The sequence below is a fragment of the Actinomyces sp. ICM39 genome, from assembly GCF_000282935.1.
In the GTDB taxonomy this organism is placed as follows: domain Bacteria; phylum Actinomycetota; class Actinomycetes; order Actinomycetales; family Actinomycetaceae; genus Pauljensenia; species Pauljensenia odontolytica_B.
Window position 1 is genome coordinate 1 of the sequence record NZ_ALCB01000070.1, and the last position, 52,724, is coordinate 52,724.

At 65.8% G+C, this 52,724-nt stretch carries 49 protein-coding genes and 1 tRNA gene; 9 read left to right on the forward strand and 41 right to left on the reverse strand.

What is annotated here, in order from left to right:
- Positions 1-493: 493 nt before the first annotated feature.
- Positions 494-2,191: a cell wall protein gene (locus HMPREF1137_RS04435; protein ID WP_231284023.1), complete on the forward strand. Its 1,698-nt coding sequence runs from the start codon at positions 494-496 to the stop codon at positions 2,189-2,191.
- 173 nt (positions 2,192-2,364) lie between these two features.
- Here HMPREF1137_RS04435 and HMPREF1137_RS04440 read toward each other — a convergent pair whose 3' ends face one another.
- From HMPREF1137_RS04440 to HMPREF1137_RS04480, 9 genes are all read right to left on the reverse strand, one after another.
- On the reverse strand, positions 2,365-4,059 hold the full coding sequence (locus HMPREF1137_RS04440; RefSeq protein WP_007589410.1) for a hypothetical protein: 1,695 nt from the start codon (positions 4,057-4,059) through the stop codon (positions 2,365-2,367).
- The gene (locus tag HMPREF1137_RS04445) at positions 4,044-4,847 is read right to left on the reverse strand and encodes an ABC transporter ATP-binding protein (RefSeq protein ID WP_007589440.1); all 804 of its coding nucleotides are present in this window, start codon (positions 4,845-4,847) and stop codon (positions 4,044-4,046) included. The genes HMPREF1137_RS04440 and HMPREF1137_RS04445 overlap by 16 nt, the downstream gene beginning before the upstream one ends.
- Positions 4,848-4,954: 107 nt before the next feature.
- The gene (locus tag HMPREF1137_RS04450; RefSeq protein ID WP_050980934.1) at positions 4,955-5,953 is read right to left on the reverse strand and encodes a hypothetical protein; all 999 of its coding nucleotides are present in this window, start codon (positions 5,951-5,953) and stop codon (positions 4,955-4,957) included.
- A gap of 72 nt (positions 5,954-6,025) precedes the next feature.
- On the reverse strand, positions 6,026-6,499 hold the full coding sequence (locus tag HMPREF1137_RS04455; protein ID WP_034467502.1) for a peroxiredoxin: 474 nt from the start codon (positions 6,497-6,499) through the stop codon (positions 6,026-6,028).
- 53 nt (positions 6,500-6,552) lie between these two features.
- Positions 6,553-6,633, reverse strand: a tRNA-Leu gene (locus HMPREF1137_RS04460).
- Between the two features lie 83 nt (positions 6,634-6,716).
- Positions 6,717-7,808, reverse strand: coding sequence for a tRNA 2-thiouridine(34) synthase MnmA (gene mnmA, locus HMPREF1137_RS04465; RefSeq protein WP_007589433.1), 1,092 nt, complete (start codon positions 7,806-7,808; stop codon positions 6,717-6,719).
- Entirely contained in the window at positions 7,809-9,014 is a 1,206-nt protein-coding gene (locus HMPREF1137_RS04470) for a cysteine desulfurase family protein (protein WP_007589444.1), read from the reverse strand.
- On the reverse strand, positions 9,011-9,988 hold the full coding sequence (locus tag HMPREF1137_RS04475; protein WP_007589418.1) for an electron transfer flavoprotein subunit alpha/FixB family protein: 978 nt from the start codon (positions 9,986-9,988) through the stop codon (positions 9,011-9,013). Before HMPREF1137_RS04475 ends, HMPREF1137_RS04470 begins: the two co-directional genes overlap by 4 nt.
- Position 9,989: 1 nt before the next feature.
- Positions 9,990-10,793 carry an electron transfer flavoprotein subunit beta/FixA family protein gene (locus HMPREF1137_RS04480; RefSeq protein ID WP_007589434.1) on the reverse strand — a complete coding sequence of 268 codons (804 nt, stop codon included), beginning with the start codon at positions 10,791-10,793 and terminating at the stop codon, positions 9,990-9,992.
- Between the two features lie 193 nt (positions 10,794-10,986).
- Here HMPREF1137_RS04480 and glgX point away from each other — a divergent pair, with 193 nt between their 5' ends.
- The 5 genes from glgX to glgB all read left to right on the forward strand — a co-directional run bounded on the left by glgX (position 10,987) and on the right by glgB (position 19,288).
- Entirely contained in the window at positions 10,987-13,275 is a 2,289-nt protein-coding gene (gene glgX, locus HMPREF1137_RS04485; protein WP_007589466.1) for a glycogen debranching protein GlgX, read from the forward strand.
- 46 nt (positions 13,276-13,321) lie between these two features.
- The gene (gene trpS, locus HMPREF1137_RS04490; protein ID WP_007589455.1) at positions 13,322-14,422 is read left to right on the forward strand and encodes a tryptophan--tRNA ligase; all 1,101 of its coding nucleotides are present in this window, start codon (positions 13,322-13,324) and stop codon (positions 14,420-14,422) included.
- 24 nt (positions 14,423-14,446) lie between these two features.
- Positions 14,447-14,704, forward strand: a complete 258-nt coding sequence (locus HMPREF1137_RS04495) for a hypothetical protein (RefSeq protein ID WP_007589449.1) — start codon at positions 14,447-14,449, stop codon at positions 14,702-14,704.
- A 182-nt stretch (positions 14,705-14,886) separates the two neighbouring features.
- Entirely contained in the window at positions 14,887-16,929 is a 2,043-nt protein-coding gene (locus tag HMPREF1137_RS04500) for a maltotransferase domain-containing protein (protein ID WP_034496828.1), read from the forward strand.
- A gap of 163 nt (positions 16,930-17,092) precedes the next feature.
- Positions 17,093-19,288 carry a 1,4-alpha-glucan branching protein GlgB gene (glgB, locus tag HMPREF1137_RS04505; protein ID WP_007589445.1) on the forward strand — a complete coding sequence of 732 codons (2,196 nt, stop codon included), beginning with the start codon at positions 17,093-17,095 and terminating at the stop codon, positions 19,286-19,288.
- 105 nt (positions 19,289-19,393) lie between these two features.
- Here glgB and HMPREF1137_RS04510 read toward each other — a convergent pair whose 3' ends face one another.
- From HMPREF1137_RS04510 to HMPREF1137_RS04645, 29 genes are all read right to left on the reverse strand, one after another.
- The gene (locus HMPREF1137_RS04510) at positions 19,394-19,567 is read right to left on the reverse strand and encodes a hypothetical protein (protein WP_007589422.1); all 174 of its coding nucleotides are present in this window, start codon (positions 19,565-19,567) and stop codon (positions 19,394-19,396) included.
- 42 nt (positions 19,568-19,609) lie between these two features.
- The gene (locus tag HMPREF1137_RS04515; protein ID WP_050980935.1) at positions 19,610-20,515 is read right to left on the reverse strand and encodes a tetratricopeptide repeat protein; all 906 of its coding nucleotides are present in this window, start codon (positions 20,513-20,515) and stop codon (positions 19,610-19,612) included.
- Positions 20,516-20,614: 99 nt separating this feature from the next.
- On the reverse strand, positions 20,615-21,613 hold the full coding sequence (locus HMPREF1137_RS04520; protein ID WP_007589383.1) for a DUF8094 domain-containing protein: 999 nt from the start codon (positions 21,611-21,613) through the stop codon (positions 20,615-20,617).
- Positions 21,613-23,070 carry a hypothetical protein gene (locus HMPREF1137_RS04525; RefSeq protein ID WP_034496831.1) on the reverse strand — a complete coding sequence of 486 codons (1,458 nt, stop codon included), beginning with the start codon at positions 23,068-23,070 and terminating at the stop codon, positions 21,613-21,615. The genes HMPREF1137_RS04520 and HMPREF1137_RS04525 overlap by 1 nt, the downstream gene beginning before the upstream one ends.
- A gap of 152 nt (positions 23,071-23,222) precedes the next feature.
- The gene (locus HMPREF1137_RS10500; RefSeq protein ID WP_081493508.1) at positions 23,223-23,465 is read right to left on the reverse strand and encodes an Rv1322 family protein; all 243 of its coding nucleotides are present in this window, start codon (positions 23,463-23,465) and stop codon (positions 23,223-23,225) included.
- A 50-nt stretch (positions 23,466-23,515) separates the two neighbouring features.
- Positions 23,516-24,706 (reverse strand): N-acetylglucosamine-6-phosphate deacetylase, encoded by a 1,191-nt coding sequence (locus tag HMPREF1137_RS04530; protein WP_034496815.1) that lies wholly within the window; start codon positions 24,704-24,706, stop codon positions 23,516-23,518.
- 26 nt (positions 24,707-24,732) lie between these two features.
- The gene (locus HMPREF1137_RS04535) at positions 24,733-25,839 is read right to left on the reverse strand and encodes a DNA glycosylase AlkZ-like family protein (protein ID WP_034496817.1); all 1,107 of its coding nucleotides are present in this window, start codon (positions 25,837-25,839) and stop codon (positions 24,733-24,735) included.
- Entirely contained in the window at positions 25,839-26,531 is a 693-nt protein-coding gene (gene nucS, locus HMPREF1137_RS04540) for an endonuclease NucS (RefSeq protein ID WP_007589403.1), read from the reverse strand. The genes HMPREF1137_RS04535 and nucS overlap by 1 nt, the downstream gene beginning before the upstream one ends.
- Before the next feature lie 22 nt (positions 26,532-26,553).
- The gene (locus tag HMPREF1137_RS04545; RefSeq protein WP_007589421.1) at positions 26,554-26,958 is read right to left on the reverse strand and encodes a DUF2550 family protein; all 405 of its coding nucleotides are present in this window, start codon (positions 26,956-26,958) and stop codon (positions 26,554-26,556) included.
- A gap of 25 nt (positions 26,959-26,983) precedes the next feature.
- Complete coding sequence (locus HMPREF1137_RS04550) at positions 26,984-27,256, reverse strand: F0F1 ATP synthase subunit epsilon (protein WP_007589438.1); 273 nt, start codon at positions 27,254-27,256, stop codon at positions 26,984-26,986.
- Positions 27,256-28,704: a F0F1 ATP synthase subunit beta gene (gene atpD / locus HMPREF1137_RS04555; RefSeq protein ID WP_003792927.1), complete on the reverse strand. Its 1,449-nt coding sequence runs from the start codon at positions 28,702-28,704 to the stop codon at positions 27,256-27,258. Before atpD ends, HMPREF1137_RS04550 begins: the two co-directional genes overlap by 1 nt.
- 25 nt (positions 28,705-28,729) lie before the next feature.
- On the reverse strand, positions 28,730-29,659 hold the full coding sequence (locus tag HMPREF1137_RS04560) for a F0F1 ATP synthase subunit gamma (protein WP_007589380.1): 930 nt from the start codon (positions 29,657-29,659) through the stop codon (positions 28,730-28,732).
- 3 nt (positions 29,660-29,662) lie between these two features.
- On the reverse strand, positions 29,663-31,300 hold the full coding sequence (gene atpA / locus HMPREF1137_RS04565) for a F0F1 ATP synthase subunit alpha (protein WP_007589411.1): 1,638 nt from the start codon (positions 31,298-31,300) through the stop codon (positions 29,663-29,665).
- Positions 31,301-31,348: 48 nt separating this feature from the next.
- Complete coding sequence (locus HMPREF1137_RS04570; protein WP_007589415.1) at positions 31,349-32,167, reverse strand: F0F1 ATP synthase subunit delta; 819 nt, start codon at positions 32,165-32,167, stop codon at positions 31,349-31,351.
- Positions 32,164-32,724 carry a F0F1 ATP synthase subunit B gene (gene atpF / locus HMPREF1137_RS04575; RefSeq protein ID WP_007589435.1) on the reverse strand — a complete coding sequence of 187 codons (561 nt, stop codon included), beginning with the start codon at positions 32,722-32,724 and terminating at the stop codon, positions 32,164-32,166. Before atpF ends, HMPREF1137_RS04570 begins: the two co-directional genes overlap by 4 nt.
- A gap of 5 nt (positions 32,725-32,729) precedes the next feature.
- Positions 32,730-32,939, reverse strand: a complete 210-nt coding sequence (atpE, locus tag HMPREF1137_RS04580; RefSeq protein ID WP_003792932.1) for an ATP synthase F0 subunit C — start codon at positions 32,937-32,939, stop codon at positions 32,730-32,732.
- Between the two features lie 41 nt (positions 32,940-32,980).
- Positions 32,981-33,871, reverse strand: a complete 891-nt coding sequence (gene atpB, locus HMPREF1137_RS04585) for a F0F1 ATP synthase subunit A (RefSeq protein ID WP_196792955.1) — start codon at positions 33,869-33,871, stop codon at positions 32,981-32,983.
- A gap of 82 nt (positions 33,872-33,953) precedes the next feature.
- Complete coding sequence (locus HMPREF1137_RS04590; protein ID WP_007589424.1) at positions 33,954-34,247, reverse strand: hypothetical protein; 294 nt, start codon at positions 34,245-34,247, stop codon at positions 33,954-33,956.
- Positions 34,244-35,350 (reverse strand): MraY family glycosyltransferase, encoded by a 1,107-nt coding sequence (locus HMPREF1137_RS04595; RefSeq protein ID WP_007589447.1) that lies wholly within the window; start codon positions 35,348-35,350, stop codon positions 34,244-34,246. The genes HMPREF1137_RS04590 and HMPREF1137_RS04595 overlap by 4 nt, the downstream gene beginning before the upstream one ends.
- Positions 35,347-36,021, reverse strand: coding sequence for an L-threonylcarbamoyladenylate synthase (locus HMPREF1137_RS04600; RefSeq protein ID WP_034496820.1), 675 nt, complete (start codon positions 36,019-36,021; stop codon positions 35,347-35,349). The genes HMPREF1137_RS04595 and HMPREF1137_RS04600 overlap by 4 nt, the downstream gene beginning before the upstream one ends.
- On the reverse strand, positions 36,018-36,929 hold the full coding sequence (locus HMPREF1137_RS04605; protein WP_034496822.1) for a N5-glutamine methyltransferase family protein: 912 nt from the start codon (positions 36,927-36,929) through the stop codon (positions 36,018-36,020). The genes HMPREF1137_RS04600 and HMPREF1137_RS04605 overlap by 4 nt, the downstream gene beginning before the upstream one ends.
- The gene (prfA, locus tag HMPREF1137_RS04610; RefSeq protein ID WP_007589416.1) at positions 36,926-38,020 is read right to left on the reverse strand and encodes a peptide chain release factor 1; all 1,095 of its coding nucleotides are present in this window, start codon (positions 38,018-38,020) and stop codon (positions 36,926-36,928) included. The genes HMPREF1137_RS04605 and prfA overlap by 4 nt, the downstream gene beginning before the upstream one ends.
- A gap of 94 nt (positions 38,021-38,114) precedes the next feature.
- Positions 38,115-38,336 (reverse strand): 50S ribosomal protein L31, encoded by a 222-nt coding sequence (gene rpmE, locus HMPREF1137_RS04615; RefSeq protein ID WP_007589405.1) that lies wholly within the window; start codon positions 38,334-38,336, stop codon positions 38,115-38,117.
- A gap of 261 nt (positions 38,337-38,597) precedes the next feature.
- On the reverse strand, positions 38,598-39,797 hold the full coding sequence (locus HMPREF1137_RS04620) for a hypothetical protein (protein WP_034496825.1): 1,200 nt from the start codon (positions 39,795-39,797) through the stop codon (positions 38,598-38,600).
- A 51-nt stretch (positions 39,798-39,848) separates the two neighbouring features.
- Entirely contained in the window at positions 39,849-41,516 is a 1,668-nt protein-coding gene (locus tag HMPREF1137_RS04625) for a DUF5129 domain-containing protein (protein ID WP_007589436.1), read from the reverse strand.
- Positions 41,517-41,605: 89 nt separating this feature from the next.
- Positions 41,606-42,601, reverse strand: coding sequence for a DUF5129 domain-containing protein (locus tag HMPREF1137_RS04630; protein ID WP_231284025.1), 996 nt, complete (start codon positions 42,599-42,601; stop codon positions 41,606-41,608).
- A 287-nt stretch (positions 42,602-42,888) separates the two neighbouring features.
- Entirely contained in the window at positions 42,889-44,748 is a 1,860-nt protein-coding gene (gene rho / locus HMPREF1137_RS04635; protein ID WP_007589460.1) for a transcription termination factor Rho, read from the reverse strand.
- 100 nt (positions 44,749-44,848) lie between these two features.
- Positions 44,849-45,799, reverse strand: a complete 951-nt coding sequence (gene thrB, locus HMPREF1137_RS04640) for a homoserine kinase (RefSeq protein WP_007589446.1) — start codon at positions 45,797-45,799, stop codon at positions 44,849-44,851.
- Between the two features lies 1 nt (position 45,800).
- A complete protein-coding gene (locus HMPREF1137_RS04645) occupies positions 45,801-47,108 on the reverse strand; it encodes a homoserine dehydrogenase (RefSeq protein WP_007589428.1) in 1,308 nt (435 codons plus the stop codon).
- A 275-nt stretch (positions 47,109-47,383) separates the two neighbouring features.
- Here HMPREF1137_RS04645 and pflB point away from each other — a divergent pair, with 275 nt between their 5' ends.
- From pflB to pflA, 3 genes are all read left to right on the forward strand, one after another.
- A complete protein-coding gene (pflB, locus tag HMPREF1137_RS04650) occupies positions 47,384-49,489 on the forward strand; it encodes a formate C-acetyltransferase (protein WP_007589420.1) in 2,106 nt (701 codons plus the stop codon).
- Positions 49,490-49,612: 123 nt separating this feature from the next.
- On the forward strand, positions 49,613-49,864 hold the full coding sequence (gene grcA2 / locus HMPREF1137_RS04655; RefSeq protein ID WP_003792950.1) for an autonomous glycyl radical cofactor GrcA2: 252 nt from the start codon (positions 49,613-49,615) through the stop codon (positions 49,862-49,864).
- 137 nt (positions 49,865-50,001) lie between these two features.
- Positions 50,002-50,880 carry a pyruvate formate-lyase-activating protein gene (gene pflA, locus HMPREF1137_RS04660; RefSeq protein ID WP_003792951.1) on the forward strand — a complete coding sequence of 293 codons (879 nt, stop codon included), beginning with the start codon at positions 50,002-50,004 and terminating at the stop codon, positions 50,878-50,880.
- A gap of 33 nt (positions 50,881-50,913) precedes the next feature.
- Here pflA and HMPREF1137_RS04665 read toward each other — a convergent pair whose 3' ends face one another.
- The 3 genes from HMPREF1137_RS04665 to HMPREF1137_RS04675 form a co-directional block, all read right to left on the reverse strand.
- The gene (locus HMPREF1137_RS04665) at positions 50,914-51,552 is read right to left on the reverse strand and encodes a peptide deformylase (RefSeq protein ID WP_007589377.1); all 639 of its coding nucleotides are present in this window, start codon (positions 51,550-51,552) and stop codon (positions 50,914-50,916) included.
- On the reverse strand, positions 51,549-52,220 hold the full coding sequence (locus tag HMPREF1137_RS04670; protein ID WP_007589408.1) for a sugar O-acetyltransferase: 672 nt from the start codon (positions 52,218-52,220) through the stop codon (positions 51,549-51,551). Before HMPREF1137_RS04670 ends, HMPREF1137_RS04665 begins: the two co-directional genes overlap by 4 nt.
- A partial coding sequence (locus HMPREF1137_RS04675) for a gamma-glutamyl-gamma-aminobutyrate hydrolase family protein (RefSeq protein WP_007589452.1) occupies positions 52,217-52,724 on the reverse strand: 508 nt, incomplete at its 5' end. The genes HMPREF1137_RS04675 and HMPREF1137_RS04670, both read right to left, overlap by 4 nt.

Genomic DNA, 52,724 nt, shown 5'->3' on the forward strand with positions numbered 1-52,724 from the left:
GCCAGGCCTCGCGGCAGCCTCCAATCGGGCGGCTTGTCATGCTGTTTTCCATCGCTTAGCCAGGCATCGACACCACATGCGATACAAAACTCACCCAGTACGCGCACATCACCCATAAGTCGGCCATGTTTCATGAGCGGTCACAGCAAGGTCATTGAGTGCACTGCGAAGCACATGGGAATCACCCGCATGCGATGTGCCCGCGCCTTATAGAGCAGTCAAACCACAGCTGAGCTTGCAAGAGATGATGTAATTGTGTCAACAATGTGTATACTGAAAAATCATGACTCATTCCGTTTAATTCGCACACATACGACTGGGGAACATCATGAGGAAAAGCCGGAGAGTTCTAGCTACGGGCGCTGGTTTGGCTCTTGTCGCTGCAGGTACGGTATCAATGTTTGCGCCACGCAGTGCACAAGCCGATGCCCAGCCCTTCTCCCTCTCACAATACGTCTCATCAACAAGCACGACGGTGTGCAATACGACCCCTGTGATCACGACCTATCACGGCACCGTCGTGCTGGAAATTCCGATCACTGCCCTTCTGGCAGGCCACGAGGCAGAAATCCGCGCTGCGGCTGCACAGGGGCTCTCCCCTCATGACTCCGACAGCAACGACACCGCCGATATCACGCTGACCGTGAGTGTTCCTGAGGCAGTCACGCTGGGAACGTCTCGCGCGAAATCCACCTCGTCAATGCTCGCCTACACCTCGTTCTCCCCGGGCGCTGAGCGCACACAGGTCACTGCGAACATCCACCTCAGGGATCTGAACTGGCAGCAGCTGCTCGATATCTACGATGCAGAGAAAGCCAACCCCGATCAGCACACGATCAAGGTCCAGGTCCCCTATGCCGTTGGCGCAATTGACCCCGCGGAAGCGACTCAACTGGCCAGCGAACAGATTACCGTGACAGGTACGTTCAACTTCTTCGCATCATCGACCACCCCCGCCCAGGTCTTTCACTTCGATACAAAGACCCTGGCACTCGCACAGTCGCCTACCGACTGCTTCGCGTCCGCACCAACCCGGACAACACGCTGGGTTGATGAAGAGGACGGCCACGACTTACAGCCCCCGAAAACCGGGCCAAACTTCTTCCACGCCGCGGGAATTCCCGACTACGAATTCTCCACTCAGGAGTTGTCTGCGGATGGCCTGACCGGCATTTACAAGTACAAGAAGGTATTTGGCTCTCTTCCAGTCAATGGCGATGACCCGACAATCGACACCGATTTTAAGGTCGGCCTGGAGGGGAACACTCCGACTCAGACGGAAAAGATCTACGCCGAGAGCAAAGATTCTCTTCTGACCATTGAGAACGTCGTTCACTTGGATGACCTTCGCGGTGGACGCATTGCGGAGCTCCTCGAGGAATACGACAAGACGCCTAACGCTTTCGACGATATTGCACTGAAGAATGCTCACTTGGGCTTCACAACCCAGATCACTCTTCCTTCGCAGCTGAAGTTTTCTGATCCCTCGGCCATCTCGGTGACTGGGCTTCCCCGGGGCTTCTCAGCGAAGACAGTGGCAGTTAACGGACAGACCGCAACGGTTACCGTGGACTTCGATAACCCCGAGGAGATCACCACCATCGCAGCCCTCAAGGACGCGATGGGTGCGCTCCACGGTGATGCGGTGATCACTATTCAGAAGATTGCCTTCACTGAATCCGCTACTGCCGACGTGGATTACCAGATCGATCACCTCACGCAGGGCACTATCTCGGTTGATGTTGAGAAACAACTCGGTGTCATGGTCAGGCCCGGGCAGCCTTCACCCGCATGCCCTCCGACGATGGATGACTACGACGCTGTCAAACCGGCCGAGCCTCATTCTGTTGTTGGAACAGTATTTGATCCCCCATCGCCCGCATGTCCCCCTACAGACACCCCTTATTCCGCCGGATGGAGGCCCCCCATGACTGGCCCTTCTGCCGGATGGGATGAAGCTCCGCTCATGAAGCACACCCTGACGTTCACGACGAGCGAGGCGCATCCCGACGTGACGCGACTGTCCTTCAAGCCCGGTCCGACGCCTACACCGACGACGGTGACGCCCTCGGCTCCTCCTACGCCTGCAACGCAGCTCGCCAAGACCGGTGCTCTCACCGGCGATGTGCTGGTGCTCGCTGCCGTCACGGGCACTATTGGCGCCGCGGCAATGCGGAGGAAGCGCTCTTAATTCGCGTGTCATAGTCATAGGCGGGGTGCCGGTGAATCGCCGGCGCCCCGCCTTATTTGGGTGAAGAGACAAAACACCACTACCCCTCCGGCACAGTGCGCCACAGCGTCCGACAACGAGGCCGGGGCACCCCAGTGGGCAACCCCGGCCTCGTACATGCAGTGCAGACGAGATCAGTGTCCCGGCCAGCTGCGGATCGACGTGAGCGCGGCGACCGAGTAGCGGTCCCACACGCGCCCGCCAATGCGGACCGCTGCCTCAAGGACGAGGACCGACCACGCGAGGGCCACGACGTAGGCAACCCAGTGGGGAACCAATCCGAAGGATGCCAGCACGAGCAGCACGTAGGACGGGATCTGCAGAAGCGCGGTACCCGCGAAGCCCACGAGCTGCAGCAGCATCGTCATCAGGAAGGAACCGGTCCCCTTCGTCGCGAGCGGGGACGTGCCCGGAGGCTGCACGGGGTACACCCACCGCGCGTTCACGACGAGGGTCGTCGCGGCCGCACCCGCAAAGAGAACGACGCCTATCACCTGGTGGAACACGAAATCGGTGGCACTCGCACCGGTGACGGAATCGTGAATGAGGTAGCCGATGACCTGGGGTACTAACACAATGAGCGAACCGACGAGGCGTCCGCGACGTTCCTCGCGACCGCTCATCCCCGACGAGACCACGATCCACGCGCCCGTCGAGTCGTATTGCATGAGCGCGCCGGTCGTCAGGCCCGTCGTGATGGGCACCAGGTAGAGGAAGATACCCGCCGAGAAAGCGAACGACTGCCCCTCAGCAACCAGCCGCCCCATGAAGATCGCAACAATCGGGAACAGCAGCGCAAGCGCCATGTTCATGTTTAGACGCGTATCGACGATCCAGTAGCGCAGCGTACGCGCGGCCAGGGAAGCGCTGCGCACGCCGAGGCCGAGGCGCGTGAACAGGTCGACGCTGCGCAGGCCGGCGGCTCGCGACTGCTCGGAGCGGCGACTGCGCGCTTCTTCTTCGAGGGATTCGTCGATGAGGTGGCGTCCCTCGTCGATGGCGCGCTGCGCGTCGGCGCTGATCTCACCGGCGTAGCCGCTCATGACGGGGCGCAGGACGGCGAGCCATGCGCGCCAACCGAGGACGGCGGTCACGACCGTGATGAGAGCGCGGATCGCCGCGGCCACCCACGCGCCCTCGAGCAGAGAGGCAACAACGCCAAAAGGTGCGCCGAAGGGAGTCCACAGTGCAACGTTCACACCCGCCTTGAAGGCCTCAAGGGAAAAGTTCCGGGTCAGCAAAGACATCCAGTAACCCAAGGGGGTCAGCACCAGCATGAAGACGACGGCGCCCAGCGCTGTGACAGCATCCTTCTTGCTCGAGCTGTCCAGACGTACGGCGAACCAGGTCCCAACCGCGCGCGCCCAGAGCACCGCGAGAGGCAGCGTCACGAGCCCAGCGATGAACCAGCCGAGCGCCTCAAGCCACTGGGCGCGCCACAGCGCGAACCAGACGGGCAGGAAGAGGATCATCGCGGACAGGAGCCCGCCGGGACCGACCGCCGTCGAGGCGGCCAACCCCGCCCCGAGGCGCTTGCTGGGTCCCACGTAGGGCGACAGGCGCACGGGATCGAGAGAGTTGTCCATCGAGGCGAAGATGATCGGGAGGACCAACCACAGCAGGAAGATGAAGGGCCCAGCAATCGGCATCACCGGCGTGGCCAGGGAGGCCTCGTCGGAGCGAGCGAGGAAGGCGGTGCCCAGGAGCACGGAGGCGTAGATTGCGCCAAAGTACAGGACGCCGAGGACTGCGAGAACGAGGACAACCGTCTGTTTGCGGACGGTGTTCCAGATGATGCGGAGCTTAAGGCGAATCAGTTGCCCAACCACGACAGGCCTTCCTCGGAGTGGACGCCGCCAACCAGGGAGGTGAAGCGCTCCCCCAGGTCGCCGCCCTGGGCTACCTCGTCGGTGGTTCCAGCAACGAGCACGCGCCCCTTGTCGATGATGGCCACGTGCGTACACAGCTGCTGGACGGTTGCCATCACGTGCGAGGACAGGATGACGGTGCCACCGCGCTTGGTGTAGTCGGTGAGAATCTGGCGGATGTTGGCCGCAGAGACAGGGTCGACGGCCTCGAAAGGCTCGTCGAGGACCAGGACTCGCGGGGAGTGAATGAGGGCGGCGGCCAGCGCGATCTTCTTCGTCATGCCCGCCGAGTAGTCGCTGATCAGCTTCTTCCCGGCCTCGGCCAGGTCGAGGGCCGCGAGGAGTTCCTGAGCGCGCTCGCGGGCGACGGACGCGTCCAGACCGTGCAGCATGCCCACGTGGACGAGGAAGTCAGGGCCGGAGAGGCGGTCGAGAAGCCGCATGCCGTCGGGCATGACGCCGAGGAGGGCGCGTGCTTCCTGGGTTCGCGCCCACACGTCGACGCCATGAACGAACGCCGTCCCCCGGTCGGGGGTGAGCAGGCCGGTGGCCATGGTCAGCGTCGTCGTTTTACCAGCGCCGTTAGGACCAACGATCCCGTAGAAGGATCCGGTGGGGATGTCGAGGGACAGGTCGGCGACGGCGACGAGGTTGCCATAAATCTTGACGAGGCCTCGGATCGCCAGTGCGACATCTTCCCCCACGGGGGCGGCGGGTGCCGCAGGCACGGCGGGCTGCGAATCGGACACGAGATACTCCTTCACGCATTGAAATACCCGCTCATTTTACGAGCGATACATGGCAATGCGGAAAAACATATCTCAGATGATGACCCTCCCCCGGGCCGATCACGCCGTCAGCGGGAGCTGACGATGACGGTCAAGCCCTGGTCCGGCTCGTATGTCCAGGTCGCCTTATAGGCGCCCCACTCCTCCGACTGGGTGCCATCGATCGCGCGGGTCGCGTACATCCGCTCGCGCACGGCCGCGGGGGTGCCAAGCTTGCCGAGCACGCACTGGAAGATCGGCGTCGTCAGGCTATCCCCACTATCGGAGAAGGCCTCGAGGGTCAGCGAGCTCTCATCGCTGGCCAAGCGAGCATGCAAACCACGTGCATGGCAGGAGTCGACGGCGTTCGTGAACCCGGAAGAACCCGTCGACCGCGCAATAAACAGTCCACCAACTACGGCCGCAACAATCATGAGCGCGGAGATGAAGCCAAGGAGGAACATGACGAGGCCATGGTGGCGCTGCCCATGACGCGCCGAACGGTCGCGACGCTCCAGCCGCGACTCAATCTGGCCAGCACGGCGAGCCTGCGCCTCACGCCGAGAAGCACCTCCGACATGGGATGCCTGCGCGCTCCCCCGCTCCGGGGACGACGCCTCAGCAACCGCGCGCTGCTGCCCACCATCTCGTTGTGCGGACACGCCCACAACGCGCATGGTCGTGCGATGCCAGTCGCGATGGACAGGGACACCGGGGTGCTGGTCAGCCTCGAAGGCCACCCCTGCCTCGTCACGATGCGCATATTCGCGGGCGGGAGTGGGAGGCTGGGCGATCCCCCCAGTCTGTGCGGGAGCATCGCCGCGCGCAACAGCTTGTTGCTGCGCTACCGTGACAGCGTCCTTCGAGGGACGAGAATCATTCGAGGAGCGAGGCGCACCGGAAGCCTTGCGTCGAACCACCGCGACCTCGGCGGTGACGACCTGTTCGGCGGGAGAGGACTCGGGCGCACGGGACATCGTGGGCAGGCTGGGCTGCTTGCGCAGACGCATGGGCGCAGCATCGGCCGGATAGTCCTTCGTCACCTGCCCCGCACCGATTCGATACGCGTCAGGCGTCCTGGCCCCCATAACTCCTCCATTAGTAACTAGCTGTCAGTTTCTTGACAATCATATGTGCTAGTTACTTGAAAAGCAACGGGGTTAGTCGATACCGAGCGCCTTACGCAGACGAGCCACGTGACCCGTTGCTTTCACGTTGTACTGGGCCAGGGCGACCGTACCGTCGGGGTTGACGACCACGGTCGAGCGAATAATGCCCACATAGGTGCGGCCGTAGTTCTTCTTTTCACCCCACGCACCGTACGCCTCGAGAATCTCGTGATCCGGGTCGGAGGCCAGCGGGAAGGTGAGAGACTGCTTCTCAGTGAAGCGCTCGAGGGCGGCCATCGAGTCGGCCGAGACGCCGATCACCGAGTAGCCGGCACCCTGGAGCGAGGCCAGGGAATCGCGGAAGTCGCAGGCCTCCTTCGTGCAGCCGGGCGTGGAGGCCTTCGGGTAGAAGTAGACGACGACGCCGCGCGACGAGGCGGCGAGGAGATCAGACAGGGACAGGGTTCCCTGAGTGGTCTCGGCGGTGAAGTCGGGGGCCTTGCAGCCAATTTCCAAAGCGCTCATGACCTCAGTCTATCGACCACCGCCGCCCGGAGGCGACCGGGCACGGGCAACTGTGCGCGAGATGGGACTCGAACCCACACGTCAAAGACACTGGAACCTAAATCCAGCGCGTCTGCCAATTCCGCCACTCGCGCGCGCACCCCAGTCTAACCGATGTGCCCCGGAGCGTCTGCATGCCCACGCCCACGTCTCTCGACGGCGCGCACGCCCGAGACCTTCAGCGCCCGGTTGCGTCGATGGTCCCCTCGCCGAGGACTCGGCTCCCCCGATAGACGACCATCGACTGGCCGCGCGCAACACCGCGCGCACTGTCCTCCAGGACAACGCTGATCGTTCCGGCGTCCAGGTCGCGAGTCAGCGACGCGACGGGCACGGGCGTGCCGTGCGCGCGCAGCTGCACAAAGAGGTCGGTGGCGTCGGAGCCGTCGTCGTCGGAGGCGAGCCAGACGGCGTCCGTGGCCGTGATGCGGGAGATGGACAGGAGCTCAGACGCCCCAACGACGACCTGGTTGGTCTCCGGCCTCGTCTCAAGGACGTAACGGGGGCGCCCGTCGGGCGCTGGCGCGCCAATACCAAGGCCCTTACGCTGGCCGACCGTGTAGTTCCAGTAGCCCTCGTGGCGTCCCAGGACCTCGCCGTCGGGGGTGACGATCTCACCCTCGGAGGCGCCCAGGTGAGCGCGCAGGAAGCCCTGCGTGTCACCGTCGGGAATGAAGCAGATGTCGTAGGAGTCGGGCTTGTTGGAGACGCCCAGGCCGAGGCGCTCGGCCTCGGAGCGTACCCACGCCTTGTTGGGGGCATCCCCCAACGGCAGGACGACGCGGTGAAGCTCCTCGGGCCCCATGACGGCCAGCACGTAGGACTGGTCCTTGAGGTTGTCGGCGCCGCGGTGCAGCTCAGGTCCGGCCTCACCATCCACGATAGCCGCGTAGTGGCCGGTGCACACCGCATCGAAGCCGAGCGCGCGTGCGCGGCTGGCGAGCTCACGGAACTTCACGAACTCATTGCAGCGCACGCAGGGGTTAGGGGTTCGCCCGGCCTTGTACTGGGCGACGAAGTCGGTGATAACGGCCTGCTCGAATTCCTGGGCGAGGTCCCACACGTAGAACGGGATACCGATGATCTCGGCGGCGCGCGCCGCGTCCCCGGCGTCCTCGATCGAGCAGCATCCGCGCGAGCCGATACGACACTCCTGAGGTTGGGAGGACAGGGCCATGTGCACGCCGACGACGTCGTGCCCGGCCTCCACGGCCTTCGCGGCGGCGACGGCGGAGTCCACGCCGCCGGACAGCGCTGCCAGAACTCGCATCTAGCGTTCCTCGTTTCGTTCGTTGCGCACGTGGGTGACGCCGTCCAGGGCGGCGCCCGCGCGGATCGCCATCGGCAGGGCGGCCAGGAAGGCGTCGATGTCTTCGCGTGTCGTCTCATGGCCGAGCGAGACGCGCAGGACGCCGAGCGCCTGCTCCTCGCTGCGTCCCATCGCCATGACGATCTCGGAAGGACGTGTGACCCCCGCGTGGCAGGCGGACCCGGCGGACACGGCGATCCCGGCCATGTCGAAGGCCATGAGGACAGCCTCGGGGCGGGCGGTGGGCAGGGACAGGTGGATGATCGCGCTCGACGAGGCCGACTCCCCCACCGTCGAATACGTGCCTTCCGGCAGGTGGGAGAGCAGGTGCGCGCGCAGGTCGGCCGCGCGGGCGGCGAAAGCGGCGCGCTCGGCGACGATCTCGGTGAGGGCGGCACCAAGAGCGCAGGCGCCCGCGACGTCGGGCGTGCCCGAGCGGATCGAGCGTTCGTGGCCGCCGCCGGGTCGGTCGGTCGTCATGGGGATGCCGCGTCGGGCGAGGAGAACGCCGATGCCGGCGGGGGCGCCCACCTTGTGTCCGCCGACGCTCATGAGGTCTAGGCGGAGTTCCGCAAACGACACGTCCAGGGTTGGGATGGCTTGGGCGGCGTCGGAATGTACGAGACCTCCGCTGGCGTGCACGAGCTCCGCGAAGTCTGCGACCGGCTGAATCGTGCCAATCTCGGAGGACACAAGGGTCATGGATCCGAGCGCGAGGCGACCGTCCCACGAGGCGGGCACGTCGTCGCCGCAAACACCGGGCAGGATGGACACGCCGCCCGCATCCACGGGCAGGACCTCCCAGGAGAAACCCTCACGAGACGCGACCTCGCGCTGGTGGGCGACCGCATCGTGTTCGAGGCCCGAGACGACGATCAGGTCGCGCGCGCAGTCGCGGCCTCGCATCCCTCGGGACGCAGCCATGACGCCGAGGGCATCGGATTCTGTGGCGCCGGAGGTGAAAATAACCTCGTGAATGTCTGCTCCGAGGGCCGCTGCAACCTGCTCGCGCGCGTCGTCGAGCATGCGACGGGCCCGCCGCCCTCCGAAGTGGAGGGCGGCGGGATTGCCGGGGTGTGCGGCCAGGTCACGCTGAGCGCGGGTCCACGCCTCGAGGGCGCACTCGCGCAGCGGCGTGGTGGCCGCGTGGTCGAGATAGACGCTCACGCCTGGGAGCGCGCCTCCTCGATGGCAGCCAGGGCTGCGGGCACGACCTCAGTGACGTCGCCGACGACGCCGAAGTCCGCGATCTCGAAGATCGGGGCGTCCGGGTCGTCGCACACGGCGACGATGTGGGCGGAGGACTGCATTCCCACCGTGTGGTGGATCGCGCCGGACACGCCCAGGCCGATGTACAGGTTCGGGGTGACGGTCAGGCCGGTCTGGCCGATCTGCTCGGATCGCGGGGCCCAGCCCTCGTCACAGGCGACGCGGGTCGCGCCCACTGCGCCACCGAGCGCCTGAGCGACGGAGCGAACCAGCTCAAAGTCGCCGTCGACGCCGCGGCCACCGCACACGACGGTGGAGGCGTCGGTCAGGGACACGCCTTCCTCCTCGTCGGGAACGGACGAGACGACCTGAATCGCGCTAGCCTCGGGGCTCAGCTCGACGGCAAGGGCCTGCGGAGTCAGGGCGACGGGAGAGGCCACCGGGGCCTCGTCGATGACGCCGGAGGCGATGCCGACGATCGGGGTCTGTCCCTCGAGGACGATGCGCATCGACCAGGAGCCACCCAGTGCGGTCTTGCCGATCTGGAGAACGCCGCCGTCGAAGCCGACGGAGGAGGCACCGGAGACCACGCCGGCCTCGGTGAGGGCGCCGACGCGGCCAGCGATCTCACGACCGCGGTAGTCCGAGCACAGGAGCACCAGGCCAAAGCTGCCACTCGCCAGCGCGGACACAAGCGCGTCGGAGGCGACGACCGAGGAACGCGCGGCGTCACCCAGGTCGGCGTGAAGCAGCTGGGTCGCGCCCAGCTCCGACAGCGCGGCCACGTCGGGGGTGGCTGCCAGGGACAGGGCGACGACGTCGGCAGAGGTCAGGGACACGGCCAGCGTCACGGCCTGTCGGGCCAGGGGCGTCAGGTGATCGCCCACCTGGTCGGCCAGAACGAGAATCGGAGAACTCATTTGCTGCGTCATGTCACTTCACCACCGAAAGGATGTAGTCGGCCAGAGCGCGCCCGCCCTCGCCGGCGTCCTGAATGATCGTGCCGGAGCCGTCGCGGGTCTTCTCCTCGCCGTGGGTGACGGCGGTCAGCGCGCGGCGCATGACGAGAGCCTCGCCACCGGGAACCTCGACGAGGTCGTCGATGCCCCACTGGTCCAGCGGCTTCTTGCGGGCGGCCTTCATAGCGGCGAAGGCCGGGTAACGCGGCTCGTTGATCTGGTCGGTGACGGAGACGACGGCGGGCAGCGCGGCGCGCACGGTCTCGGTGTAGCCGTCGACGGCGCGTTCGATCGTGAGAACACCGTCCTCGACGTTCAGGGAGCGGGCCAGGCCCAGCAGCGGCATGTGGGCCTTGGCGGCCAGGGCGGCGGGCAGCATGGAGGTCATCGCGTCCAGCGAGGCCATACCGGTGATCACGAGATCAACGGGGCCACACTCCTCGGCAATCTTCGCGATCGCGACGGAGAGCACGGAGGCGGTCGTGATGACGTCGGAGCCCTCGAGGAACTCGTCGGAGACGATGTAGGCGCGGTCGGCGCCCATCTGCAGGGCGCGCATGAGGGAGTCCTCAGCGTCCTCGGGGCCCATCGTCAGCGCGACGACCTCGGCCTCGCGACCCGCATCCTCTTCGGATTCCTTGAGCTGGACGGCTGCCTCGATGGCATTCTCGTCCAGTTCGTTGAGCACATCGTCCTCACCGCGCACCAGGCGGCCGCCCTCAAAACGGCGTTCGGACTGCATGTCGGGGACATGCTTCACACACACGACAATTCTCATGACTTCTAGCGTGCCACATTCTGCGCAGCACGCCCATATATATGAGGGTTGCCTCACCAGCGCGTGCCGCTGTTCATACCCTCAGCTGGCCCCCTAATCCGACCGCTTAATTAACGGTCACGTATGATGGAAGATGGCTGTATCTATCAGGCTATGGTGCAGCCAATAAACTGTAAGAAAGAGGCACTGTTATATGTCCGAGCGTTCCGGCTCGTCCAGCGTCCCCACCGTGCGCGTCACCGAACCCAATCCCGTTCCCACCCGTCTGGGGGTTTTCCCGTCGGGCGACGGGCTCGATGTCGCCGTGGTCGCCAGGGGTGCTGCCGGCGTGGACATGTGCATCTTCGACGAGGCCGGGGCTGAGACCCGCTTCGCACTGCTCGGCCCGAAGACCGGCATCTGGCATGGTCACATCCCCGGATACGGTGCGGGCACCCGCTACGGTTTCCGCGTGCACGGCACGTGGGACCCGGACGGCGGCCAGTTCTACAACTCGCATAAGCTCCTCCTCGACCCCTACGGCCGTGGCGTCGACGGCGTCGTGGACATGAAGCCTGCGGTCTACGCGCACTGCGTCGACGACGAGCTGTACCCCTCCGAGTACCCCCTGCGCCGCTCCCCCATCGACTCTGCGCCGTACATGCCGCGCTCGGTGGTCGTCGAGCCTTCCTTCCCGATCACCCCCCAGCCCCGCGTTCCGTGGGAAACGACCGTCATCTACGAGATCCACGTCAAGGGCTTCACGAAGAACATGCCCGGCGTGCCCGCGGAGCTGCGCGGCACCTACGCGGGTCTGGCCCACCCGGCATCCGTGTCCTACCTGAAGGACCTGGGCGTCACCGCCGTCGAGCTGCTCCCCGTCCACGCTAAGTGCGACGAACCCTTCCTCACTGAACGAGGCCTGACGAACTACTGGGGGTACTCGACTCTCTCCTTCTTCGCGCCCGAGCCCTCCTACGCGACCGAGGCCTCGCGCGAACGCGGTGCCCAGGCGGTTGTCGACGAGTTCCGAGGCATGGTCTCCCTCCTGCACCAGGCTGGTATCGAGGTCATTCTCGACGTCGTCTACAACCATACGTGCGAGGGCGGCGACGCCGGCCCCTCCCTGTCTTGGCGCGGCCTGGACTCCGACATGTACTACCGTCACACCACCTCGCGTCCAGTCCAGATGATCGACGTGACGGGCACGGGCAACACCGTCAACATGGACCATCCGAAGACCATTCAGATGGTGATGGACTCCTTGCGCTACTGGGTGCGAGAGATGGGCGTGGACGGCTTCCGCTTCGACCTGGCGGCCACGCTCGGCCGTTTCTCGACGGGCTTCAGCCCCATGCACCCGCTCCTCATCGCAATGGCCACAGACGACGTCCTGGCCCACGCGAAGCTGATCGCCGAGCCGTGGGACGTGGGCCCGGGCGGCTGGCAGACCGGCAACTTCCCGGTCCCCTTCTCCGAGTGGAACGACCACTATCGCGGCGCCCTGCGTAACTTCTGGTTGGCGGACGTGCGCGCCCAGGCCTCGGGCCACATCGTTTCCGGCCCGAACGACCTGGCGACCCGCCTGTCGGGCTCCCAGGATGTCTTCGAACACGGCCTGGGCCGTCTTCGCGGCCCGCGCGCCTCGATCAACTTCGTGACCGCCCACGACGGCTTCACCCTCGCGGACCTGACGGCCTACGACCGTAAGCACAACACGGCGAACCTGGAGAACAACCGCGACGGCTCGGACGATAACCGCTCGTGGAACCACGGAGTCGAGGGAACGCTGGCTGTCAATGCCACCCACCCCAACGAGATGACGCCCTACGCGATCCTGTCCAACATGACGATCGCCGACCTGCGTGCGCGTTCTCAGCGCAACATCCTGGCGACGATGTTCGTCTCATCGGGCACGCCCATGCTGACGGGCGGCGACGAGTTCGGCCGCACCCAGTACGGCAACAACAACGCCTACTGCCAGGACGATCCGATCTCCTGGGTCGACTGGGACCTGGCCGAGGGCCAGCTCGAGCAGATCGACACCGTGTCCTGGCTGATCGCGCTGCGTAAGGCGCACCCGGTCCTGCGTCCCGACCGTTTCGCGACCGGCACCCCCTACGGCGGGGACACGATCGCCGACCTGTCCTGGTACACCGCGCAGGGCACCCCGATGCCCGACTACGGCTGGACGGATGCGCGTCACCGCACCTTCCAGATGCTGCGCTCGGGCGTCAAGTGGGGCGACCGCGACGCGCTCATCATCATCAACGCAAACCTGGACGGTGCTGAGGTTACCCTGCCCGAGGGTCACGACCTGGACTGGCTGGTCGCCTACTCGACCGTGTGGGCGACGCCCTCGCAGGGCGGCATCGGCGAGACGCGTGACCCGGGGGTTCTCTCCCTCGAGGTCGAGCACGTCGCTCCGCGCTCCACGCTGTCGATTGAACCGCTGTCCGTGACGATTTTGCTCTCCGACGTCGCCTTCCAGCCCGAACGCTGAGCACCACAAGTTTCATTCATTTCCACCCACTCGTTAGGATTGACGCATGACTCGCAGTGAAGATGCCCTGGAAACCGCAACCTCCGATGCCTCGCTGGCCCGCTCGAAGGCCCGCAGCGCCGAGATCGACCTGGCAATCGACCAGGACCCCTCGCGTTTCCGCATCCTCACGGGAGACCGTCCGACCGGCCACCTGCACCTGGGCCACTACTTCGGCACGCTGCGTAACCGCGTACTGCTGCAGAACCGCGGGGTTGAGACCTGGGTTCTGGTCGCCGACTACCAGGTGATCACCGACCGTGATGGCGTGGGCCCGATCCGTGAGCGTGTCCTCGGCCTCGTCGCCGACTACCTGGCTGCGGGCATCGACCCCGAGCGTTCCACGATCTTCAACCACTCGGCAGTTCCGGCCCTCAACCAGCTGATGCTGCCCTTCCTCTCCCTGGTCACCGAGTCGGAGCTGCACCGCAACCCGACCGTGAAGGCCGAGCTGGAGGCTACCGAGGGCCGCGCGATGACGGGCCTCATGCTCACCTACCCGGTCCACCAGGCCGCAGACATCCTCTTCTGCAAGGCGAACATCGTGCCCGTGGGCCAGGACCAGCTCCCCCACCTGGAGCAGGCTCGCCTGATCGCCCAGCGCTTCGACAAGCGCTACGGCCGCGCCACCCCCGAGCGCCCCGTGTTCCCCCGCCCCGAGGCTCTCCTCTCCGAGGTGCCGCTGCTGCTGGGCACGGACGGCCAGAAGATGTCGAAGTCGCGCGGCAACACGATCGAACTGCGTATGACCGCGGACGAGACCGCGAAGATCCTCAAGAAGGCGAAGACCGACGCCGAGCGCCGCATTACTTTCGATCCCGAGGGTCGCCCCGAGGTCTCCAACCTCCTCATGCTGGCCTCCCTGGCCACCGGCGAGGCCCCCGAGGCCATCGCGGACCGCATCGGAGACGCGGGCGCCGGCATGCTCAAGTCTCTCGTCACCGAGTCGCTCAACGAGATGCTCGCTCCCCTGCGTGAGCGCCGCGCCGAGCTCATCGCGAACGAGGACTACCTACTGTCCATCCTGCACGCCGGCAACGAGCGCGCGAACGAACAGGCCGATCAGACCCTGTCCGAGGTCCGCACGGCCATGCAGATGGTCTACTGATCCCACACCATTTTGGAGAAACTTATGGCATACAACCAGTTCCCCGAGCACCCCGACGACTCCGTCGGCGCATGGATGCTCACCCTGTTCCTGGTCGGCATTCCGGTGGTCGGTTTCATCTACCTGCTGATTCTCGCCCTGGGTTCCGGCGGCTCGCCTGCGAAGCGTAACTTCGCGCGCGCCATGTTCATCTGGCAGATCATCGGCATCGTCGCGACGATCCTGATGTTCATCCTCTTTGGTGGTGCGATCATGGCGGGGCTGCAGAACAGCGGCTACTGAGCGCTGCGTCTTTTCGGAGGGTAGTTCCTGGACATACAGGGGCTACCCTCCGTCGTTTCTGTTGGAATTCCGCCCTTTCGGACGACAGTTGAAATCTTGACAGAACATAAGGACATCGATCAGTGCGCCGAGGCATGGGCCTCACTTTCACGCGCGCGCATCCATAGGCTACTGTGGGTCTCGTGAGCGAGAAACTGTTGCCCCGTATCCCGATCATTGAAGTGTTCCCCGTCATCGAGGACGGCACGCTTCCCGCCAAGGCGACCGAAGGCGAGCCTTTCCCCATTCGTGCGACCGTGTTCCGCGAAGGACACGACGCATTCGCCGCCGAGGCCGTCCTGCTGCGCCCGGACGGGGGTGAATACTCCCGCACGCGCATGGTGGACATCGCCCCCGGCCTCGACCGGTACGAGGCCTGGGTGGTAGCCGACACCCCAGGCGCGTGGTCTTTCCGCGTGGACTCCTGGTCGGATCCCTACGCGACGTGGCGCCACGACGCGACGGTGAAGGTCGGCGCCGGCGTCGACGTCGAGCTCATGCTCGAAGAGGGTGCCCTCCTCATGGAGCGTGCGGCCGAAGGCACCGCCTACGGCAACCCCTCCCAGAAGCGTCCCCCGGCCTCGGACATTGACGTCCTGACCGACGCGGCGCGCCGCCTGCGCGACACGAGCCATTCCGCCCAGCAGCGCCTCTCCGCTGGCATCTCCTCACGCGTGCGTCTCATCTTCCGCGACCACCCGCTGCGTGACCTGCTGGATTCCTCCCGCGTCTACCCGCTCGACGTGGCCCGCACGAAGGCCCTGGCGGGCGCGTGGTACGAGATCTTCCCACGCTCCGCGGGTGCCTTCCAGCGCCCCGACGGCACGTGGGTCTCCGGCACGCTCGCGGGCGCCGCCAACGAACTGCCGCGCATCGCCGGCATGGGCTTCGACGTCATCTACCTGACCCCGATCCACCCGATCGGAACAACGCACCGCAAGGGCAAGAACAACTCCCTGGAGGCCGCTCCCGGCGATCCGGGTTCGCCCTACGGCATCGGCTCCCCCGAGGGTGGCCACGACGCCATCCATCCCGAGCTCGGTGACTTCGCCGACTTCGACCGCTTCGTCGAGCGTGCCCGAGGCCTCGGCCTGGAAGTCGCTCTCGACCTGGCCCTCCAGTGCTCCCCCGACCACCCGTGGGTCAAGGAGCATCCCGAGTGGTTCACGACGCGCGCCGACGGCACCATCGCCTACGCGGAGAACCCGCCGAAGAAGTACCAGGACATCTACCCCCTGAACTTCGACAACGACCCGGAGGGCATCTACCAGGCCGTGCGGGACGTCATCGAGCTGTGGATCAACCACGGCGTGACGATCTTCCGCGTCGACAACCCGCACACGAAGCCCATCCCCTTCTGGGAGCGCCTGCTGGCCGACATCAAGGCACAGTACCCGGGCACGCTTTTCCTGGCCGAGGCCTTCACGCGCCCCGCCATGATGCGTACCCTCGGCGCGATTGGCTTCGACCAGTCCTACACGTACTTCGCGTGGAGGACCGCCAAGGAGGAAATCGAGGAGTACCTGCGTGAGGTCTCCGAAGAGACGGCGCACCTCATGCGCCCCGCCTTCTGGCCCACAACGCACGACATCCTCACCCCGCAGATGTGGGACGGTGGCACCGCGATCTTCGCGATCCGCGCGATGCTCGCCGCGCTCGGTGCACCCACGTGGGGCATCTACTCGGGCTACGAATTCGTGGAGAACGAGCCGCGCGGCACCTACCAGGAGCCCAACGACAACGAAAAGTACGAGTTCCGCCCGCGCCGCTGGGAGGACGCCGAGCCGATCGGCATCTCGCGCCTGTTCACGCTGCTCAACGCCGCGCGAGCCAAGCACCCCGCGCTGCGCCAGCTCCACCAGATCCGCATCCACCCGACGTCCTCGGATCGCCTCATCGCGTTCTCGCGTCAGGTGCCCGGCAAGTTCACGTCGGACGGCAAGCCCGACACCGTCATCTGCGTGATCTCCCTGGATCCGCACCACGGCGTGGACGCCTCGGTCGAGCTCGATCTGGAGGCGATGGGCCTGGCCACCCCGGGTGGTCACATTACGGTCGTCGACGAGCTGGACGGACGCTCCTACGTGTGGGGCTCGTCCAACTGGGTGTCGCTGTCCCCCGTGACGCGCCTGGGCCACGTCTTCAAGGTCGAGCCCGCGCACTCTTCGCCCTGGGCGCAGGCCTAAGAAAGCTTGTGCGCCCGGCGCTACCACGTCACCGCGCCGGGCGCACGACACCCCTCCATAACCCCACCAATATGAGACCCGGCTCCCTTTTTTGCCGGTCAGACGTTAGACTTATCAGCACCAGTGAACTGAGCGGTTCACCCTTCTGGAGTAAGGAAAATCCATGAGCTTCGAACTTACGCCGATCCCGGTCAATGACGACATTCTCGACGCCGTTGCCTCAGGCTCCTACTACTCGCCCCACTCTGTGCTGGGCGCCCACCTCGGTGACGACGGCGTCACCATCCGAGTCGTCGCGCACCTGGCCGACGCGGTCGACATCATCACCCCCACCGGCGCCTACGCTGCGACGCACGAGCGCGGCGGCATCTGGGTCGCGGCCCTGCCCGGCAAGGAGATCACCGCCTACCGCGTGTCCATCACCTATGGCGAGGACACGATCGTGCGCGACGATCCCTACCGCTACCTGCCGACCCTGGGTGAGATGGACACCTACCTGATCTCCGAGGGCCGCCATGAGGACCTGTGGAAGGTTCTGGGCGCGCACGTGAAGACCTACACCGACGAGCTGGGTGAGACCACCGGTACCGCATTCGCCGTGTGGGCTCCCAACGCCCGCGCCGTGCGCGTCGTCGGCGAGTTCAACTACTGGGACGGTACGCAGACCTCCATGCGTTCGCTGGGTTCATCCGGCGTGTGGGAGATCTTCGTCCCCGAGGTCGGCGTTGGCGCCCGCTACAAGTTCGAGATCCAGGGCCCCGGCGGCAACTGGTTCGAGAAGGCCGACCCGATGGCCCGCGCCACCGAGATTCCCCCGGCCACAGCCTCGGTCGTCACCGACTACTTCCACGAGTGGACCGACCAGGAGTGGATGCAGGCCCGCCGTGAGCGCAACGTTCACGATGGCCCGATGTCCATCTACGAGGTCCACGCGGGCTCCTGGCGTCAGGGCCTGGGCTACCGCGAGCTGGCCGACGAGCTGGTCCCTTACGTCAAGCAGATGGGCTTCACGCACGTGGAGTTCATGCCGCTGGCCGAGCACCCCTTCGGTGGCTCGTGGGGCTACCAGGTGACCTCCTACTACGCGCCCTCCTCGCGCTACGGCACCCCGGACGACTTCCGCTACCTGGTGGATGCCTTCCACCGCGAGGGCATCGGCGTCATCCTGGACTGGGTCCCCGCCCACTTCCCCAAGGACGACTTCGCGCTGGCCCGCTTCGACGGCACCCCGCTGTACGAGGACCCGGACCCGCTGCGCGGCGAGCACCCCGACTGGGGCACCTACGTCTTCAACTTCGGCCGCCGCGAGGTGCGTAACTTCCTGGTCGCCAACGCCCTGTACTGGCTCGAGGACTTCCACATCGACGGCCTGCGCGTCGACGCCGTGGCCTCGATGCTGTACCTGGATTACTCGCGCAAGGACGGCCAGTGGCGTCCCAACCAGTACGGTGGCCGCGAGAACCTGGAGGCCATCGAGTTCATCCAGGAAGCCAACGCGACCGCGTACCGTCGTCACCCCGGCATCATCATGATCGCCGAGGAGTCCACGGCGTGGCCCGGCGTGACCGCCCCGACGTCCGGCGGCGGCCTCGGCTACGGCATGAAGTGGAACATGGGCTGGATGAACGACACCCTGCGCTACCTGAGCGAGGATCCGGTCAACCGCCGCTGGCACCACGGCGAGCTCACCTTCTCGCTGGTCTACGCCTTCTCCGAGAACTACGTGCTGCCGCTGTCGCACGACGAGGTCGTGCACGGCAAGGGCTCGCTGATTTCGAAGATGCCCGGCGACAAGTGGCAGCGCCTCGCGGGCCTGCGTTCGCTGTACGCCTACCAGTGGAGCCACCCGGGCAAGCAGCTCCTCTTCATGGGCCAGGAGATCGGCCAGGAGCAGGAGTGGAACGAGTCCTACTCCCTCGACTGGTGGCTGCTGGATCAGGAGGGCCACGCCGGCGTCGCTGCTCTGGTGGAGCGCCTCAACAAGATCTACGCGTCCTCCCCCGCCATGTGGGACGACGACTACACGGGCTTCGAGTGGATCGACGCCTCGGACGGCGACCACAACCTGATCTCCTACCTGCGTAAGGGCTCGGACGATGCGGGCAACCGCGAGGTCGTCGTGTGTATCTCGAACTTCGCCGGCAACCCGCACGAGGGCTACCGCGTGGGCCTGCCCTTCGGCGGCGAGTGGGTCGAGATCCTGAACACCGACTCCGAGGAGTTCGGCGGCTCGGGCGTCGTCAACGTCGGCACGATCATCGCCGAGGACACCCCGTGGAACGGCCGCCCGGTCTCCGCGTCGCTGCGCGTGCCGCCGCTGGGCGCCGTGTGGCTGGTGCCCGCCTCGCAGGTGCGCTGACGCCGTAGGCTGATACGGGTGAGGCCGGAGCAGGGATTCCTGCTCCGGCCTTCACATTGCCTAGTCGTTGTAGCTACAGCACATGGCGACGCATACGGGCGGCGTTTAAAAGCCAGCCCTCCCCCGATCGATCTGCCCTTGCAGCTTGATCAGTTCGCGCCTGGCCTCCGGGTCGGTCTCGCGGTTAATCTTCTTCGTCAGTTCGTTGTGCGTGGAATGCCATCCGTACCACACGACGACCGCAACGAAGACGACTGCGACGATGATCCATGCTGCCATGACGGGTGCCTCCTTGCACATTCGCTCATTAGCTCGACGGTATCACATGAGGAGCATTGCAAGGCGCGTGCGGGCCTTGGAGACCTCGGGCGTCGATCCCGCGACCCGGAAGAGGTCCAGGAGACGCAGGCGCAGCGCGTCGCGCTCCTCGTCATCCTTCGTAGTCGCCAACAGATCGAGCAGCACGTCGAAGGCTCCAGCGGCATCACCCGCAGCGAACAGAGCATCCGCACGGGCGGCAGGGTCATCCGTGTTCTGTTCGCCGTAGGCCCGCGCCGCGAAACGCACGCGGGACAGATGAGACTTCGCGGCCTCGTCACGCGGATTCAGCTCGATGACCTTCTCCCAGCCGGCGATGGCCTCGTCGAGGTTACCAGCGTCCTCGGCGGCCAGGGGCGCCTCGTGCTCGGGCGGGGTCGGGGCGACCGTGTCTTCCGCGGCCACGGCAATGCGTGCCGTGATGCCCATCTGCGCGGCGGCCTCGAGCACCTGCGTCACGATGGGAAGCACCTGTTCCTTCGCGGCTGCACCCTGGAACAGCGGAACGGGGCGCCCACCAACAAGAGCGACGACCGTGGGCACACCCTGGATCTGGAATGCCTGGGCGATCGCGGGAGCCTTGTCGATGTCGACCTCGACCAGCTGGAACTTGCCCGCCTGCTCACGCGCGATCTCCTCGAGCATGGCCAGTGTCGGCTTGGACTCGAGCGAGCGCGGAGACCACATGACCATGATGACCGGCACGGCCTGGGAGGTGGACATGACGTCCTGGAAGTTTTCCTCGTCAGTCGTGGTGATGAGCGGAATATGCAGGCCCTCCCCCGCTGCGGACGCGGGAGCCTCCGGGGCGGTGGGCGCGCTCGAACGTGCCGACAGGTCGACGGCTCCGTGCGAGTCTGCGGGCATGGGCGTCGTCTCAGATGCGGGGCGAGGGTCAGGCGTGGTCATGGTGTCCTCTTCGTCAAAACAGTTGGTGCTAGGAACGATGATATGCGTCGTCCCCACGACTCTAAGCCGCGGGGACGACGTGTGCGCTGTGGGTGAAAATCAGCCCGGGCTCGACGAAGGATCGAGGGCCACGGACACAATCGTGTATTCGCCGCCGACAACCTGCGGGGTTCCGCCCGCGGTCTTCGAGGGAATGCGCATGAGGACGGTGGCGATATATTCCGCGGTCGCAGTGCCTTCCACCGTCGTGCCGCCCGAGCTCATCGTCGCGGTCTTTCCACCCAGGTTCATGGTCGCACCCGCGACCGTGCGCTGGTAGGTCAGCGTGTACTTGAAGTTGGCGGCCACGAGAGCCGAGCCATCCTGCAGCACCAGGCCGGAGATCGGGTAGTACGTCGCGGTTGCCGCGGCGGTCACGTTGCCGGCAGCGCTCACCGACGAGTTCAGGTCACTGACACCGGAGAGATAGGTCTTCGTGAAGTCGTCAGCGGGGAACTGCGACGTGTCCTGGGTGCCCGAGTTCAGCATCGTAATGTACTGCGCGAGAGCCGCCTGCGGGCTCACGACGAATCCCTCAGAATCACCGGTCACGTAGGCCGAGCCGGTGCCCACGGGAGGCAGGGTCAGCTGCGTACCACCGAGCAGACGAGCGTAGTTCGTCAGCTGATAATCCGAACGTGCCGAGTCCTGCACGAAGACCTGCAGAACGGGCAGGGCAGTCGTAGAGGACGCGGAGATGTTGAAAATCGCGCGCGGCCACGAATCGGAGTTCGTAATCGCCAGAGACGCCGGGGTGAAGTCCAGGGCCTGCGGGGCCTGACCCGAGGCCGTGGCCAGCGCGTACTGCGCGGTGCGATAGTCCAGCGCGCCCTGAGCGACGCGACCCGACAGGTCGGCTGCATTCAGCGATGCATCGGCCTTCGTCATGGCCTGCCCGGTTGCGTCAAGGACGGAGGAGATGCGCTCGAGGTCCAGATTCGCGGCGCTCTGCACCTCATCGCCCGACTGGGCGACGATCTCGTTCGAGCAGGCGCTGAGCCCCAGCGTCGAAGCCATGAGCAGGGCGGTTGCCGCCGCTGCGACGGTCCTTCTCTTCATCACTTGCCTTCCTGACGGTCCTTGAGCCAACCGGACATGATCGAGGTCCAGCCACCGGTCTTCGACGCGTCATCGTCGGGCGCCGAGGTCGGGGCGGCCGGCTCGGCGGCGCGGGGACGCGTGATCGGAATCAGGCCCGTGTTGAATTCCTGGCCATCCACGACGACGGTCTGCTCGCCGTTGTTGCGCGCTTCGCGCAGGGCGCGGCGCGAAGGCAGCGTGCGGCCACCGCGGATACCGGAGAGGTCAATAACACCGGTGTCGGTCGTGGCGCGCTCCGGCGGATCCTGATCGATCGGGCCGTTGTCGAGGCCGTGGCGTCCACGGCGCTCGAAGGTGTCCGTCAGCGGGTCGGGAACGTAATCGTCCTGAGGCACCTCGTTGCTCGCGGGCTCATTGCTTGCGGCCTCATCGGAGCTGTCGGCGGCCTCGGTCGCATCGTCTGTTTCGGACGGGGCAGCTTCACCGGCGGCTTCTTCTTCGGACGAGGCCCCGTCGGCGCCTTCTTCCTCGGCGGGCGCATTCTCGGCGGACTCATCGGCTGCGGGCGTGTAGACCGCAGCACCCCACTGAGCCTTCTCCTCGACGGGCATCGCTGCGGCGGCGTCGGTGGAAGAGTCGTTCGATACCGTGGCCTCGTCGGCCGCCGGAGGCTCCTCAACGGGAGCGTGCGCCGGGGCAGAGTCACGAGCGGCAGCCACGCGTTCAGCGACGGCCGCAGAGTTGATCGAGGAGGTCTCGAGGGAGTCAGCCTTACGGCGCTCTTCGATGCGGGCCTCGCGGATCTTGCGCAGGCGCAGGAGCTGCCAACGGGTGAGGAACAGGGCGAGGGCGATCAGCGCGAAGACACACGCGGCAAGGAACGCAATGATGGCGAGCGTGTTGGTCTGCTCGACCTTCCAGGTCAGCGTCAGCGTCAGGTCGCCGGGGCCGGCGGCCGACGCGGCAAGAGCGGAACGACCCGACGGAACGTTTTCGAGGTCCAGGCTCACGGTGCCTTCACCGCTGGCCTGCTTGAACCACATGTCGGAGGAGGCGAGCTGCTGCACGAGGTCGGCGGACGACGGCTCGGCAAGGGGCTGCGCACCGGACTGGACGCCCGACTGAGCCCCCGACTGGGCCGGGGTGGGCGACGGGATGCGAGACGGGCCAATCGCATCGTGCGACTCGGCCTTCAGCTTCGTACGGTCCGACTCCACACCGATAACCTCGGTGTAGGCGGCGTCGCCGATCCAACCCTTGACGTCCTGCGTGGTGCCGATGCTCAGCGTCACGGGTGCACCCGACTTCGACGTCGCGGTGACCGTCACGTCGTCCTTCACGATCGACAGCACGTTGCCACGCGTCATGATCAGATCGGTCGCAGACACGACCGACGAGACCTGATGCGTCGGCGGCCGCAGCACGGTCACACCGAGCAGCCCGACGAGCACGCATACGAGAGCCACAACGCCCATCGACGATGCCGCCACGTATCGCTTAAAGAGTTCCACGGTTGCTCCTCACGTCCAACACCCACACTGCGGGTATTCTTCAGCCTCCACTTTACGTGCTAACCCCGTTGACGGCCGAATTCGCACGCGGGGCAGTGATGCATCACATCCATACGTCACAGTGGACGCAGGCGTCGACGCCAGCACTCCGAGTGCCAGTGACGACGACCATCCACACCCTGAGGCAAGCCAAAAGGTGCTTCTTCGGGCCATGCGACGACATGCGCCGTCCCCGCAGGAATCGGACGCAAGCATGCAGGGCATGTGTAGTCCTTTGCCGAACCGGGCAGGCGGCGCACCTGATAATCGCCACCGTCGGGGCCGCGTTCCGTACGCGGCACGGAGGCGAGGCGGTCCATCTGCAATGGACGCGCCTCGCCCCACGGTCGTTTCTTGCTTCGCTTGCCTCTCACGCAACCACAGTGCCACGTCGCCAGACGCGGCGCACGGCGAGGTCAGAGTCGACCTCGACAATGTCAGCCTTCTTGCCGGGCGCAAGGGAGCCAATGGTGTCGTCGCCCAGGATCGTGGCGCCCTGGACGGAGGCCATGTACACGGCGTCCACGAGCGGGATGCCGCCGCGGGTAACGGCGACGCGCACGCAGTCCATGAGGTGTGCGGTGCCACCGGCAATGGCGTTCCCCTGCGCGAGGCGTGCAACGCCATCCTTGACGATGACGTCCTGGGGGCCGAGCGTGTACTGCCCGTCGGCCATGCCGGCGGCCGCCATCGCATCGGTGATGAGGACGACGTGCTCGCGGCCCACCAGCTCGTACACGTCACGCACGAGCGAAGGATCGACGTGGATGGAGTCGCAGATCAGCTCGGCGACAGCTCCGCCGCGAGCGGCATCAGAAAGGAACTCGGCGATCGGACCGGTGTCGCGGTGGTGCAGCGGGCGCATGCCGTTGAACAGGTGGGTGATCGTCGCGCGGGGGCCGCGCTTGGTCTCTACCTGCGCGAAACGCTCACGCGAGTAGGCCAGGGCCTCGCGAGCCTTCACCGAGTTGGAATCGGTGTGTCCCCACGACGGCAGCGCTCCCCCATCGATGAGGGCTTCGGCAACCGAGCCGGGTCCGTAGGCGCCCGGCTTCTCGGGGGCCAGCGTCATGGACAGCGCGTAGCCCTGGCAGTCCTCGATGAGGGTGCGCGTCAGGTCCGCGTCGGGATCGACGATAAACGTCGGATCCTGGGCGCCGCAGCGTTCGTGGGAGACGAAGGGCCCTTCGAAGTGGATGCCGGCGAGCTCATCGGCCTTCGCCAGCTCGGCCAGGGTCTTCGCGCGCGCACGCAGCACCTCGGCGGAGGCGGTCACGCAGGATGCGACCAGGGAGGTCGTGCCGTGACGGCGATGCTCGAGGACCGCAACGAGGGCTTCCTCGGCGGTCTCGGCGTTGGGGAAGGACTCTCCGCCGCCGCCGTGACAGTGCACATCAACGAGGCCGGGCAGGTAGGTCGCATCGCTGGCCTCGGGCGCCTCGCCCTCGTACTCGGAAACGGGACACACACGGGTAATAGTCGCGCCGTCGAACTCGATGATTCCATCCTCAACGACGGTATCTTCGAGGACCAGACGGCCACGCAACACAGAAGTAGTCATGCATTAATTGTGGCACACCTGACACATCACTGCTGCGTCTCAGACAACCATTTCTCCCAGTCATCGAACGCTCGTCGCGCTGATTCCTCATAGGTCCCGCAGCCGTCGGCGGTCACAACCTGGCTACCGGGGGCGCGCACGGCAACCAAGCGTCCACCTGCGACAGCAATCGGACGGAACATGCCGTTCTTCGCCGGGCAGATCAAAGCCTCGCCCGGCTCGTCCGTCAGGCAGGAGCGGTCCTTGTAGCCGACATGTAACTCATCAAATGAGGGCAGCGCGAGCATCGCCTCCGCCTCAGCGCGGAAGTCTTCCACGAGATCTGCGAGATCTGCGCGAGCCAGACCGGCTCCATATTCCGCAAGAGGAAGACCTATACTCTCCCCCGCCACGCGCGCCCCGGCCAACGCTCGGCGCGCTTCGGTGAGAGTCAACCCGGTCCACCTAGCCACGTCCGCCTCGTCGATGGGACCGTGCCCCCAGGCGTAACGCGCTGCCAGGACCGCGAGGGCTTCTTCGTGCCCGGGCTCTCCTTTCGCGACCCCGGGGGCGGCCGGAAGTGAGCGCGCGTCAACGATCAGGTGTTCACCCGCGCGCACGGGCCCCGCGGTAAGCACACCGTCCAGGTTCAGGCGCATGATGAGGTGGCGACGCCGTAGCCCGTCCTGCGCGGAAGAAGTCGTCACCGTATCGATCCCCCTACTACCCCACGCCTCGACAAGCTCGGCGCGGCTCACTCCCTGGGGTGAGGTATCCAGCAGGTCACACGCAACCTGCGCCGCACGTTCGACGAGAGCATCGGTGAGGCCCAGAGAAAGCGCCTGGCGTTCCCACGCCGCACGCCGGTGACGCAGCAGACGGCGCAGCCAATGGTGGTCACGGGCGCTCGTCACGTGAATGGTGCCGCGCATCGGCCAGGAGCGAACCAGCTCACCACGTGCGAATGACTCCTCGACGCGAGCGCGCGACACTCCCGCGCAGCGCACGCCAATCGCCCACGGGATCGCGCTCGCCTGCTGACCTTGCAGTGCCGCCAGATTCTCAACGGTGTCCAGCGGCGAACGCGCCGCGGTCGCAGGGACGAGTCCTTGGGCGATGATTCTCCCCAGGCTCACACGACGGGATGCCTCCATCAGAACAGACGAGACTCGGGGTCATCCACCCCGCGCATCGCGTCGTAGTCGAGTACCACGCAGCGGATACCGCGATCCTCGGCGAGGGTGCGCGCCTGCTTGGTGATCTCCTGGGCTGCGAAAATACCGGTCACATCGCCGAGGAGCGCATCGCGCCCCAGCAGCGACAGGTAGCGCGTCAGCTGCTCAACGCCATCGATGCCGCCCCGGCGCTTCACCTCGATCGCCACGTGATTGCCGTCGGCGTCGCGCACCATGAGGTCCACCGGGCCCACGGGCGTGGGGAACTCGCGGCGCACCAGCTCCCAGCCGTCGCCAAGGATCTGGGGCACCTGCTCCGCGAGTAGCTCCTGCAGGTGCGCCTCGACGCCATCCTTCACGAGGCCGGGATCCACACCCAGATCCTCGGTGACATCCGCGATGATCTCGTGGATGCGGATGATCAGCTTGTCGTCAGTCTTGTCGGCCTGAACCGTCCAGACCTGCTCGACGCCTTCCTCGTCCTCGCCGGGTTCCCCCATGGAAACCGTGCAGGGAGCGGTCATCCAGTTAAGCGGCTTGTAGGAACCGCCCTCGGAATGGATGAGGACAGAGCCGTCACCCTTGAGCATGATGACGCGCTTAGCGGCATCCAGGTGGGCGCTCAGACGACCGGAATAATCAACGGTGCAGGAAGCAATAACAATACGCACCCCGCGAGCTTACCAATCCTGCTCAGACCAGGCGCGGAGGACCGGACTCCACCCAGGAGACCAATCCGTTATATGTCAAGCGTTCTACGGCCACCTCGTAACGATGGTCACCATACGCCAGTCGCACCTCGACGACGGAACCGTCGGCCGAGTGCGCAATCGGGGCCGAGACCTCCATGCCCCGACGAGGGATCGAATACACCGGCTTAAAGGTCAGCCCCACCAGCCGATACCAGGACAGCTCCTCGACGCCATACACGCCAATGCCAGCCGTCCAGCCAGAGTGAACGTCCGGGCGCGACCAACAGCGGAAAGCACCCAGACGCGAAACGATCCTGCGGGCGCGCACATTCATGTACACCCACAGGATCGCCCCGACGCACGCGAGGAGAACCGCACACCAGATCACAATCGTCATCAGGCTCATGAGGTCCTCCTCGCGCTGCGTCGAATTACTGTTCTGCCACTGTAGCGTGGTCGGCCACGACCGTGACGAAATCCGAGTCGACTGAGGCAAATCCCCCAGTGACCTGGAAAGACACGACCTCGTGCGCGCGGGACACCGTCACAGTTCCCTCGCTCAGCTGGGCGAGGAGCGGCTGACGGCCCGGCAGGACACCGAGGCTTCCGTCGACCGTCGGAAACTGGACGGACGCGGCCGCGCCGTGCCACAGGCGTCCCTCGTGGGAGACGACCTCAACCTGCAAGGACTTGCCCGATGCCATCAGGCTTCCTTGGCCAGCTCGTGAGCGTTGCGCTCCAGGTCATCGATGCCACCGCAGTTGTAGAACGCCTGCTCCGGAACATCGTCGTAGTAGCCCTCGGCGATACGCTTGAACGCCTCAATGGTCTCCGACAGCGGCACGGTCGAGCCGGGCACGCCCGTGAACTTCTCGGCCATGTACATGTTCTGCGACAGGAACTGCTCGATGCGGCGAGCACGCGCGACGGTGACCTTGTCGTCCTCGCTCAGCTCGTCGACGCCGAGGATGGCGATGATGTCCTGCAGCTCCTTGTTCTTCTGCAGGATGGCCTTGACGTGCGTGGCGACGTCGTAGTGCTCGCGACCGACCAGGGCCGGGTCGAGGATACGCGAGGTCGAGGCCAGCGGATCCACGGCGGGGTAAATACCCTTGGCCGCAATCTCACGGGAGAGCTCGGTCGTCGCATCCAGGTGGGCGAAGGTCGTCGCCGGGGCCGGGTCGGTGTAGTCGTCGGCGGGAACGTAAATCGCCTGCAGCGAGGTGATCGAGTGGCCACCGGCCGACGTAATGCGCTCCTGAAGCAGACCCATCTCGTCAGCCAGGTTGGGCTGGTAACCCACGGCCGAGGGCATGCGGCCCAGCAGCGTGGAAACCTCGGAGCCCGCCTGGGTGAAGCGGAAGATGTTGTCGATGAACAGGAGGACGTCCTGGTGCTGGACATCGCGGAAGTACTCCGCCATGGTCAGGCCCGTCAGGGCGATGCGCAGACGCGTGCCCGGCGGCTCGTCCATCTGGCCGAAGACGAGGGCGGTCTTGTCGAAGACGCCCGCCTCTTCCATTTCACCGATGAGGTCGTTGCCCTCACGGGTACGCTCACCGACGCCGGCGAACACGGAGACGCCGCCGTGGTCCTGGGCCACGCGCTGGATCATCTCTTGGATGAGGACAGTCTTACCGACGCCCGCACCGCCGAAGAGGCCAATCTTGCCACCCTGCACGTAGGGGGTCAGCAGGTCGATGACCTTGATGCCGGTCTCGAACATCTTGGTGCGTGCCTCGAGCTGGTCGAAGGCCGGGGGCTGACGGTGGATCGGCCAGCGCTCGGTGACCTCGAGGGTCTCGCCTTCTTCAAGGTTCAGCACGTCGCCGGTCACGTTGAACACGTGGCCCTTCGTGACGTCGCCGACGGGCACGGTGATCGGGGCGCCGGTGTCGGTGACGGGGGCGCCACGCACGAGGCCGTCGGTCGGCTTCAGCGCGATGGTACGCACGAGGTTGTCACCGAGGTGCTGGGCAACCTCGAGGGTCATCGTGAAGGTCGACTCGCCCTCACCCTGGCCTGCGAGGTTCACCTCGACGGTCAGCGCGTTGTACAGCGGCGGGATGCGGTCCGGGGGAAACTCGACATCGACGACAGGGCCGACGACGCGTGCGACGCGTCCCTCGGCGATTGCATGTGTATCAGTCATGGTGTTACTCCGTGTCTCGAAGGGCTTAGCTCGCGTTAAGAGCGTCGGCCCCGCCCACGATTTCGGTGATTTCCTGGGTAATTTCCGCCTGGCGGGCCGAGTTCGCCAGACGCGTGTACTTGGTGATGAGCTCGTTCGCGTTGTCCGTCGCGGTGTGCATGGCGCGCTGGCGCGATGCAAGCTCGGACGCTGCCGACTGCAGGAGCACGTTGTGGATACGCGCCTCCACGTACAGGGGAAGAAGCGTGTCCAGAACAGCTTCCGCAGACGGAATAAACTCGTATTCCGGCTGGGCCAAGGACGGATCGTCCGCGAAGCCGCGTTCGGTGGCGCGCTCCTCGTCTGATTCGGGGGCGTCCACAACCGTCAGCGGCAGCATCTGGCGTACCTCGGGCACCTGACTCATCACGGTCTTGAAGCGCGTGTACACGAGGTGCAGCGCGCCAACGCCCGTATCCGGGTCCGGGTCCAGGAAACGTTCGAGCAGCACGTTCGCCATCTCACGCGCGGTCTCGGGGGACGGAGAATCCGACTCCCCTTCCCACTCGCGTTCGATGTCAACGCCGCGGAAGCGGAAGTACGCCGAGGCCCTGCGACCGAAGGTGTAGACGACGGGCTCGTAGCCGTCCTCACGCAGGTCCGCGATGAGTTTCTCCGATTCGCGCAGGATGGTCGCCGAGTAGGCTCCGGCCATACCGCGATCCGATGCCACGACCAGGATGGCCACGCGATTGGTATCCTCGCGTTCCTCGGTCAGCGGGTGGTCGAGGTCCGTGTGGACCGCGACCGCCGCGACCGCCTGGGTCAGGGCCTTTTCGTAAGGCCCCGCCTCGGTGGCAGCGCGCCGCGCCGCGCCAATGCGAGACGCAGCGATCATCTCCATGGCGCGGAAGACCTTCGCGAGCGTCGTCGTCGAGGCGATACGCTGCTTGTAGATCCTCTGCTGTCCACCCATCGCTTAGGCCTTCTCGCTCGTGCGACCGCGCGAAATTTCCTCGCGGGTGCGCTCAGCCACGACCTCGCCGTCCTCGAGTCCGGCGGCGCCACGTCCGGCGCTGATCCACTGGTGGTGGAACTCCTCGACGGCGTTCTTGAGCGCCTCCTCCGTCTCGGAGGTCAGGTCGCCGGTCGCCGCGATCGTATCGAGCACGGTGGAGTTCGCGTGGAGGTGGTCGAGCAGGCCTCGCTCGAAGCGCAGGACGTCCTCGACCTCAATGTCATCGAGGTAGCCCTTGGTGCCCATCCAGATCGAAGCGACCTGGTCTTCCATCGCGTAAGGCGTGGACTGAGGCTGCTTGAGCAGCTCCATGAGGCGCTCACCGCGGGTCAGCTGACGACGAGTCGCCGCATCCAGGTCGGAAGCGAACATGGCGAAGGCGGCCATCGAGCGGTACTGCGCGAGCGTCAGCTTGAGCGTACCAGCGACCTTCTTCATGGCCTTGGGCTGGGCCGCGCCACCAACACGGGACACGGAGATACCCACGTCGACGGCAGGACGCTGATTCGAGTTGAACAGGTCGGACTGCAGGAAGATCTGGCCGTCGGTGATCGAAATGACGTTGGTCGGGATGTAGGCCGACACGTCGTTCGCCTTGGTTTCGATGATCGGCAGGCCGGTCATCGAACCGCCACCCAGGGCGTCCGAGAGCTTCGCGCAACGCTCCAGCAGGCGGGAGTGCAAGTAGAAGACGTCGCCGGGGTAGGCTTCGCGGCCCGGCGGGCGACGCAGCAGTAGCGACACCGCACGGTAGGCCTCGGCCTGCTTGGACAGGTCGTCGAAGACGATGAGGACGTGCTTGCCCTGGTACATCCAGTGCTGGCCAATGGCGGAACCCGTGTAGGGGGCCATGTACTTGTAGCCGGCGGGGTCCGAGGCCGGGGAGGCCACGATGGTCGTGTACTCCATAGCGCCAGCATCCTCGAGCGTGGAGCGCACGGATGCGATGGTCGAGCCCTTCTGGCCGATCGCCACGTAGATGCAACGCACCTGCTTGTTCGGGTCGCCGCTCTTCCAGTTCTCGCGCTGGTTGAGGATCGTGTCAAGGGCGATCGCGGTCTTACCGGTCTTACGGTCGCCGATGATGAGCTGACGCTGGCCGCGGCCAACCGGGATCATCGAGTCGATGGCCTTCAGGCCGGTGGCGAGGGGCTCGTGGACGCTCTTACGCGCCATAACGCCGGGGGCCTGCAGTTCGAGCGCGCGGCGCCCGTCCAGGTCCGTGATCTCGCCGAGACCGTCAATCGGGCGGCCGAGCGGGTCAACCGTGCGGCCCAGGTAGCCGTCACCGACGGGAACCGAGAGAACCTCGCCCGTGCGGTGCACAACCTGGCCCTCTTCGATGCCGCCGAAGTCACCGAGGACGACGGCGCCGATCTCGCGCTGGTCGAGGTTCATGGCCAGGCCCAGCGTCCCGTCCTCGAAACGCAGCAGCTCGTTCGCCATGGTGCCGGGCAGGCCCTCGACGTGCGCGATACCATCGGCCGTTTCGATGACGTGACCCACCTCTTCGGTGGCCACGTCCGCCGGACGGTAGGACTCCATAAAGGAGTCCAGTGCTCCGCGGATTTCCTCCGGGGAGATGCTGAGGTCAGCCATGAGGATTCCTAACTAGGTAAAAGAAAATTAATGTGTGTACGAGAAGTGCTAGCTGGCGATCGCGTCGCGCGCTGCACTGATGCGGCTGGCCAACGAGGCGTCGATCGCGGTCATGCCCGCGCGCAGACGGAAGCCGCCAATGAGCTCAGGATCGACCGAGATCGCCAGGTCAACGGGCGTGCCGTAGCGCTTCGTCAGGATCGTGCGCAGGCGCTCGACCTGCGCGTCGCTCATCGGCGAGGCCGTGGCGACCGTCACGAAGAGGCGGTCCTGCATGGTTGCGGCCCACTGAGCGTAGCGACGCAGGTTGTGCAGCAGACGACCGTGGTTCGATCGGCCAACAGCACGGCGCACGAGGCGCATTGTCCAGACGCTGATGCGCTCGCCAAAGAGCTTGGTTGCGATATCCCCGCGCTCGTGAGAGTTGCCCTTGGACGTATCCGACAGGCGCACGCGCACCTCGCGGTTGTGTGCCAGGAAGTAGCGGACCTGGAACAGCTCCTCGCGGACCTGATCGAGGGCGTTGTGAGCACCCGCAGCATTGAGCACGCCGAGAATGCCAAGCACCTCGAGCGTGTCCGCCACATCCGCCGGATGACGCCAGTGGTCGGCGACGACCGCATTCACGACGGACAGCGTCGCAGCCGTCACGTGCGAAGCGAACGCGCTGGAGGCGAGCCCCCGCTTATCTGCGACCGACCGCGCCGGGTCGGTCGCTGCACGCGCGAGACGAGTGTTCTCCTTGAACAGGTCGGCCAGGCCGAAAAAATCCTCGGCAACCCGCATTGGGTCGGTGCCGGGTGTGGCCAGGGCCGCCGCCAGCTCCTTCGCGAAGGGGACGGACTCGATCGTGCGCATCTGTGTCATCGCTTCTCCTCGACCCGGGCGCTGTCGGCCTCGAGCTCGTCAAGGAAGCGATCGACCACGCGAGAAGTCAGGGCCGTGTCGGTGAGGTGCTCACCGATGATCTTCTCTGCCAGCTCGGAGGCGAGCAGACCCACCTCGGAACGCAGGGAGATCTGCGCAGCCTGCTTCTCGGCGAGGATCTGACGCTCGGAGGCCTCGAGAATACGGTTGGCCTCGCTGGTTGCCTCGTGACGCGCGGCGGCCACGATGGCCTTCGCTTCGTCGTTGGCGCGCTCACGGATGGTGTGCGCTTCAGCGTGAGCCTCGCGAATGATCTCCTCGCGCTTGAGCGCAGCGGCAGCCTGATCGGCCTTCGCTTGCTCGGCGGCGCCGAGGCCCTCCTCGATCTTCGCAGCGCGCTCGTCCATCGTCTTGTAGATGCGAGGCAGCGCGTAGCGTCCGACGAGGAGCAGGACGATAAGCAGAACGAGAGCCGACCAGAAAATCTCGTACAGCGGCGGCAGGATGACGGCGAGGCCGCCGACCTCCTGGTCCGACGCGGCGACAATCTGGTGCATGGCGATCACTTAACGATGAGCGGCAGAACGAAGCCGATGAGGCCGAGGGCCTCGACCATGCCGGCGCCGATGATCATGTTGGTGAAGAGACGGCCGGCAACCTCGGGCTGACGGGCGGTCGCTTCCTGGGTCTTGCCGACCATGAGGCCGATGCCGAGGCCGGGGCCCAGGGTGGCGAGGCCGTAGCCGATGTAGGCGAATGCTGCGGTTCCCATAGTGGTTTCCTTCTGTTAGTAACGCCGGGTGGCGTTGGGGGTCAGTGATGTTCGACGGAAAGCTTGATGTACACGGTCGACAGGATCGTGAAAATGTACGCCTGCAGGAAGGCAACGAAGACCTCGAAGCCCGTCATGACAAACATGGCGGCACCGGTCAGCGCGGACGCGGCAGACAGGACGGAGAGCTCGTGGAGCAGAATCGCCGTTCCAAAGTAGGTCATACCCAGCAGGAGGTGGCCCGAGATCATGTTGCACAGAAGACGCAGGGTCAGCGTGACGGGGCGAACGATAAAGTTCGAGAGGAACTCGATGGGCGTAATCAGCAGGTACATGGGGACGGGCAGTCCCGGCGGGAAAAGCTGCGAGGAAAAGAAACCGCCGACGCCCTGCTTGGAGATACCCGCACCGATGAAGGTCACGTACGTAATGAGCGCGAAGACCATCGGGACGGCGACGACCGACGAGGCCGCGATGTTGATGCCGGGGATGATGCCCGCAATGTTCATCGACAGGACGCCAAAGAACAGGAAGCCAATGAAGCCGGAGAACTTGCGACCGGTCTTGGGGCCAAGCATGTCGAGAGCAACATTGTCGCGAATGTAACCGGCGAGCCCCTCGATGACCATCTGTCCGCGGGTCGGCACCAGCTGAGGCTTGCGCGCGACTGCGACGAGGATGAGCGAGACGAGTACGCCCATGATCACGCGGGCGAGAGTCAGTCGGTTGAACTCGAAGAACGTTCCCTCACCGAAAATCACGGTCGGGAAAAAGTCCTCGAGGGCCGGCTGGTGGGGGTGCTGCGTGAACGCAGGGTAGGCGGTGAGTGCGATGACGATGAGAAGGATCGCGAGGCTCACCCAATACCAACGCGGCTTGGACGCGGTGCGGCGAGCAGGCGCGTGATCGGACACTGAATGTGCCTCCTTCATCTCAACTCCATTGGTTTGTGTCTGCTGCCGGGGCAACTCAACCATTCTATACAGAGAAGGGGCCGCCTAGCGCGCGCAAGGGTTACTGAGTGTCGCTCGGCGCGTCCACGTTCATCGTGCGCTTGCGCATCATGACCATCATCTCGACCGTCGAGGACACGATAATCGCGATGATCGTGGCGATTGCGGCCACCCGGACGTCCATGCCCAGGGCGCGCGGAACATACAGTCCGATGGCCAGCAGAGCGATCTTCGCCGCGTATCCGCCGGTCACCCATCCGATGAAGTGGGAGGGCGAGCGCAGAGCGCGCGAGGTGAAGAACCACTGCGCGCCGCAGATGATGACGACCATGACAACAGCGAGCAGGTAGCTCATGCGGAAACCTCTTCGTGGGCGGGGTCTTCCTTGGGGAATTCACGGGTGGTGACAGCCACACCGATTGCTGCCGCAATGATGGCGACGAGCGCGACGCTCCACCACTCGAACACGAGGAGCCCGACTGCGGGGACGCAGACGATGGCGGTCCACATCCACAGGATCGCAACGACCCCGCGGTGAGAGTGCCCGGCAACGAGGAGACGGTCGTGGAAGTGGGAGCGGTCGGCAACGAAGGGGCTCTTGCCTCGGCTCATGCGGCGAATCGAGGTGACGACCAAGTCGAGGACGGGCATAAAGATGACCGACAGCGGCAGGATGAGCGGCAGCGCGGACACGATCATCTGCTGGCGTCCGAGCAGCGAGGGATCGATCTTGCCGGTGACGATGATGCCGGCGGCAGCCAGGACGAGGCCCATGGTCTCCGCTCCCCCGCCCATCATGATCGAGGAGGGGTGGAAGTTGAACCAGAGGAAGCCTGCGCACACTCCGAGCAGCGCGATCACGATGAGGCTAGCGGTCGTCGCGTAGGAGGCCGCGCCCATGAGCCGGGTGACGATGTAGGAATAGACGAAGAAGGACCCCGCACCGATCGCGATCATGCCGGAGGCCAAGCCGTCGAGCCCGTCGATGAAGTTGACGGCGTTCATGATGCCGACAATAAAAAAGACGGAGACGAAGAGCCACAGTCGGGAGGATCCGAGCGTCAGGCCGAAAATCGGGAACGAGGCCAGCTGCACCCCGCCGAAAGCCATACCACCCGCGATCAGCACCTGACCGCCGAGCTTGGCCATCCAGTCCAACTCGATGATGTCATCGATGATGCCGAGGATGCACATGGCACCGGCACCGGCCATGACGGCCCACGGGACCGTGGTGGTAAAAAGTGGCGCCATGTAGGGGATCCGCGAGGCAAGCAGCATCGTGATGATCAGTGCGATCGTCATCGCGACGCCGCCGAGGCGCGGAATCGGTGTCTTCTGGATGTCACGCCCACGCACGGGCGGCAAGATGTTGAACCGCAAGCACGCCCAGCGCACAGCCGGGGTCAGCAGGATCGTCAGGGCCATCGCAATGGCACCCAGCAGCAGGTAGACCTTCACGAAGCAGCCCCTTCGACGGGGGCGATGGGCACGCCAGCGGCGGCGCTGAGGTCATCCAGGGAGATGGTCCCGAGGCGGAGAGCCCGGGGCGCATCGTGCGCGAAGTCAACGATTGACGAGGCCGTGGAACCTTGTGTGGGGCCACCGTCGAGGTAGGCGGACACGCGTGTTCCGAAGTATCCGACGGCCTGCTCGACCGAGGTCGCGGGAGGCTGACCGGTCAGGTTCGCGGAGGTGACGGCCATTGGTCCGAAGTCATGCAGGAGGCGCAGGAGGGCCGACTGGTTCGGCATGCGCACCCCGATGGTGCCGCCGGTTTCACCCAGGTCCCACCCGAGGTCGGGGCGGGCGCGCAGGATGAGGGTGAGTCCGCCGGGCCAGAAGGCACGCGCAAGGGCGCGGGCGGCCTCGGGCACATCGACGCACAGCGAGTCGATCGCGTCGACGGACGCGACGAGCACGGGCGGCGGCATCTGCCGTCCGCGGCCCTTGGCAGCCAGGACCGCAGCGACGGCCTCGGGGTTGGCAGCGTCCGCGCCAATGCCGTAGACGGTGTCCGTGGGGACGACCAGGAGATGGCCGTCGCGCAGCTCCCGCTGGGCGCGCGCTTGGTCAGCCTCACTCAGGGAAGGAACGGCGCTCAGGATCGTCTCAGTACTCATCGTGTTCATTGTGTCACGGATGCGGTGGGCTTCGTCGATTCGGGCGCGCGGGCGCTCAGGAAACGACGCCTGCCAGCCAGGTCGGGCAGCGTCGTAATATCCGTCATCCCCAGCTCGGCGGCGAGCGCCGCCATGGCCTCTTCCTGCGTGGGCGAGTGTTCCATCAGTAGGACGCCACCGGGGCGCAGGAGGGTGAGGGCGCGTCGCGCGACGCGCGCGGGGATCTCGGTCCCGTCCGGGCTTCCCCCGTACAGGGCGACGTGGGGGTCGGCACTGGCCTCGGGCTGCGTGGGCATCTCATCGGCGGGAACGTAGGGCGGGTTGGTGACGACGACGTCGACCATCCCGTCCAGGTGCGCGAGCGTGGCTGGATCCGTCGCGTCGCCTCGCTCCAAATGAAGGCAGGGAACACCCACGGCGTCACGGTTCTGACAGGCCAGGGCGAAGGGCTCGGCTTCCTTCTCAACTGCCCATACCTCGGTGCGGGTGGTCTCGATGGCCACCGCCAGCCCGATCGCGCCGGAGCCGGCGCACAGGTCGACGACTCGAGCCTCACCGCGGCGGGAGACGACCGACATGGCCTCGTCAATCGCGAGGCCGGCAAGAACCTCGGTCTCCGGGCGCACGACGAACACACCGGGGCGAGCGGCCAGGGTCAAGCCACGGAAGAACATGCGACTCGTGACGTGCTGAAGGGGAATACGCAGGGCCCTCTCCCCCACCGCCGAGCGCAGTTTCTCGGCCTGGTCCTCGTTCAGCTCCGCCGGCAGTTCCCACTGGGACGAGGCGTCACATGCCCACTCGAGCAGCTCACGCACGTCCGCATCGACCGAGTCGATGCCGGCCTTCGTCAGGCGTTCGCGTGCCCACGCACGCGCGTCCGTGATGGACCACGTCCCCATGTCTCCTCCAATCATGACTGAGCGGCGGCAGCCAGGCGCTCAGCCTCATCAGCTTCCTGCAGCGAAGCGATGACGGCATCGAGCGCGCCGGACAGGACCGCGTCCAGGTTGTGAGCCTTGAAGCCCGTGCGGTGATCCGCGATGCGGTTCTCTGGGAAGTTATAGGTGCGGATGCGCTCCGAGCGATCCACGGTGCGCACCTGGGACAAACGCTGGGCCGAGGCCTCGGCTTCCTTCTTCGCCCTCGCCTCGGCGGCCAGTCGCGAGGCCAGCACGCGCAGCGCGGCCTCCTTGTTCTGCAGCTGCGACTTCTCATTCTGCATCGAGACGACGATGCCCGAGGGGATGTGCGTGATGCGCACGGCGGAGTCGGTCGTGTTGACCGACTGGCCGCCGGGGCCGCTGGACCGGTAGACGTCGATGCGCAGATCGTTCGGGTCGATGACGATCTCCTCGTCGTCCTCGATCTCCGGCATGACGAAAACACCTGCGGCGCTCGTGTGGATGCGGCCCTGCGACTCGGTGACGGGCACGCGCTGCACGCGGTGCACCCCGCCCTCGTACTTCAGGTGTGCCCACACGCCCTCGTCGGGTGCGGGCGTGCCCTTCGCGCGGATCGCGAGCGTGATGTCCTTGAAACCGCCGAGCTCCGTGTGGGTCGCGCTCATCTCGGTGACGCTCCAGCCGTGCGCTTCCGCGTAGCGGGCGTACATGCGGGCCAGATCGGAGGCGAACAGCGCGGATTCTTCGCCGCCTTCACCCGCCTTGATCTCAAGGATGACGTCCATCGCATCCTCGGGGTCGCGGGGAGCCAGAATCTTCACGAGCGCCTCGTGGGCAGCCGTTTCCTCTTCCTCGAGGGCGGGAATCTCGTCGGCGAAGGAACGATCTTCGGCGGCCAGCTCTCGGGCGGCCTCGAGGTCTCCCGAGGCGGAGGAAAGCCTATCGGCAGCAGCCTTCACGCGGCCAAGCTCGGCGTAGCGTCGGCCGACTCGGCGCATCAGCTGCGGGTCCGCCAGCGTTTGGGGATCCGCCATCTGCGCCTCAACCTGCTCGTATTCCTGCAGCAGGGGGCCCAGGGCACCGAGTTCATCCGTCGCGGCCACGATTCACCACTTCCTTCGTTCCATACAGTTGACAAAGCGGCGGCGCCGTCGGCCGTGAGGCCAACGACACCGCCGTTGAGCTAGCCGCTCACCCTCACTTGGAGGGGCGCACGCGCTTGCCGTAGCGAGCCTCGAACTTGGCGACGCGGCCGCCGGTGTCGAGGATCTTCTGCTTGCCCGTGTAGAACGGGTGGCAGGCCGAGCACACGTCCACGCGCATCTCACCGGAGGTGATGGTGGAACGGGTGTGGAACGAGTTGCCGCACGTGCAGGTCACGACGGTGTCCACGTATTCGGGGTGAATACCCTGCTTCATGGAGTTTCTCCTGGATCGTTTGGTGCCCCGGGTCCGGACATGCAGCGTCCCCCGCATCTGGCGGGGACTCACCTTCCAGCGCGCCAACAAGCGCCTGGGGCATGCCGGTGAACCGGTAAGCCGACACGACATTATCGCACACGCCCCCACCCCCTTCAACGAGGGAAGGCCCCCGCAGGCGTGACATCGGCTATGGGCGGACACGACGATGGCCCCGCGCCCGCGACTCCACGGGGTAGAGGCGTGCGCGGGGCGCGACCCTCAGCGTGTGCGCCCGCGCGGACCGACGTTCGCGGCCGACGTGAGGTAGGTCGCCCGCGAGGGGCCGTACCTCGAGGTTCCGTCCCACACGAGATAGCGGTGGAGATACGCCGGGGGCACGTAGAGCTCCGTGCCAAACGCCGTGAAGCGCGCGGTGGAATGGGCCGCACTCCCCTTGAGGTTGATACCCGCGCTGTTTGCGGTCAGCCGTATCGCCTGGGCGGGGTTGTAGGTGTACGTCGCGCCGGCGATCCGATATGCGCCGAGGTATTGCGTCTCGTTCCTGCGCAGCTTCTCCCCCGCGCCCGTCCTCCAGCGCTTGTAACGCCTCTGCCCAATCATGGACGTGTCGGCACCGAGAGCCGCCTCGACGAGGCGTACGAGGCGCACCCTGACCTCGTCGGCGATCCGATCGAGGTGCGTGAGTGCCTCGGCGGGATCCATCTGTGCGCGCTCGACGCTCGCCCCCAGGTCGTTGACGGCCAGGCGCTGCTCATCGAGCCACAGTATGAGGGATGCCGCCATGCTGAGAACCATCGGCTCCTTGCTGCGCCTCGGGACAGTTTGCGTGATGGTCTCAACGACGGTCAGGTCCTCGTACACCGGACCCAGCTCGTTCTCCCACACCGCGCGCCAGGCGGGAGCGAGCGCGAAGAGATCGCGCGCGGCCATCATCGCGACGTGCGCGTCCATCAGGGCGTGGAAATCCTCGACGATCATCTCCGTTTCCCGAGCCGTTGCGGCGCTCAGCGAAGCGAGGAACGGAATCGAAGCCTCCGCAGCGATACAAGCGTGCAGATTGTCGCGCTCGGCCCGAGCGGCCTCGAGGCGCGCAGTCAGACCTCGGTCGTAGCGCCCGGCCCCGAGGAGTGGAAGAAAGGCACGCTCCACCTCCAGGTGACGCTTCTCCAGACCATCCCACTCCTCGGCTGCCCGCCGTATGTTCTCGCGGGCGAGACGGCGCAACATCCATCCCCGCACCCACACGACAATCCCCGCGATCGAGGTTGCCCACGCGTACCAGGGGGGCCACACGAGGCTCTGCGGGAGTTCAATGGCGGACGCCATAGCAAACCACGCGGGGGTCGCGAGGAACAGGAGCAGACCCGCCACGATCCGCAGGAAGCCGCGCAGACTGCGCCACAATGTCTTGGGGCGTTCTGGAGCCTGAGTGAGCGCGCCTGGCGCTATCGATGTCATGGCTCCACTCTGACACGGATAGCACTCAGCTGCCCGGTATCCCGATGGGACTCAGAAGGACGAGGAGGAACCGGAGCCCGAGAAGCCACCCGAAGAGGAACCGTAGTTCGCGCTCGACGTACTCGACGAGGAACTGCCGCTAGAGATCACGTATTCGTCGAGGTACAGGGGCCTCACGTAGATGTAGCTGTCGTAGTCTTTGAAACGACTCGACGTGTTGGCCCGGTATGCCGCGAGGTTAACACCGGCGGAGTTCGCGGTCAGTCGAATCGTCGACGCGGGGTTGTACTCGTGCGTAGCACCCTCGCTGAGGTAGGAGCCGTTGTAGAACATCTCGGCTGCATTCACGAGTTCGGCTGGGGGGCTCTGCCACCTGGCATACCGCTGCCTCCCCTCCGTTGAGGTGTCGAGCGCTAGCGCGCTCGTCACCACATCCGCCAGGCGCGTGCGGCTCTCATTCGCGATTCGGTCGAGTTCTTCGAGAGCCTGAACCGGGGTGACCTCGGCGCGCTCGAGACGGGTGCCGAGGCCGAGCAGCAGCGCACGTTGCTCATTCGTCCACTGGAACAGCGACTTGGTCGCCCCGTGCACCTTCGGGCTCTTCACGTGGTCGCGCACCTTGACCCCGACGTTGTCGACAGCCAGCAGATCTTCGAAGACCGGGCCAACTTCGTTGTCCCATACGGTGCGCCAGCCGGGCGCCAACGCGAAAAAGTCGCCCGCAGCCAAGATTGCGTGGTCTGCGTCCGCCAACGCACGCAGGTCCTCAAGAATCAGATCCGTCTCATCCGAAGCTCGCGCGCTCAGCATTCCGAGAGTGCTCGTCGTTTGCGCCTCGGCGATTCGGGCCCGCACCCGCTCGTATTCGGCTCGCGCACACTCGTAGCGCGCGGACAACCCCGTCGTGTAGTGACCAGCATCGAGCAGCGCCACAAATGCGCGCTCGACGTCACCGCGGCGACTTTCCAGAGCGGCCCATTCATCAGCGAGCTTCTGCGCGTTTCGCTGAGCCTTGCGCCGCAGGCTCTGCCCGCGCGCGAGAATCACGATTCCGCCGAGGGTAGCGACCCATCCCTTCCATCCGGGCCACTGCACGTGATTCTCAAGGCTCATGCCCTCCGCATTGGGCATGAGAGCTGCCGCCTCAGTGACCGCAGCAACCACACCCTGGCTCCAACGCCCGTTGCGGAAATCGTCCTTCGCCGCATTCTGAATACTGTCCTGGATCGACAGGACCGGGGCAACGTCCTCACCGAAGTAGGTGCCGACCTGTCGGTGCGTGGGAGACACCGCGAGAATGAAATAGCCGTCGGCCCATTTGTAGCCATTGCGCGCAATCCACTCCGGGTGCTTCGCGCGTGCGTACTTGAGTGTTGCCTCGTCCAAGTTGTCATCGGTCAAGTTGTCGGTGGACAGGATGACAAGGTGGGTGGGCCGCAGGAAGCCGATCCCCTCGAGGACGACGCTCAGGGGGCGACCGTCGATGCTCTGAAAGCTATGGGTCTCGTCGTGAATTTCCACGACGGGCGCGATCAGGTTGGACGCCTGCGCCGTCGGCTTACTGTATTCGTAGTACGACACTGCGAACCACGCAGGCGTCACCAGGAGCAGGAGCACCCCCACCACGACGCGCAGAAAACCGCGCGCGCTGAGGCTCATGATCCGGGAGGCGCGCCCCTCAGGACCGGTGTTCGTTGCATCGCTCGTAGAAGACGTCATACATTCACTCTGACACGACGGTCAGGGAAATGCTTGGCGGCGCAGTCGTTTTCGAGACAAGAAAACGGGATGAGCGGCTCTCGTCTCTCTCAGGCGGACGACGAACCGTCGCCTGGCGCGTCCACATCGCCGCTCACGTATCGGTCGAGATACATGGGCAGCAGATAGACGGACGAGCCACCAGCCGTCAGGACACCGGTCGCAGGAGCCGGCAGTCCTTCCAGGTCAACGCCTGCCGAGTTGGCGGTCAGTCGAATCGTGGCCGCCGGGTTGTACTCGATGTCAGTGTCCGCGTGCTGGCTCCAATAGGCTGCGTCGTACTCCGCGTGAGCCGCGGTGAGCCTGATGCCCGCGCTCCTCCATCGCATGTAGCGTTGCCGTCCGCGCGACGAGGCGTCGGTGGCGAGAGTCGCTTCGATGAGCTCGGCGGTGCGCGCTCGCGCCTCGTTGGTCATCCGATCGAGTTCTTCGAGGGCCTGATCGGGAGCGATCTGCCCGCCCTCAAGGCGTGTCCCGAGGTCGTTCACCGCATCCTTGCGGTCTCCCACCTGCTCCCTGAACGCCTCAATCTCCGCCAGAATACCCGGCTCCGTGTTGACATTTTCGAGGGTGTCTGCGACGTCGTCGAGTATGTCCAGGTCTTCGATGATCGGGCCGACCTCGGTCTTCCACACGTCGCGCCAGCCGGGCGCGAGCGCGAAAAAGTCACGCGCAGCCATGATCGCTGCATCCGCGTCTGCCAGGCGTTCCATCCGCGCAAGGATCTCTTCCTCCGCGCCTCCCGACGCCTCGCTCAGCGACGCGAAGAAACCCGGTGACCTATGCTCGGCGATCCGTGCACCAACCCTGTCGCGTTCGGCTCGGGCACACTCATGGCGTGCCGTCAGTCCAATCTCGTAGTGCCCGGCACCGACGAGCGTGGAAAACACGCGCTCAACCTCTATCCGCTGGCTCTCCAAGGCAGCCCATTTCTCAGCGATCATCGTCATTTTCTGACGTCCCGAGCGCCGAATACCGGCGCCGCGCCACAGCACGCCGCTTCCGCACAGCGCCATGACCCAGCCGGTCCAATTCGGCCAGCCCACCGATTCTCCCATCCCCTGATGGGCATGGTCATAGATGGCGATCGCCAGCTGAAGGGGGGCCGGCAGTACGAGAAGGAGACCAAGAACGAGGCGCGCACATCCGCGCACAGCACTCCAGGACCGGCGCGAGGACTCCCGTGTCGCCTGCGCATTGAACACATTCGGTGTCGCGTTCACCATGCCCCAAGTCTGACATAGGCCGTGATCAGTTGTCCGGTATTCAGGCGCGGACCGAAAAGAGAGCGGGGCGAGCGGCTCTCGCCACTCGCCCCGCTCTCACCCGCCGATCACTCGGAGGGCGTCGTCTTCTGGATGAGCATGAGGAACTCAGCGTTGGACTGGGTTTCCTTGAGCTTGTCGAGGACCAGCTCGAGGCCCTGCTGCTGATCAAGGGTGCCCAGGACGCGACGGAGCCTCCACATGATGCGCAGCTCCTCGGGCTTGAAGAGCAGCTCCTCGCGACGGGTGCCCGACGCGTTGAGGTCGATCGCGGGGAAGATGCGGCGCTCGGCGAGCTGACGCGACAGACGCAGCTCCATGTTGCCGGTGCCCTTGAACTCCTCGAAGATGACCTCGTCCATCTTCGAGCCCGTCTCCACCAGCGCGGAGGCGATGATCGTCAGCGAGCCGCCCTCGGAGATGTTGCGGGCAGCGCCGAAGAACTTCTTGGGCGGGTACAGTGCGGACGCGTCCACGCCACCGGAGAGGATACGGCCCGAGGCGGGCGCGGCCAGGTTGTAGGCGCGCGACAGACGCGTAAGCGAGTCAAGCAGGACGACGACATCCTGGCCCAGCTCGACCAGGCGCTTGGCGCGCTCAATCGCAAGCTCGGCGACGGTCGTGTGATCCGATGCGGGACGGTCGAAGGTGGAGGCGATGACCTCACCCTTGACGATCGAGCGCATGTCGGTGACCTCTTCGGGGCGCTCGTCCACGAGGACGACCATGAGGTGCACCTCGGGGTTGTTCAGTTCAATGGCCTTGGCCATCTGCTGGATGACCATGGTCTTACCGGCCTTGGGCGGGGAGACGATGAGGCCACGCTGGCCCTTGCCGACGGGGGCGACCAGGTCGATGACACGCGGCGTGTAGGCCTTGGGAGAGGTCTCCATGCGCAGCTGCTCGGAGGGGTAGACCGGGGTCAGCTTGCCGAACTCGCGGCGTGCCTGCGCCTGCTCGATGGTCATGCCGTTGACGGAGTCAACGCGCACGAGGGCGTTGTACTTCTGGCGCTGACGCTCGCCCTCGCGGGGCAGGCGCACGGCACCGGCGACCGCGTCACCGGCGCGCAGGCCCCAGCGGCGCACGTTGCCGAGCGTCACGTAGACGTCGTTCGGGCCGGGCAGGTAGCCGGAGGTACGCACGAAGGCGTGGTTCTCCTGGATGTCGAGGATGCCGGCGATCGGCGCGAGGTTGTCCTCGCCGCCGCGCGCGGGGCGGGCCTCGCGGTTCTCACGACCCTCGCCGCGGTTCTCGCGATTCTCGCGGTTCTCACGGCTTTCGCCGCGGTTCTCACGGTTCTCGCGGTCGCGACGACCACGGCGGCCGCGCTCACGGCGGGGGCGACGTGCCTCGGTGTCATCGCCGTCAGGCAGCTCGATGTTCAGGACGGTTTCGACGACGGTCGTGTCGGGCTCCGGGGTGGGCTCGGTGCGCTCAGCTGCCGGCAGGGGCAGGTCGAGGGTGACGTGCGCGGGCTCGACGGCGCCCTGGCTCACCGCGCGGCGGCGGCGAGAACGTCGCGGAGCCTCGGCGGGCGCGTCGGCGGCGGGAGCCTGCTCAGCCGACTTGTCGGCTGCCGGCTTCTCGGCCTTGACAGCCTTCTTCTTGGACGAGGCAGGGGCGTCCTCGCGGGGACCCTTTTCCTGCGGGGTCGAGGCGCCGGCTCCGTTGCTCAGCAGCTCGATCAGCTGGGACTTACGAAGCTGGGAGATGCCCTTGAGGCCGCGGGAGGCGGCCAGAGCCTTCAGCTCAGGCAGCTTCATCGCCGACAGCGACGTGGTCGTCTCGGCGGAGGTTTCGTTGCTCACGAAGTGATCCTTACTGGAATGCGCCCACAGCGGGCGAGGTGATTGCTCAAGCACACGAAAAAGCTTGATCAGGAAGATGCGCAAAAGAGGCGCATCGCGAAGGCCGAAGTCGAACATTCGTCTCGACCTGAAAAAAATATAGCAAGACCGCCAGCCCGCTGTCGATCAGACGGCACGGCTGGCGGTGCTTGCGCAGAAACTCACAGCGCGTAAATGCTCAGAATTCCACCTTCGAGAGGCTTCCGCGGGTGATCTGCACGCCCTGGGGAGCCACGCCCATCGGGACGACTCGCCACCCGGCAGCCGCGGCATCCCGGCGGATGTCGGCGCCGACGGACTCCAGGGAGAGAACCGTCGGGCCCGCACCGGAGACGACGGCGGCAAAGCCAGCGCCGCGCAGCCAGTCGACGAGGGCAAGAGAGGGTTCCATGGCGGCGCGACGCTGCTCCTGGTGCAGGCGGTCGCGCGTGGCCTCCATGAGGAGCGCGTGCAGGTCCGCTCCCCCGCTCGCCTGCGCATTGCCCGAGAGCACGGCGGCGAGCAGGGCGCCGCGGGCGACGTTGAAGCTCGCGTCGCCGTGGGGCACGGTTGCGGGCAGCGCGGCACGAGCGGCGGCGGTCCGCAGCTTGAAGTCCGGGATGAAGGCGACCGGGTGAATGCCCTCGGGCGGGGTCAGGCGTACGCTGCCCACCTCGGAGGTCTCCTCGTTCATCCAGGAGATGGTCGCACCGCCGAAGACGGCGGGAGCCACGTTGTCGGGGTGGCCCTCCATCTGCGAGCCGATCTCGAGGATCTCCTGGCGGCCGAGCACGTCGGCGTCACCGATGAGGGCCCGCGCCAGCGTCACGCCGGCGACGATGGCGCTCGCAGAGGAACCCAGACCTCGAGAATGGGGAATGCGATTCGTGCAGTGCATGCGCACGCCCACCTGGGGCGCGCCGGCGCGGTCGAGCGCGAGGCGCAGGGCGCGCACGACGAGGTTATCCTCGCCCTGCTCGACGTTCCCAGCTCCCTCTCCCTCGACGACGACCGAGGTGGCCCCCGTCGTCGCGTGGACCGACACCTCGTCCCACAGGTCGAGGGCCAGGCCCATGGAGTCGAATCCGGGGCCGAGGTTCGCGCTGGTCGCGGGAACCTTCACCGCGACGAAGTCATCACGCAGGCGCACGTCACTCACCCTCAACACGGATCGTGGAGGTCACCTCGCGCACCGCGTCGGAGACGGACAGCGCACGGGCGACGGCGCGCAGGTCGGCCTCGCGGGCGCGGTGGCTAGTCACGACGATGACGCAGGCGCCGGGCACCTCGTCGTTGCGCTGGTGTACGGACTGGATGGAGACGCCGTGGCGGGCGAAGATTCCGGCAACGTCTGACAGGACGCCGAGGCGGTCCTCGACCTGGAGGCGGATCTGGTAGCGGGTGTGCGTCGAGCCGGGATCGAGGATCGGCAGGTGGGCGTAGACCGACTCGCGCGGGGCGTGCCCGCCGAAGGCGCGGTGGTGCGCCGCGGCGACGAGGTCGGACAGGACCGCCGAGGCCGTGGGAGCGCCGCCCGCACCCTGGCCGTAGAACATGAGGCGACCCGCAGCCTCGCCCTCGACGAGGATCGCGTTGAAGGCGCCGTCGACGGAGGCGAGAGGATGATCGGAGGGGACCTGCGCGGGGTGGACGCGCATGGCAACGCCCTCGCGGCCGTCCTCGCCGATGCGGCGCTCGGCGATCGCCAGGAGCTTGATGGTGTGGCCGACGCGCGCGGCCTCCTCCATGTCTTCCTTGGTGATGCTCGAGATGCCCTCGACGGCGACGTCGTCAATGCCGACGCGCGTGTGGAAGGCCAGGGACGCCAGGATGGAGCACTTGGCGGCGGCGTCGAAGCCCTCGACATCCGCGGTGGGGTCGGCCTCGGCGAACCCGAGGTCCTGCGCCTGCTTGAGAGCCTCCTCGTAGCTCAGCCCCTTGGTGCTCATCGCGTCCAGGATGAAGTTCGTCGTGCCGTTGACGATGCCCATCACGGTCGTGATGCGGTCGCCGGCGAGGGACTCGCGCAGGCCGTACACGACGGGGACGGCGCCTGCGACGGCGGCCTCGTAGTAGAGGTCGGCTCCGTTGGATGCGGCGGCCTCGTACAGCTCGGGGCCGTGCGCGGCCAGGAGCGCCTTGTTGCCGGTGACGACCGAGATGCCCCGGTTGAGGGCGCGCAGCACGAGGGTGCGCGCGGGCTCGATGCCGCCGATCAGCTCGACGACGAGGTCCATGTTGTCGATCGCCTCGGCCGGCTCGGTGGTCAGCAGCTCGCGGTCGATCGGAGCGTCACGCGGGGCATCCACATTGCGGACGAGGACGCGGCGCACCTCCATTTCAGCGCCCGAGCGAGCGGCGAAATCCTCGCGGCTCGACTGAAGGATGCGAATGACCTGGCTACCGACGGTTCCGGCTCCAAGAACGCCAACTCCGAGGACAGGACGGGGTGCAGACATAGGACTTTTTCTCCTTTGTGGGACGGGCACTGATACCAGTGTAGGCGGTCAAAGCCCCTCCCCTCTCCTAAGGACCTTGGTCCCACAATTTGACCGACGGAGACTTTGGGCCCACATCCTGAGACGGACAACATAGACTGTCGGTCGATATGGGTTGTGGAGAGTCCCCAAGCCGTAGGACAATAGGCCTAAGCGTTGGAATCCGACGCACATGGGAGTTTTGCTCCCGACATACCGTCCCCACAACGGGATACGGACATCCGAGAAGAGGAAGAATGACGACAGCAGACCAGAAGGCCTGGGAAGGTTTCGTAAAGGGTAACTGGTGCGATGAGATCGACGTGCGTGATTTCATCCAGCTGAACTACACCCCCTACGAGGGCGACGCCTCGTTCCTGGCAGGGCCGACAGAGAAGACCCTGCGCGTGTGGAACACTCTCGAAGAGAAGTACCTCTCCGAAGAGCGCAAGGTGCGCATCCTCGACATCGACACGGACACCCCCGCCGACATTGACGCCTTCAAGCCGGGCTACATTAGCGAGGACGACGACGTGATCGTCGGCCTGCAGACCGACGCCCCCCTCAAGCGCGCGATGATGCCGAACGGTGGCTGGCGTATGGTCGAGACGGCCATCCACGAGGCCGGCATGGAGTACAACCCCGAGGTGAAGAAGATCTTCACCAAGTACCGCAAGACCCACAACGACGCGGTCTTCGACATCTACACGCCGCGTATTCGTGCCGCTCGTTCCTCCCACATCATCACCGGCCTGCCGGACGCCTATGGCCGTGGCCGCATCATCGGCGACTACCGCCGTGTCGCCCTCTACGGTGTTGACCACCTCATCGCCGAGAAGGAAAAGGACAAGGATCGCTACGCGAACGAGCCCTTCTCCGAGCACTGGGCGCGTTACCGCGAGGAGCACTCCGAGCAGATCAAGGCCCTCAAGAAGCTGAAGAACATGGCGCAGTCCTACGGCTACGACATCTCCGGCCCGGCCACCAACGCTCGCGAGGCCGTGCAGTGGACCTACTTCGGCTACCTGGCCTCCGTGAAGTCCCAGGACGGTGCCGCCATGTCGATCGGCCGTCTGTCCGGCTTCTTCGACATCTACTTCGAGCGCGATCTGAAGAACGGCACGCTGGATGAGTCCGGCGCGCAGGAGATCATCGACGCCCTCGTCATCAAGCTGCGCATCACCCGCTTCCTGCGCACCATCGCCTACGACCAGATCTTCTCGGGCGACCCCTACTGGGCCACCTGGTCGGACGCCGGCTTCGGTGACGACGGCCGTACGCTGGTCACCAAGACCTCGTTCCGTCTGCTCCAGACGCTGGTCAACCTCGGCCCGGCCCCCGAGCCGAACATCACCATCTTCTGGGACGAGAACCTGCCCCGTGGCTACAAGGAGTTCTGCGCCCTCATCTCGATCGACACCTCGTCGATCCAGTACGAGTCCGATCCGCAGATTCGCGCCCACTGGGGCGACGACGCCGCCATCGCCTGCTGCGTCTCCCCCATGAAGGTCGGCAAGCAGATGCAGTTCTTCGGTGCTCGCGTGAACGCCGCGAAGGCCCTGCTCTACGCCATCAACGGTGGCCGTGACGAGATGAGCGGCAAGCAGGTCATGGAAGGCTACGAGCCCGTCCAGGGTGACGGCCCGCTCGACTTCGATGACGTGTGGAAGCGCTACGAGGAGATGCTCGACTGGGTCGTTGGCACCTACGTTGAGGCCCTCAACATCATCCACTACTGCCACGATCGCTACGCCTACGAGTCCATCGAGATGGCGCTGCACGACTCCGAGATCATTCGCACCATGGGCTGCGGCATCGCCGGTTTGTCCATCGTTGCCGACTCTCTGGCAGCCATCAAGTACGCGAAGGTCTACCCGATCCGCGACGAGACCGGCCTGGTCGTCGACTACCGCACCGAGGGCGAGTTCCCGACCTACGGCAACGACGATGACCGCGCTGACGACATCGCCGCGACCGTCGTCCACACCGTCATGGACAAGATCCGCGCGATCCCCATGTACCGCGACGCGGTCCCGACCCAGTCGGTCCTGACGATCACCTCGAACGTCGTCTACGGCAAGGCCACCGGCTCCTTCCCGTCGGGCCACCAGAAGGGCACCCCCTTCGCCCCCGGCGCGAACCCGGAGAACGGCATCGACACGCACGGCATGGTCGCCTCCATGCTGTCGGTCGGCAAGCTGGACTACAACGACGCGCTCGACGGCATCTCGCTGACGAACACGATCACCCCGCAGGGCCTCGGCCGTTCCAAGGAAGAGCAGATCCAGAACCTGGTCGGCATCCTCGACGCCGGCTTCGTTCCGGACGATTCCTGCGCCTACGACGGTACCAAGGGCTACTGATCCACCATTGGCGGGGATCGATGCGCAACCCGTGTTGATCCCCGCCACCCACCACTCGTGGGTGAGCCGCACTGCGACCCACCCAAGCCGGCACCGCCGGAGTCTCACAAAAGGAGAAATGTTATGGCAACCAAGACCTACGAAGAGCGCCTCGCCGACATGAAGGCCGCCCGCGAAGAGCGCGGCGACAAGGAAGGCCTCTACCACGCGAACATCAACGTTCTCGAGGAGTCCACGCTGAAGGACGCTATGGAGCACCCCGAGAAGTACCCGAACCTGACCGTTCGCGTTTCCGGCTACGCCGTTAACTTCGTCAAGCTCACCCGTGAGCAGCAGCTGGACGTTCTGTCCCGCACCTTCCACCACTCGGCCTGATAGCTGATTGGAGTGGGGCGTCGGGCAACGCTCGACGCCCCACTACTATGTCTGCCCTTATCAGCGCGCACCGCTGACGATCCACGGCCTCGTTCCCATCACGACCACCGCGCCCACTCAACCGCGAAGAAGGAATCATGTCGCAGCCCCTCGCTCTCCCCACGTTCCGCGAGCAGGACTTCCAAGCCCCCCAATCCCGTACCGTCGGCGCCGGCGTCGAAGGTCTGGAGGAGATCACGGACCTGGAGCGCTCCGAGCGCCTGCGCCGCATGCGTGAGGGCACGCTGGGTTCCATTCACTCCTGGGAGCTCGTCACCGCTGTTGACGGCCCCGGCACGCGCATGACGGTGTTCCTCAACGGCTGCCCGCTGCGCTGCCTGTACTGCCACAACCCCGACACCTTCCTCATGAAGGACGGCGCTCCCGTGTCTGACACGGAGCTGCTCTCACGCATCGCACGTTACCGCCGCATTTTCCGCACGACACAGGGCGGCATCACCCTGTCCGGCGGTGAGGTTCTCATGCAGCCGCAGTTCGCCAAGCGCATCCTGATGGGCGCCAAGGAGATGGGTGTGCACACCTGCATCGACACCTCCGGTTTCCTGGGCGCGAACTGCGACGACGAGATGCTCGACGCCATCGACCTGGTGCTCCTGGACGTCAAGAGCGGCAACGAGGAGACCTACAAGAAGGCGACGGGCCGTTCCCTGGCGCCCACGATCGAGTTCGGTGACCGCATCGCGGCTCGCGGTGGCGCCACCCGCATCTGGATCCGCTTCGTGCTGGTTCCGGGTCTGACCGACGACCCCGAGAACGTGCGCCAGGTCGGCGAGATCGTGTCGCGCTGGAAGGACGTCATCGATCGCATTGAGGTCCTGCCCTTCCATCAGCTGGGCAAGGACAAGTGGCACTCGCTGGGCCTGGAGTACCAGCTGGAGGACACGAAGGCCCCCACGCCCGAGGCCACCGAGGAGGTCCGCAACTACTTCCGTTCGCTGGGCTTCCTGGTCCACTGACGCGAACGTACCGGGACCCCGGGAGGGAGCGGCTTAGGCCCGCTCCTCCGGGGTCCACGTGTATCCGCTGGCGCCCCATCCGCGTTCGGCGATGACCTGCTGGGCCTCGTCGGCGTAGGGCGCCTCGAGGCGGTCGACGTAGAGGGTGCCCTGCAGATGGTCGTATTCATGCTGGAAGATGCGCGCGAGCCACCCGCGGGCGCTGACCTCGATAGCGTTGCCGTCCACGTCGTAGCCGCGCAGGACCGCACCGAGCGCGCGGCGCAGGGGGTATCCGTAGCCTGGCACGGACAGGCAGCCCTCGGACTCGCTGGCCATGTCTGGTTCGCGTGGCAGGATGGCTCCCGCCCCTTCGGTATCCCACACGAGGTCGAGCGTGGGGTTGACGACGACGCCGCTCAGGGCCGTGTTGAAGCCGCGCGCGGGTCCCTCATCGAGCTGGAGGACGTCGCGGTAGTGGGAGTCGAAGGAGCCGGCACCGCCGTACCTCCACACGAACACCTGGGAGCCGACGCCCACCTGAGGTGCGGCGAGGCCGACGCCGGGTGCGGCGTGCATAGTTTCGATCATGTCGGCGACGAGGTCGTGCAGCTCCGAATCAAAGGACTCGACGGGAGCTGCAGCCCGGTGCAGGACAGGCTCGCCGGTAATACAGATCGGCAGGATACTCATGCGTGATCTCCCGTGTGTGCGTTGACTCCGACACCCGCCGCTTCAATCGCGCGCGGCGTGGTCGGGTCCAGGTCTTTGATGACGCGGGCGGGGTTGCCGACAGCGATGGAGTTGGCGGGGATATCACGCGTGACGACGGCACCTGCTCCGATGATCGAGTTTTCACCGATGGTCACGCCCGGGCACACGACGACGGAGCCGCCCAGCCACACGTTATCCTCGATGGTGATCGGGGCTGAGGACTCCCATTTCGCGCGACGAGGCCCGGGCTCGGTCGGGTGGATCGCCGTGTAGAGCGAGCAGTTGGGGCCGATGAGGACGTCGGCGCCGATGACGACCGGGGCGACGTCGAGCACGGTCAGCCCGTAGTTGGCCCAGGAACCGTCGCCGATGGAGATGTTGTACCCATAGTCGACACGCAGCGGAGGCCGGATGTCGACGCCCTCCCCCACCTGCCCGAGAACCTGGGCAAGCAGGTAGCGGGCGATGTCCGGGTCGGTGGGATAGGCCTGCTCGTAAAGGCTCAGGAGGCGAACCGCGCGCTTCGTGAGTGCCGAAAGTTCATCGTCCGCGACGTAGTAGTCGCCGGCTTCCAGGCGCTGGGCGGGCGTGCGCTCGTCCTCGCGGAATCGGGGGTCGTCGAAGTTCGTTCCCGGGGAGATGGTCATGCGACCAGGGTAGTCGACGCCCTTTCGAGGCGGGGAGCGCGGCGCGCGTCCAGGTGGCCGAGGAGCGCGTGCAGCTGGGAGATGTCGGCGGCGGGATCCTCGGGGTGCCACTGCACGCCGATGACGGGGGCGTCCAGCGATTCGACGGCCTCGATCGTGCCGTCGGGGGCCTGCGCGCTGACCTGGAGGCCCTGCGCGAGGCGCGCAACGCGCTGGTGGTGCGCCGACGAAATAATCAGCTCGGAGTTGGTGAGGACGGGCGCGAGTGCGCGCTCGAGGTTCGTTCCCTCGCCGACGCGCACGCTGTGGCGGATGAAGCGGTGATCGGACAGGATCCGGTTGTTCGTGTGAGTGCCGTGGGCGCCCTCGATATGCTGCTCGAGCGTGCCGCCGAGCGCCGTATTGATGATCTGCATGCCGCGGCAAATTCCCAGGAGCGGGGTGCCCGTGCGCACGGCATAGTCGACGAGGGCGATCTGTCCACGGTCGGCGCGGTACCAGTGG

Excerpts from the sequence above, each read along its gene's own strand:
- HMPREF1137_RS04450 (WP_050980934.1), bottom strand. The coding sequence starts at position 5,953 with ATGGGGGCCAGGACGCCTGACGCGTATCGAATCGGTGCGGGGCAGGTG.
- HMPREF1137_RS04455 (WP_034467502.1), bottom strand. The coding sequence starts at position 6,499 with ATGAGCGCTTTGGAAATTGGCTGCAAGGCCCCCGACTTCACCGCCGAG.
- mnmA (WP_007589433.1), bottom strand. The coding sequence starts at position 7,808 with ATGCGAGTTCTGGCAGCGCTGTCCGGCGGCGTGGACTCCGCCGTCGCC.
- HMPREF1137_RS04475 (WP_007589418.1), bottom strand. The coding sequence starts at position 9,988 with ATGACGCAGCAAATGAGTTCTCCGATTCTCGTTCTGGCCGACCAGGTG.
- HMPREF1137_RS04480 (WP_007589434.1), bottom strand. The coding sequence starts at position 10,793 with ATGAGAATTGTCGTGTGTGTGAAGCATGTCCCCGACATGCAGTCCGAA.
- glgX (WP_007589466.1), top strand. The coding sequence starts at position 10,987 with ATGTCCGAGCGTTCCGGCTCGTCCAGCGTCCCCACCGTGCGCGTCACC.
- trpS (WP_007589455.1), top strand. The coding sequence starts at position 13,322 with ATGACTCGCAGTGAAGATGCCCTGGAAACCGCAACCTCCGATGCCTCG.
- HMPREF1137_RS04495 (WP_007589449.1), top strand. The coding sequence starts at position 14,447 with ATGGCATACAACCAGTTCCCCGAGCACCCCGACGACTCCGTCGGCGCA.
- glgB (WP_007589445.1), top strand. The coding sequence starts at position 17,093 with ATGAGCTTCGAACTTACGCCGATCCCGGTCAATGACGACATTCTCGAC.
- HMPREF1137_RS04510 (WP_007589422.1), bottom strand. The coding sequence starts at position 19,567 with ATGGCAGCATGGATCATCGTCGCAGTCGTCTTCGTTGCGGTCGTCGTG.
- HMPREF1137_RS04515 (WP_050980935.1), bottom strand. The coding sequence starts at position 20,515 with ATGACCACGCCTGACCCTCGCCCCGCATCTGAGACGACGCCCATGCCC.
- HMPREF1137_RS04520 (WP_007589383.1), bottom strand. The coding sequence starts at position 21,613 with ATGAAGAGAAGGACCGTCGCAGCGGCGGCAACCGCCCTGCTCATGGCT.
- HMPREF1137_RS04525 (WP_034496831.1), bottom strand. The coding sequence starts at position 23,070 with ATGGGCGTTGTGGCTCTCGTATGCGTGCTCGTCGGGCTGCTCGGTGTG.
- HMPREF1137_RS10500 (WP_081493508.1), bottom strand. The coding sequence starts at position 23,465 with ATGGACCGCCTCGCCTCCGTGCCGCGTACGGAACGCGGCCCCGACGGT.
- HMPREF1137_RS04530 (WP_034496815.1), bottom strand. The coding sequence starts at position 24,706 with ATGACTACTTCTGTGTTGCGTGGCCGTCTGGTCCTCGAAGATACCGTC.
- HMPREF1137_RS04535 (WP_034496817.1), bottom strand. The coding sequence starts at position 25,839 with ATGGAGGCATCCCGTCGTGTGAGCCTGGGGAGAATCATCGCCCAAGGA.
- HMPREF1137_RS04545 (WP_007589421.1), bottom strand. The coding sequence starts at position 26,958 with ATGAGCCTGATGACGATTGTGATCTGGTGTGCGGTTCTCCTCGCGTGC.
- HMPREF1137_RS04550 (WP_007589438.1), bottom strand. The coding sequence starts at position 27,256 with ATGGCATCGGGCAAGTCCTTGCAGGTTGAGGTCGTCTCCCACGAGGGA.
- atpD (WP_003792927.1), bottom strand. The coding sequence starts at position 28,704 with ATGACTGATACACATGCAATCGCCGAGGGACGCGTCGCACGCGTCGTC.
- HMPREF1137_RS04560 (WP_007589380.1), bottom strand. The coding sequence starts at position 29,659 with ATGGGTGGACAGCAGAGGATCTACAAGCAGCGTATCGCCTCGACGACG.
- atpA (WP_007589411.1), bottom strand. The coding sequence starts at position 31,300 with ATGGCTGACCTCAGCATCTCCCCGGAGGAAATCCGCGGAGCACTGGAC.
- HMPREF1137_RS04570 (WP_007589415.1), bottom strand. The coding sequence starts at position 32,167 with ATGACACAGATGCGCACGATCGAGTCCGTCCCCTTCGCGAAGGAGCTG.
- atpF (WP_007589435.1), bottom strand. The coding sequence starts at position 32,724 with ATGCACCAGATTGTCGCCGCGTCGGACCAGGAGGTCGGCGGCCTCGCC.
- atpE (WP_003792932.1), bottom strand. The coding sequence starts at position 32,939 with ATGGGAACCGCAGCATTCGCCTACATCGGCTACGGCCTCGCCACCCTG.
- atpB (WP_196792955.1), bottom strand. The coding sequence starts at position 33,871 with ATGAAGGAGGCACATTCAGTGTCCGATCACGCGCCTGCTCGCCGCACC.
- HMPREF1137_RS04590 (WP_007589424.1), bottom strand. The coding sequence starts at position 34,247 with ATGAGCTACCTGCTCGCTGTTGTCATGGTCGTCATCATCTGCGGCGCG.
- HMPREF1137_RS04600 (WP_034496820.1), bottom strand. The coding sequence starts at position 36,021 with ATGAACACGATGAGTACTGAGACGATCCTGAGCGCCGTTCCTTCCCTG.
- HMPREF1137_RS04605 (WP_034496822.1), bottom strand. The coding sequence starts at position 36,929 with ATGATTGGAGGAGACATGGGGACGTGGTCCATCACGGACGCGCGTGCG.
- rpmE (WP_007589405.1), bottom strand. The coding sequence starts at position 38,336 with ATGAAGCAGGGTATTCACCCCGAATACGTGGACACCGTCGTGACCTGC.
- HMPREF1137_RS04620 (WP_034496825.1), bottom strand. The coding sequence starts at position 39,797 with ATGACATCGATAGCGCCAGGCGCGCTCACTCAGGCTCCAGAACGCCCC.
- HMPREF1137_RS04625 (WP_007589436.1), bottom strand. The coding sequence starts at position 41,516 with ATGACGTCTTCTACGAGCGATGCAACGAACACCGGTCCTGAGGGGCGC.
- rho (WP_007589460.1), bottom strand. The coding sequence starts at position 44,748 with ATGTTCGACTTCGGCCTTCGCGATGCGCCTCTTTTGCGCATCTTCCTG.
- HMPREF1137_RS04645 (WP_007589428.1), bottom strand. The coding sequence starts at position 47,108 with ATGTCTGCACCCCGTCCTGTCCTCGGAGTTGGCGTTCTTGGAGCCGGA.
- pflB (WP_007589420.1), top strand. The coding sequence starts at position 47,384 with ATGACGACAGCAGACCAGAAGGCCTGGGAAGGTTTCGTAAAGGGTAAC.
- grcA2 (WP_003792950.1), top strand. The coding sequence starts at position 49,613 with ATGGCAACCAAGACCTACGAAGAGCGCCTCGCCGACATGAAGGCCGCC.
- pflA (WP_003792951.1), top strand. The coding sequence starts at position 50,002 with ATGTCGCAGCCCCTCGCTCTCCCCACGTTCCGCGAGCAGGACTTCCAA.
- HMPREF1137_RS04665 (WP_007589377.1), bottom strand. The coding sequence starts at position 51,552 with ATGAGTATCCTGCCGATCTGTATTACCGGCGAGCCTGTCCTGCACCGG.
- HMPREF1137_RS04670 (WP_007589408.1), bottom strand. The coding sequence starts at position 52,220 with ATGACCATCTCCCCGGGAACGAACTTCGACGACCCCCGATTCCGCGAG.